Annotated in this window: 47 protein-coding genes, 1 tRNA gene and 2 pseudogenes; 39 read left to right on the top strand and 11 right to left on the bottom strand. The window is 70.6% G+C overall.

Translation table 11 applies throughout. From position 1 onward, the window contains the following. Positions 1–149 (bottom strand): annotated as a pseudogene (locus H9651_RS14825) (L-ribulose-5-phosphate 4-epimerase); the annotation flags it as partial. Further along, the gene (locus H9651_RS14100) at positions 146–1,117 is read right to left on the bottom strand and encodes a squalene cyclase (protein WP_191719969.1); all 972 of its coding nucleotides are present in this window, start codon (positions 1,115–1,117) and stop codon (positions 146–148) included. The pseudogene H9651_RS14825 and the gene H9651_RS14100, both read right to left, overlap by 4 nt. Before the next feature lie 91 nt (positions 1,118–1,208). Here H9651_RS14100 and H9651_RS14105 point away from each other — a divergent pair, with 91 nt between their 5' ends. The 9 genes from H9651_RS14105 to H9651_RS14145 all read left to right on the top strand — a co-directional run bounded on the left by H9651_RS14105 (position 1,209) and on the right by H9651_RS14145 (position 11,379). Beyond that, entirely contained in the window at positions 1,209–2,267 is a 1,059-nt protein-coding gene (locus H9651_RS14105) for an FUSC family protein (RefSeq protein WP_191719970.1), read from the top strand. A gap of 186 nt (positions 2,268–2,453) precedes the next feature. Then, a complete protein-coding gene (locus H9651_RS14110) occupies positions 2,454–3,875 on the top strand; it encodes an NtaA/DmoA family FMN-dependent monooxygenase (RefSeq protein ID WP_191719971.1) in 1,422 nt (473 codons plus the stop codon). Between the two features lie 37 nt (positions 3,876–3,912). After that, positions 3,913–5,574 carry a TIGR04028 family ABC transporter substrate-binding protein gene (locus H9651_RS14115; protein ID WP_191719972.1) on the top strand — a complete coding sequence of 554 codons (1,662 nt, stop codon included), beginning with the start codon at positions 3,913–3,915 and terminating at the stop codon, positions 5,572–5,574. A 20-nt stretch (positions 5,575–5,594) separates the two neighbouring features. Then, positions 5,595–6,542: an ABC transporter permease gene (locus H9651_RS14120; protein ID WP_191719973.1), complete on the top strand. Its 948-nt coding sequence runs from the start codon at positions 5,595–5,597 to the stop codon at positions 6,540–6,542. Next, the gene (locus tag H9651_RS14125; RefSeq protein ID WP_191719974.1) at positions 6,539–7,471 is read left to right on the top strand and encodes an ABC transporter permease; all 933 of its coding nucleotides are present in this window, start codon (positions 6,539–6,541) and stop codon (positions 7,469–7,471) included. The genes H9651_RS14120 and H9651_RS14125 overlap by 4 nt, the downstream gene beginning before the upstream one ends. After that, positions 7,471–9,147 carry a dipeptide ABC transporter ATP-binding protein gene (locus tag H9651_RS14130; RefSeq protein WP_191719975.1) on the top strand — a complete coding sequence of 559 codons (1,677 nt, stop codon included), beginning with the start codon at positions 7,471–7,473 and terminating at the stop codon, positions 9,145–9,147. The genes H9651_RS14125 and H9651_RS14130 overlap by 1 nt, the downstream gene beginning before the upstream one ends. Next, positions 9,144–10,178 (top strand): putative FMN-dependent luciferase-like monooxygenase, encoded by a 1,035-nt coding sequence (locus tag H9651_RS14135; RefSeq protein WP_191719976.1) that lies wholly within the window; start codon positions 9,144–9,146, stop codon positions 10,176–10,178. The genes H9651_RS14130 and H9651_RS14135 overlap by 4 nt, the downstream gene beginning before the upstream one ends. Further along, positions 10,175–10,786: a CMD domain protein gene (locus tag H9651_RS14140; RefSeq protein WP_318244890.1), complete on the top strand. Its 612-nt coding sequence runs from the start codon at positions 10,175–10,177 to the stop codon at positions 10,784–10,786. The genes H9651_RS14135 and H9651_RS14140 overlap by 4 nt, the downstream gene beginning before the upstream one ends. Next, on the top strand, positions 10,783–11,379 hold the full coding sequence (locus H9651_RS14145; RefSeq protein WP_191719978.1) for an alkylhydroperoxidase domain protein: 597 nt from the start codon (positions 10,783–10,785) through the stop codon (positions 11,377–11,379). Before H9651_RS14140 ends, H9651_RS14145 begins: the two co-directional genes overlap by 4 nt. Positions 11,380–11,733: 354 nt before the next feature. On the opposite strand, the gene H9651_RS14150 is transcribed toward H9651_RS14145, so the two are convergent. Further along, positions 11,734–13,935, bottom strand: a complete 2,202-nt coding sequence (locus tag H9651_RS14150) for an LLM class flavin-dependent oxidoreductase (protein ID WP_191719979.1) — start codon at positions 13,933–13,935, stop codon at positions 11,734–11,736. 189 nt (positions 13,936–14,124) lie between these two features. On the opposite strand from H9651_RS14150, the gene H9651_RS14155 reads away from it, so the two are divergent. From H9651_RS14155 to msuE, 3 genes are read left to right on the top strand one after another with little or no spacing between them, the layout of a single operon-like run. Then, positions 14,125–14,973 carry a sulfurtransferase gene (locus H9651_RS14155; protein ID WP_191719980.1) on the top strand — a complete coding sequence of 283 codons (849 nt, stop codon included), beginning with the start codon at positions 14,125–14,127 and terminating at the stop codon, positions 14,971–14,973. After that, positions 14,970–15,974 (top strand): ketopantoate reductase family protein, encoded by a 1,005-nt coding sequence (locus H9651_RS14160; RefSeq protein WP_191719981.1) that lies wholly within the window; start codon positions 14,970–14,972, stop codon positions 15,972–15,974. The genes H9651_RS14155 and H9651_RS14160 overlap by 4 nt, the downstream gene beginning before the upstream one ends. Continuing rightward, positions 15,971–16,576: an FMN reductase gene (gene msuE / locus H9651_RS14165; RefSeq protein ID WP_191719982.1), complete on the top strand. Its 606-nt coding sequence runs from the start codon at positions 15,971–15,973 to the stop codon at positions 16,574–16,576. The genes H9651_RS14160 and msuE overlap by 4 nt, the downstream gene beginning before the upstream one ends. Positions 16,577–16,582: 6 nt before the next feature. On the opposite strand, the gene H9651_RS14170 is transcribed toward msuE, so the two are convergent. Continuing rightward, positions 16,583–17,116, bottom strand: a complete 534-nt coding sequence (locus tag H9651_RS14170; RefSeq protein ID WP_318244891.1) for a ribonuclease H family protein — start codon at positions 17,114–17,116, stop codon at positions 16,583–16,585. A gap of 47 nt (positions 17,117–17,163) precedes the next feature. After that, a complete protein-coding gene (locus H9651_RS14175; RefSeq protein WP_191719983.1) occupies positions 17,164–17,766 on the bottom strand; it encodes a DnaJ family domain-containing protein in 603 nt (200 codons plus the stop codon). 109 nt (positions 17,767–17,875) lie between these two features. Here H9651_RS14175 and H9651_RS14180 point away from each other — a divergent pair, with 109 nt between their 5' ends. The 19 genes and pseudogenes from H9651_RS14180 to H9651_RS14270 all read left to right on the top strand — a co-directional run bounded on the left by H9651_RS14180 (position 17,876) and on the right by H9651_RS14270 (position 43,296). Further along, positions 17,876–18,511: a PadR family transcriptional regulator gene (locus H9651_RS14180; protein ID WP_191719984.1), complete on the top strand. Its 636-nt coding sequence runs from the start codon at positions 17,876–17,878 to the stop codon at positions 18,509–18,511. Further along, positions 18,508–19,246, top strand: a pseudogene (locus tag H9651_RS14185) (ABC transporter ATP-binding protein). The gene H9651_RS14180 and the pseudogene H9651_RS14185 overlap by 4 nt, the downstream one beginning before the upstream one ends. Continuing rightward, complete coding sequence (locus tag H9651_RS14190) at positions 19,243–20,322, top strand: ABC transporter permease (RefSeq protein WP_191719985.1); 1,080 nt, start codon at positions 19,243–19,245, stop codon at positions 20,320–20,322. The pseudogene H9651_RS14185 and the gene H9651_RS14190 overlap by 4 nt, the downstream one beginning before the upstream one ends. Continuing rightward, positions 20,322–21,200: a hypothetical protein gene (locus tag H9651_RS14195; protein ID WP_191719986.1), complete on the top strand. Its 879-nt coding sequence runs from the start codon at positions 20,322–20,324 to the stop codon at positions 21,198–21,200. The genes H9651_RS14190 and H9651_RS14195 overlap by 1 nt, the downstream gene beginning before the upstream one ends. 18 nt (positions 21,201–21,218) lie before the next feature. Beyond that, positions 21,219–22,121 (top strand): ABC transporter permease family protein, encoded by a 903-nt coding sequence (locus H9651_RS14200; protein ID WP_191719987.1) that lies wholly within the window; start codon positions 21,219–21,221, stop codon positions 22,119–22,121. A gap of 133 nt (positions 22,122–22,254) precedes the next feature. Continuing rightward, complete coding sequence (locus tag H9651_RS14205) at positions 22,255–25,191, top strand: immunoglobulin-like domain-containing protein (protein WP_191719988.1); 2,937 nt, start codon at positions 22,255–22,257, stop codon at positions 25,189–25,191. Positions 25,192–25,272: 81 nt separating this feature from the next. Next, a complete protein-coding gene (locus H9651_RS14210) occupies positions 25,273–28,230 on the top strand; it encodes a beta-xylosidase family glycoside hydrolase (RefSeq protein ID WP_225216829.1) in 2,958 nt (985 codons plus the stop codon). 97 nt (positions 28,231–28,327) lie between these two features. Next, the gene (locus H9651_RS14215) at positions 28,328–30,700 is read left to right on the top strand and encodes a family 43 glycosylhydrolase (RefSeq protein WP_225216830.1); all 2,373 of its coding nucleotides are present in this window, start codon (positions 28,328–28,330) and stop codon (positions 30,698–30,700) included. A 184-nt stretch (positions 30,701–30,884) separates the two neighbouring features. After that, positions 30,885–31,529 (top strand): hypothetical protein, encoded by a 645-nt coding sequence (locus H9651_RS14220; protein WP_225216831.1) that lies wholly within the window; start codon positions 30,885–30,887, stop codon positions 31,527–31,529. A gap of 120 nt (positions 31,530–31,649) precedes the next feature. Further along, on the top strand, positions 31,650–32,720 hold the full coding sequence (locus H9651_RS14225; protein WP_191719990.1) for a hypothetical protein: 1,071 nt from the start codon (positions 31,650–31,652) through the stop codon (positions 32,718–32,720). Beyond that, complete coding sequence (locus H9651_RS14230; RefSeq protein WP_191719991.1) at positions 32,720–32,959, top strand: LPXTG cell wall anchor domain-containing protein; 240 nt, start codon at positions 32,720–32,722, stop codon at positions 32,957–32,959. The genes H9651_RS14225 and H9651_RS14230 overlap by 1 nt, the downstream gene beginning before the upstream one ends. A 38-nt stretch (positions 32,960–32,997) precedes the next feature. Then, positions 32,998–34,014 (top strand): LacI family DNA-binding transcriptional regulator, encoded by a 1,017-nt coding sequence (locus H9651_RS14235; protein WP_318244892.1) that lies wholly within the window; start codon positions 32,998–33,000, stop codon positions 34,012–34,014. Positions 34,015–34,199: 185 nt separating this feature from the next. Beyond that, positions 34,200–35,204, top strand: a complete 1,005-nt coding sequence (locus H9651_RS14240) for an ABC transporter substrate-binding protein (RefSeq protein ID WP_191719993.1) — start codon at positions 34,200–34,202, stop codon at positions 35,202–35,204. Between the two features lie 121 nt (positions 35,205–35,325). Further along, complete coding sequence (locus tag H9651_RS14245) at positions 35,326–36,945, top strand: sugar ABC transporter ATP-binding protein (RefSeq protein WP_191719994.1); 1,620 nt, start codon at positions 35,326–35,328, stop codon at positions 36,943–36,945. Then, complete coding sequence (locus tag H9651_RS14250) at positions 36,942–38,024, top strand: ABC transporter permease (protein WP_191719995.1); 1,083 nt, start codon at positions 36,942–36,944, stop codon at positions 38,022–38,024. The genes H9651_RS14245 and H9651_RS14250 overlap by 4 nt, the downstream gene beginning before the upstream one ends. After that, positions 38,021–39,073, top strand: a complete 1,053-nt coding sequence (locus H9651_RS14255; RefSeq protein ID WP_191719996.1) for an ABC transporter permease — start codon at positions 38,021–38,023, stop codon at positions 39,071–39,073. The genes H9651_RS14250 and H9651_RS14255 overlap by 4 nt, the downstream gene beginning before the upstream one ends. A 164-nt stretch (positions 39,074–39,237) precedes the next feature. Then, positions 39,238–40,824: a xylulokinase gene (locus tag H9651_RS14260; protein ID WP_191719997.1), complete on the top strand. Its 1,587-nt coding sequence runs from the start codon at positions 39,238–39,240 to the stop codon at positions 40,822–40,824. 29 nt (positions 40,825–40,853) lie between these two features. Beyond that, on the top strand, positions 40,854–42,356 hold the full coding sequence (gene araA / locus H9651_RS14265; protein ID WP_191719998.1) for an L-arabinose isomerase: 1,503 nt from the start codon (positions 40,854–40,856) through the stop codon (positions 42,354–42,356). A gap of 1 nt (position 42,357) precedes the next feature. Beyond that, complete coding sequence (locus H9651_RS14270) at positions 42,358–43,296, top strand: aldose 1-epimerase family protein (protein WP_191719999.1); 939 nt, start codon at positions 42,358–42,360, stop codon at positions 43,294–43,296. 73 nt (positions 43,297–43,369) lie between these two features. Here the strand turns inward: H9651_RS14270 and H9651_RS14275 are convergent, their stop codons facing one another. The 4 genes from H9651_RS14275 to H9651_RS14290 all read right to left on the bottom strand — a co-directional run bounded on the left by H9651_RS14275 (position 43,370) and on the right by H9651_RS14290 (position 46,830). After that, the gene (locus H9651_RS14275; protein ID WP_191720000.1) at positions 43,370–43,570 is read right to left on the bottom strand and encodes a hypothetical protein; all 201 of its coding nucleotides are present in this window, start codon (positions 43,568–43,570) and stop codon (positions 43,370–43,372) included. Positions 43,571–43,703: 133 nt separating this feature from the next. Then, positions 43,704–45,461, bottom strand: a complete 1,758-nt coding sequence (locus H9651_RS14280; protein WP_191720001.1) for a carbohydrate-binding domain-containing protein — start codon at positions 45,459–45,461, stop codon at positions 43,704–43,706. Continuing rightward, positions 45,458–46,264 carry a polyphosphate polymerase domain-containing protein gene (locus H9651_RS14285; RefSeq protein WP_191720002.1) on the bottom strand — a complete coding sequence of 269 codons (807 nt, stop codon included), beginning with the start codon at positions 46,262–46,264 and terminating at the stop codon, positions 45,458–45,460. The genes H9651_RS14280 and H9651_RS14285 overlap by 4 nt, the downstream gene beginning before the upstream one ends. Continuing rightward, positions 46,261–46,830 carry a DUF4956 domain-containing protein gene (locus H9651_RS14290; protein WP_191720003.1) on the bottom strand — a complete coding sequence of 190 codons (570 nt, stop codon included), beginning with the start codon at positions 46,828–46,830 and terminating at the stop codon, positions 46,261–46,263. The genes H9651_RS14285 and H9651_RS14290 overlap by 4 nt, the downstream gene beginning before the upstream one ends. Before the next feature lie 187 nt (positions 46,831–47,017). Here H9651_RS14290 and H9651_RS14295 point away from each other — a divergent pair, with 187 nt between their 5' ends. The 6 genes from H9651_RS14295 (at position 47,018) to H9651_RS14320 (ending at position 51,428) form a co-directional block, all read left to right on the top strand. Further along, positions 47,018–47,608 carry an asparagine synthase gene (locus tag H9651_RS14295; protein WP_191720004.1) on the top strand — a complete coding sequence of 197 codons (591 nt, stop codon included), beginning with the start codon at positions 47,018–47,020 and terminating at the stop codon, positions 47,606–47,608. Between the two features lie 82 nt (positions 47,609–47,690). Next, a tRNA-Arg gene (locus H9651_RS14300) sits at positions 47,691–47,763 on the top strand. Positions 47,764–47,974: 211 nt separating this feature from the next. After that, positions 47,975–48,415 carry an Hsp20/alpha crystallin family protein gene (locus H9651_RS14305; RefSeq protein WP_191720005.1) on the top strand — a complete coding sequence of 147 codons (441 nt, stop codon included), beginning with the start codon at positions 47,975–47,977 and terminating at the stop codon, positions 48,413–48,415. 79 nt (positions 48,416–48,494) lie between these two features. Further along, positions 48,495–48,857 (top strand): VOC family protein, encoded by a 363-nt coding sequence (locus H9651_RS14310; RefSeq protein ID WP_191720006.1) that lies wholly within the window; start codon positions 48,495–48,497, stop codon positions 48,855–48,857. Positions 48,858–48,892: 35 nt separating this feature from the next. Further along, positions 48,893–50,383: an L-serine ammonia-lyase, iron-sulfur-dependent, subunit alpha gene (locus tag H9651_RS14315; RefSeq protein ID WP_191720007.1), complete on the top strand. Its 1,491-nt coding sequence runs from the start codon at positions 48,893–48,895 to the stop codon at positions 50,381–50,383. A 43-nt stretch (positions 50,384–50,426) separates the two neighbouring features. After that, positions 50,427–51,428 (top strand): DUF2804 domain-containing protein, encoded by a 1,002-nt coding sequence (locus H9651_RS14320; RefSeq protein ID WP_191720008.1) that lies wholly within the window; start codon positions 50,427–50,429, stop codon positions 51,426–51,428. 14 nt (positions 51,429–51,442) lie between these two features. On the opposite strand, the gene H9651_RS14325 is transcribed toward H9651_RS14320, so the two are convergent. Next, positions 51,443–51,871, bottom strand: a complete 429-nt coding sequence (locus tag H9651_RS14325) for a MarR family winged helix-turn-helix transcriptional regulator (RefSeq protein ID WP_191720009.1) — start codon at positions 51,869–51,871, stop codon at positions 51,443–51,445. Between the two features lie 34 nt (positions 51,872–51,905). Between H9651_RS14325 and H9651_RS14330 the strand changes: the two genes are divergently transcribed. After that, positions 51,906–53,696, top strand: coding sequence for a DUF2207 domain-containing protein (locus H9651_RS14330; RefSeq protein WP_225216832.1), 1,791 nt, complete (start codon positions 51,906–51,908; stop codon positions 53,694–53,696). A gap of 8 nt (positions 53,697–53,704) precedes the next feature. On the opposite strand, the gene H9651_RS14335 is transcribed toward H9651_RS14330, so the two are convergent. Further along, positions 53,705–54,448: an alpha/beta fold hydrolase gene (locus tag H9651_RS14335; protein WP_191720011.1), complete on the bottom strand. Its 744-nt coding sequence runs from the start codon at positions 54,446–54,448 to the stop codon at positions 53,705–53,707. Between the two features lie 73 nt (positions 54,449–54,521). Here H9651_RS14335 and H9651_RS14340 point away from each other — a divergent pair, with 73 nt between their 5' ends. Continuing rightward, positions 54,522–55,220 (top strand): helix-turn-helix transcriptional regulator, encoded by a 699-nt coding sequence (locus H9651_RS14340; protein WP_191720012.1) that lies wholly within the window; start codon positions 54,522–54,524, stop codon positions 55,218–55,220. Positions 55,221–55,486 lie beyond the last annotated feature (266 nt).

Raw genomic sequence — 55,486 nt, forward strand, 5'->3', positions numbered from 1 at the left:
GGCACCCGCCCCGACACATTCCCCCCGGTCCACACCACCAGGCCGTACCGCACCAACTCCGCATGCAACCCCGCCACTTCCGCACGCACACGCGCGACCGCGTCGTGGACCTCGGCGGAGAGGGGCGGGGGAGCAGCGACGCTGGTCATGAGGTGATGTTACCGGGCACAGCATTTTCGTCCCACCAGGCGAGGACGCGGGTGCCGATGAGTGCCAGCCACTTCGACGGCGCGCCCGGACCCGCGTCGATGTCGAACCACACCCGCCCTGCCTCCCGCTCCTGCTGCAGCCACGTGCCGTCGGGCTGCCGCGCGGCGCGGACGAGGGTGACCGCCTCGGCGAGCCGGGGGTCGGGCGGGACACCGTCGTACTGCGCGGCGGCGCGGAAGTGGTCGAGCGCGTTCATCACGTTGAAGCGCCATCGGAAGGGGGCGGCGAACCTCGTGGTCCACGCCGCCACCGGCTCGCCGTCCGAGAGCCGCCGCAGCAGCCGGCGCGCGAGCAAGTACTCCTGGCCGGCGTGCCGTGCCGCGCGGAGGGCATCGTCGCCGCCGACGGCCCGCTCGTACCAGAGCAGCCCCTTCACAGTGTTGAGGGTCGAGTGGAACGACGAGCGCCTCGACCCCTCGATCCACTCGCAGTTCCACCCGCCGTCGGCGAGGCGGTGATCGAGGAACCACTGCCGGATGCCGGTGACATCGGCGCCCAGCCACGCACCGTTGGCGAGCGTGTACGCGTTGATGCAGCAGTCCACCTCGCCCGCCCAGTAGGGCAGATCCTCGTACTCCCACCGGGCGTGATCGTGCAGGCGCTGGGCGGTGTCGCCGAGGGCAGCGGCATCCACTCCCCACTCCCGCAGGCTGTTGAGCGACCAGGTGGTGGCCGTCCACGGCTGGCCCGGATCGTCTGCCGTCGCGTCGTGCGGGAAGAAAGCGCCGCCGGCCCACTGCCCGTCGGGGTCCTGCAGCGACAGCAGGCGCGCACCGAAGCCCTCGCGGGCCACCCTGTCGCGGGTGGCCTGCCAGACCTGCGGCGGCGCATGCACCAGGTCGCGCTCCACCTGCCAGCGCAGCGCCGGGTCTGAATCGAGCAGCCACGTACGAGCGTCCTCGGTCATGCGCGGGACGGTACCACCGGGGCGCGACACACAGTACCCCTGTTTCCGCGGGGTAGCGTTGACAGCTGTCATTCACATCCTCGGAGGTCCCATGCCGCACGCGCGTGCCGCGCTGAGCGACATCCTCGCGGGGCTGTTCCGCCTCGCTCCCGCCCCGGCCCCCCGCTGGCCGCTCGCGCTGCAGGCGGCCGCCGCCATGGTCACCCCGATCGTCGTGTTCACGCTGCTCGGGCATCCCGAGATGGGGTATCGCACCGCGGCGGGCGCGTTCATCGTCATCCACGCCTCGGCGCTGCCGGCGGTCGAACGGGCGCGGGTGCTGCCGGTGGTCGGTGCGGGGCTGCTCGGCGCCGCCGCCCTGGGCATCGTGTGCGCCGGATCGCCCGCGCTGGCCCTCGCGGGCTTGGTGGTGGTGGCCCTCGTCGCCGCGGCGGGGATGTATGGATTCGCCCTCGGCGCACCCGGACCGATCTTCTTCGTGCTCGTCTACGGGCTGTCCGGTCAGATCTCCGCCAATCTGGATGCCGCGGGGTCGCTCACCTACCTCGGCACGATCGTGCTCGGCATGACCTTCGCCTACCTGCTCACGCTCATCCCGCTGCTGTGGCCGCGCAGGCGCCGCGTGTCGGCGAGGTCGCTGCGTCAGCTGCTGCCGGGACCGAGTCTGTCCGGAGTCCCCGGCACCATGTTCCTGCGCGCGGCGATCGTCACCGTGGCCGGCACCGTCATCGGCGCGTTCGTCGACCCGCAGCGCACCTACTGGGTCGTGGGCGCGGCCCTCGGCGTGGTCGGGGTGGCGGTGGGCCGACGGCTCGCGGTCGCGCGCGGGCTGCACCGCATGCTCGGCACGGTGGCCGGCGCCGGAGTGTTCCTGCTCATCGCCCCGTGGGGCCTCGAGGGGCTGTGGCTGGCGGCGACTCTCGGTGCGCTGCAGATCGTCGTCGAGCTGCTGGTCGTGCGCAACTACGGTCTGGCCCTCGTGTTCATCACCCCGCTCGTGCTGCTGCTCACGGGCGCGGCGACGGGGCAGCTGGGAACGGATTTCGTCGGCGAGCGTGTGATCGACACGCTGGTCGGCGGCGCGCTCGGCGCGGCATCCGGATTCCTCCACCGGCCCGGTCACGGCGCCCTGCCACTGCACCGCCACTGACGCGCAGCGCGTCACACTTCGCCATACAAGCCGCCGATGCCACCGCATCGGTGCCCGCCGATGCGGTGCGCCCGACACACGCCGACACATGACGTCGGCGGCTCCCCGACGGCCCCCGCGCTCTCCCTACGCTGACCGCACGCCGTAGCTTCCGCTGCGTCGTCGTCGCCGACACCAGGAGAGAGCATGTCCCGCAGACCCGGCACCGCTCCGAAACGCCCCCTCATCATCGGGGCGATGGTGCGCACCCTGGGCGCCTACCCGTCGGGGTGGCGTCACCCCGACGCGCACGCCGAACCCGGCCGTGACGCCGAGGTGCTGCGGCGCATCGGAACACTCGCCGACGAGGCGGGCCTTGACTACCTCTTCTTCGGCGACTGGCTGGCCACGGGGCCGGATCTGGAGTTCCGTGACCCCTACCTGCTGGCGCGCATCGATCCGCTGAGCGCCGTCACCTTCCTCGCCGGCCTCACCGAGCGCGTCGGACTCATCGCCACCGTCAACACCACCTATGCCGATGCGTACACGCTCGCCCGCGCGGCGGCATCTGTCGACGTGCTCAGCTCGGGTCGTGCCGGCATCAACGTCGTCACCGGGGCCGAGCCTCGTGCCGCGGGCAACCACGGCCGCGACGCACACGCCGACAACGAGACCCGCTACGACCGCGCCGAGGAGTTCGTGCGCACGGTGCGGGCGCTGTGGGACTCGTGGGACGAGGAAGCCTGGATCGCCGACAAAGCCGGCGGCCGACTGATCGACCCTGCGGGCCTGCACCGCGCCGACGCCGAGGGCGCGCACATCCGCGTCACCGGTCCGCTCAACACCGCCCGGCCGCCGCAGGGGCACCTGCCGATCGTGCACGCGGGCACCTCGCCCCGGTCGCGGGCGCTGGCCTCGGGGCTCGCCGACCTCGCGCTCGTCGCGCCGAGCGATCTGGCCACCGCACAGCGGGTGCGGGCGCAGTTGCGCGCCGACGCGGCCGCAGCCGGCCGGCATCCCGACGACCTGCGCGTGATCGCGCCGATCCTCCCCGTCGTCGCCGCCACCCGTGCCGAGGCGCAGCAGATCGTCGACACGCTGCTCGCCCTCGTGCCGGTCGATGAGGGGCAGGGCGCTGCGCTTCCCGACGCCTTCCCCGACACCCGGTCGCTGGCCGCCGTCGGCCCTGTGCTCGGCGTGGACGTCGCCGCGTCCACGCCGCTGGACGAACCCGTGCCCGCCGAGGTGGCAGCGCAGTTCACGGATGCCGGTGCACACCTGGTGCGGCTCGTCACCGAGCGCACCGGGCGCCGCGTGGGCGGCGATCACCCCGTCACCTGGCGGCACCTCGTCGTCACCCATGCCGTGCCCGCCGCCTTCGTGGTCGGCGACGCGGCCGATGTCGCCGACCACATCGAGCGCTGGTTCACCGCCGACGCCGTCGACGGCTTCAACGTGCTCTCGGCCTTCCAGCCCGGCCAGTTCGAGGCCTTCACCGCCCTCGTCGTACCCGAGCTCCGTCGCCGGGGGCTCCTCGCCGCCCCCGCCGACACCCCGACCACCCTGCGCGACCGCCTCGCGCTCGCTCCCGTCGCGCCCACTCGGCGTGCGGCCCGCTCCATCGCCTGACCCGCGCTCGACCACGGCGCTCACAGAAAGCGACACCATGTCCCACACCCGCATCCCTGCCGCCCGCGGCGTTGCCGCCGCGGCCGCCGCGCTCGCACTCGTCAGCCTCACCGCCTGCGCCGCGCCCGGCGCCGCCACCAACGCGGCCACTGCCGGCGGGCCGGTGGCCGGCGGCACCCTGGTGTATCTGGAGCACCAGGCGCACACGACCCTGTATCCGCCATCGGCGGGCTTCTACCCCAACGGCGGCATCGTCAACAACGTCTTCGACCGTCTCGTGTGGCAGGACCCGGAGACCCTCGAGCTCAAGCCCTGGATCGCCACCGACTGGGAGGTGAACGCCGACGCCACCGAGTACACGTTCAACCTGCGCGACGACGTCACGTTCTCCGACGGGTCGGCGCTGGATGCCGAGGTGGTCGCGAAGAACTTCGACCTCTTCGGCCTGGGCGACCCCGAGCGCGGGCTCACCGTCTCGGAGGCCATCAACAACTACGCCGGCAGCGAGGTGGTCGACGACGACACCGTCACCTTCCACTTCAGCGCACCGGCACCCGGGTTCCTGCAGGCGACGTCGACGAACAACTCCGGGCTGCTCTCGGCCGACACCCTCGACTTCACGCTCGAGCAGTTCGCTCCGGGTAACTCCGCCGAGGTGATCGGCTCGGGTCCCTTCACGATCACCGAAGAGACGATCGGCTCGACCCTCACCCTCACCGCGCGGGACGACTACGACTGGGCGCCGCCGGACCGCGCGCACCAGGGGCGGGCGCTGCTGGATGCCGTGAAGATCACGGTGACCCCCGAAGACAGTGTGCGCGTGGGCGCGCTGCTGTCGGGCCAGGCGGACTATGTGCGCTACGTCGAGGCGCAGGACGAGAACCAGGTCGAAGCGGCAGGGTTCACCATCTACGCGCCGCAGACCAGCGGTGTGAACAACCACCTGAGCCTGCGGGTGCGCAACGACATCCTCTCCGACATCCGCGTGCGCCAGGCCCTCATCGCCGGCATCGACCGTGCCGAGGTGGTCGACACGATCTACACGGAGAACTACCCGCTGGCCACGTCCATCCTGAGCTCCACCGCGCTCGGGTACGTGGACACCTCGGCGGCGTTCGAGTTCGACCCGGATGCCGCGGCCGACCTGCTCGACGAAGCCGGCTGGACCCTCGGGGCCGACGGCATCCGTGAGAAGGACGGCGAGCCGCTGCACCTCGTGGTCAACGAGGCGGGCGCCCAGCCGCGGTCGTTCGAGGCGCTGACGCTCATCAGCCAGCAGCTGAAGAAGGTCGGCGTGGACCTGGAGATCCTCAAGGCCGACGCAGGCACCGCCGCCGAGGCGATCCGCGACGCCGACCAGGTGCAGATCAGCCACTCGATGGTCGCCCGCGCCGATCTCGACGTCATCAAGAGCCAGTTCTACTCGCTCAACCGCAACTCGCTGCTGAACCTCGACTACGGCGACCAGAGCATCGGCGACCCGCAGCTGGAGGAACTGCTCGAGGGCGTGGCATCCGACCCCGACCCGGAGGCGCGCGTCGCCGACAGTCAGGCGGTGCAGCGTTACCTCGCCGAGCAGGCCTACGTCATCCCGCTCTTCGAAGAGCCGCAGGTGTACGGCACCTCCGCCCGGGTGCACGGCGTGACCTTCGAATCCGTCGCCCGGCCGAGCTTCTACGAAATCTGGCTGGCGGAGTAACCGCCGAAGAAGGAGCCCGCATGCGCTACGTCCTCCGTCGAATCTGCCAGTCGGCCATCGTGCTGCTGGTCGCATTCACCGCCGCATTCGCCCTGCTGCAGGCGCTTCCCGGTGACGCGATCATGATCAAGTACGAGAACCCCGAGCTGGGTCTGTCGCCGCAGCAGATCGCCGAGGTGCGCGAGCGATTCGGGGTGGATTCGGCGCTGCCCGTGCAATACGTGCACACCCTGCTCGGGTTCGGTGCGGGCGACTTCGGCTACTCGCTGCAGACGGGCACGCCGGTGCGGCAGTTGCTGGGGGAGGCCGTCGGGCACACGATCGTGCTCGGCGGTCTCGCCCTGGTCGTCGCCGTGCTGCTGGCGGGCGGCATCGCGTTCCTGTCGACCGTGCCGCGGTTCGGCTGGATCCGCCAGGTGCTGCGATCGGTGCCGGCACTCATCGTCTCGATCCCGACCTTCTGGCTCGGCATCATGCTGGTGCAGATCTTCAGCTTCCAGCTCGGCTGGGTGTCGGTCATCGGACCCGGCCCCATCGAAGGGCTCATCCTCCCGGTGATCACCCTCGCCGTGCCGCTGTCGGCTCCGCTGGCCCAGATCCTGGTGCGCAGCATCGACGACGTCAACGCCCAGCCGTTCGTCACCGTCGTGCGCGCCAAGGGCGCCTCACCCACCTGGATACTGGGGCGCAACGTCGCCAAGAACGCGGTGCTGCCCACCCTGACGATGGCGGGCCTCATCCTCGGCGACCTCATCGGCGGCGCGGTGCTCACCGAGACGGTGTTCGGCCGCCCCGGCATCGGGCGCATCACCGAGCAGGCGGTCAACAACCAGGACACCCCGGTGCTGCTGGCGGTCGTCGTGCTCGCGGCGGCATCGTTCGTCGTCGTCAACCTCGTCGTCGACCTGCTCTACCCGGTGCTCGATCCCCGACTGGCCGGCCGTGTGAAAGAAGGAGCCACCGCATGAGCACGCAGACCGTCGTCGGCGTCGGCGCCGTCGACCTCATCGAAGACGAGGCCCGTGGCATCCCCTCGGGCCAGCCGGGCGACGCAGCGGATGCCGCGGACCGCCGGCGCCCGGGGTGGCGCGCGCGCATCGCGCGGGTGCGGCCGAGTGTCGTGCTGTCGTGGTTCGTCGTGCTCATCGTCGTGGCGTGGGCGATCGCGCCCGGCCTGTTCACGGGGTACGACCCCATCGCCGGCGACGCCGCCGCGGCACTGCAGGCTCCCAGCGCCCTCCATCCGTTCGGCACCGACGCGACCGGACGCGACATGTTCTCGCGCGTCGTGCACGGCGCGATCCACTCGCTCTCCGGCGCGCTCGTCGCCGTCACCGTGGGGCTCGTGGCGGGGACCCTGCTGGGCGTCGTCGCCGGCACCGTCGGCGGGTTCGTCGACGACGTGATCATGCGCATCGTCGATGTGCTGCTGGCCATCCCCGGGCTGCTGCTGGCCCTCAGCTTCATCATCATCCTCGGCTTCGGCACGGTGCAGGCCGCGATCGCGGTGGGCATCGGCGCCATCGCCAGCTTCGCCCGGCTCACCCGCTCCGAAGTGCTGCGCGTGCGCTCCACCGACTACGTCGAGGCGGCGTTCGGCAGCGGCGGGCGGTTCTGGCCGGTGCTGCTGCGTCATGTGCTGCCCAACTCCCTCACCCCCGTGCTCGCACTCGCGGCGCTGAACTTCGGCGGCGCGATCCTCGCGATCTCGGCCCTGGGATTCCTCGGCTTCGGCGCCCCGCCGCCCACCCCGGAGTGGGGACTGATGATCGCGGAGGGACGCAACTACATCGCCACCGCGTGGTGGCTGACGACCCTCCCGGGGCTCGTCGTGATCGTCGTCGTGCTCAGCGCCAACCGACTGAGCGCCGTCGCCGCCGAGAGAGGACGCCGCTGATGACGCAGAACGTGCTCACCGTCACGGGGCTGGAAGTCTCCTACGAGCTCGCCGGCACGACGCACCCCGCGGTGAGAGGGGTCGACCTGGCCATCGCCGCGGGCGAGGTGCTCGCCCTCGTCGGCGAATCCGGGTCGGGCAAGACCACCCTCGCCCAGGCGGCCACGGGGCTGCTCGCCGACAACGGCCACATCGCGGCCGGCCGGGTGCAGCTCGGGGAGCTGGATGTCACCGGCTGGAACGACCGGCAGTTCCAAGCAGTGCGCGGCACCCGCCTCGGGTGGATCCCGCAGGATCCGAACAACTCGCTCAATCCCGTCAAGCGCATCGGCGACAGCGTCGCGGAGGTGCTGCGGGTGCACCGGTGGCAGGATGCCGCGGCGCGCCGGCGGCGCGTGATCGAGCTGCTCGACCGCGTCGGCATCCCCGAGCCCGATCTGCGGGCGCGGCAGTACCCGCACCAGCTGTCGGGGGGGATGAAGCAGCGCGTGCTCATCGCCGGCGCCATCGCCCTGCAGCCGCAGCTGCTCATCGCCGACGAGGCCACGAGCGCGCTGGACGTCACGGTGCAGAAGACCATCCTCGACCTCATCGACGACCTCCGCCGCGAGCACGGCACCGCCGTGCTCATGGTCACCCACGATCTCGCCGTCGCGGCCGACCGCTCGCACCGCATCGTGGTGCTGCAGGACGGCCGCGTGCAGGAGGCGGGCGACACCGCCCGCGTGCTGCAGGATCCGCAGAGCGCCTACACCCGCCAGCTCATCGCCGACGCGCCCTCGTTCGACGCGGTCGCCGCCCGGGTCGTGCACCGGCCCGCGGCGCCGACGGGGGACGCGGTCGGTGCCGAGGCGGGGGTGGATGCCGCGATCACGGTGCAGGACCTCACACAAGAGTTCTCCCGCGGCCGCCGGCGCGAGGCGCTGCGGGCCGTGGACGGGGTGTCGTTCACGGTGCCGGCGGGCACGACGCACGCGATCGTGGGCGAGTCGGGGTCGGGCAAGACCACCCTCGCGCGCATCGTGATGGGCTTCCAGCGCCCGACGTCGGGGCAGGTGCGCGCCGGGGGTCACGACGTGACGGCGTTGGACCGCCGCACCCGCGTCGCCTTCCGTCGCGACGTGCAGCTGGTCTACCAGAATCCATTCGGTTCGCTCGATCCCCGGCAGAGCATCGAGGCCATCGTCGCCGAACCCCTCGTGAACCATCGCGTGGGAGACCGCGCCGAGCGCCGCCGGCAGGTCGCCGCCATGCTCGACCGCGTCGCGCTGCCGGCCACCGTGCTCGACCGTCGACCCCGGGAGCTGTCGGGTGGGCAGCGGCAGCGGGTGGCGATCGCCCGGGCGCTCGTGCTGCATCCGCGAGTGGTCGTGCTGGACGAACCCGTCTCGGCGCTGGACGTCACGGTGCAGGCCCAGATCCTGCGGCTGCTGGACGACCTGCAGCGCGACCTCGGCGTCACCTACCTGTTCATCTCCCACGACCTCGCCGTCGTGCGCGGCATCTCCGACACCGTCTCGGTGCTGCGCCACGGCCGGGTGGTCGAATCCGGCACCACCGAACAGATCTTCACCGAGCCCCATGACGAATACACCGCACGCCTGCTCAGCGCGATCCCGGGTTCTGCCCCGCGCCGCGCGCCGGCAGACGTGCCCACCGAAGGAGTACCCGCATGATCCAGCGTCTGGCGCTGTTCACCCGTCTGCTCGACGATGCCGCACCCGACGAACGCTTCGGCCTCGCCCTGCAGCAGATCCAGCACGCCGAACGGTTCGGCATCGGCCGTGCCTGGGTCGCCCAGCACCACTTCCGTGCCGCCGAGGGGGGGCTGCCGTCGCCGTTCGTCTTCCTCGCGCACGTCGCGGCGCACACCGAGGCGATCCGCCTCGGCACCGGCGTCGTCACGCTGTCGCTGGAAGACCCGGTGCGCGTGGCCGAGGACGCCGTGGTCGCCGACCTGCTCTCGGGCGGCCGCATCGATGTGGGCCTCGGCAGCGGCGGCACCCCGTCGTCGTTCACCCCGTTCGGGCTCGACGCGGCGGACAAGGCCGCCCTGTTCGACCGCAAGCTGGCGCTGTTCCAGGCCACGCTCGACGGCGGCGACATCGGCGGCGGCGCACGGCTCTACCCGCCGGCGGGCACGCTCGCGCACCGCGTCTGGCAGGCCACCTTCTCCGCCGGCGGCGGCACCCGCGCCGGGGTGAGCGGGCACGGCCTCATGCTCTCGCGCACCCAGCCGCGCCCCGCTGATCGGCTCGATGCCACCCTCGCCGAGGTGCAGCTGCCGATCATCGACGCCTACCTCGCGGCCCTGCCGGCCGATGCCACGCCCCGCATCACCGCCTCGCGCACCGTGTTCGTCACCGACGACCGCGACGAGGCCCGTCGGCACGCCGAGGTGGGCCTGCGGCGCGGGGCCGAAGGGCTGCGCCGCAGCGGGCAGGTGATCCCCGACGGCGACCTCGACGACCTCATCCGCGCGACCGACACCCACGTCGGCACCCCCGACGAGGTGGCAGCCTCGCTCGCCGCCGACCCCGTGCTCGACCGTGCCGACGAAGTCGCCTTCCAGGTGCACTCGGTCGATGCGCCGCACGACCTGGTGCTGCGCTCGATCGAGCTGTTCGCGACCGAGGTCGCGCCCGCCCTCGGCTGGCCGGGCGCACCGGCATCCACCCCCGCCCGCCACGAATGGAGCAACGCGTGACCACTTCCACCCCGCCGGATGTCATCGACGTCCTCACCGGCATCGCCCCCGGCTCCCGACTCGACGAGCTGCGGCGCCGCCGACCCGTCACGCGCGAGCAGGCCCAGGCGGCGTACGCCGCACTGTTCGAGCCGCGCGACGACGCCGCGGTGCCAACCGCCGAGCGCTGGCTGATCGCGGCGTACACCACGCGGCTCGCGGCCGACGACGCGACGGCAGCCTTCTACCGGGAGCGCGCTGAGCTGGCCGATCCCGAGCATGCGGCGATCGTCACGGACGAGGCTGCGGCGGCCGCCGCGGTCGCCGTGGGACCGTTCGGCCGGTACCCCGAGGCGGGACTGCAGCAGGAGAACACCGAGGGTGTGCGCTACCGCGCCGCCGCCGCGGTGCGCGCGCAGCTGGGCGGGCGGCTCACCGCCGGCCTCGAGCACGCGCATCTGCTGGTGCTGCGCCCGCGCGAGGCCGACCGTGCCGCGCTCACCGCGCTGACGGATGCCGGCTGGTCCACCGACGCGGTCGTGACGCTGTCGCAGCTGGTGTCGTTCCTGGCTTTCCAGCAGCGGGTCGTCAGGGGCCTGCGCACCATCGACGAGGAGGAGGCGGCATGAGCGCCGTGACGACGACCGACCACATCGCCCCGGAGCGGTTCACGCAGGAGCAGCTCGGCTGGACGCCGTATCTCGAGCCCAAGCCCGTCGACGACCTCGACGAGCGCGACTACGAGGGCCTCGTCGACCGCGGCCGCGCCGCGAACGACTACTTCCGGCTGCTGGTGCGCGACCCCGAGATCCTGGGTGCCCGCACCCGCGTCGACAAGGACATCTTCTACAACACCGAGGGCGGGCTGCCCCGAGCCGAGCGCGAGCTCGCGGCCGCGGTCGCGTCGCGCGTGAACGGCTGCGTCTTCTGCGCCTCGGTGCATTCCCGCTTCGCAACGCACCATTCGAAGCGTCACGACGATGTGCAGCGGCTGCTCGATGAGGGTGTCACGGCCGACCTGGGGGAGCGGTGGAACGCGATCGTCGCGGCTGCGGTGGCCCTCACCGCGACGCCGTCGCAGTTCTCGGTCGACCACGTGCGGCGGCTGCGGGAAGCGGGGCTCGATGACCTCGCGATCGCCGACGTCGTGCACGGCGCGGCCTTCTTCAACTGGGCGAACCGGTTGATGCTCTCCCTCGGCGACCCCGTGGCCGCGGAGTAGCCCGCCGCGCGGGGCCCGCGCCCGTGCCGTGCCGGCGCCGCGCCGCGCCGCGGCGTGCCCCGGCGAGCTGCTCGGGTGTCGCTTCCGCACGGTCGGGGGCGGTCGCATCCGCCATTCGTGACACCCGAGCAGCCCGGGAGCCGCGCCCCCGCGCCCGCGCCGCGCCGCGCCGTGCCCCGGCGAGCTGCTCGGGTGTCGCTTCCGCACGGTCGGGGCCGGTCGCATCCGCCGTTCGTGACACTCGAGCAGCCCGGGAGTCGCGCCACCGCGCCCGCGCCGCGGCATCCGCCATTCGTGACACTCGAGCAGCCCGGGAGCGCGGAGGCTGGGCGGACCGCGCGCGGGCGCGCGGGGTCAGGCGACGGGGAAGTTGTCGCGGAAGACGGCCTCGGGGTCGTAGCGGCGCTTCACCTCGCGGAGGCGCGCGAGGGTCGGCGGGGGAAAGGCCTCGGCGACGAGCGCGGGGTCGGTGCGTGAGTCGAAGCTGAGGTAGAGCCCGTCGAAGTGGGTGGCGACGGCATGCCACAGCTGATCGAACGTCGTCCCGCGCCCGATCGCGGTGACCGAGAACCCGGCGTCGCGGTGCGCGTATGCCGTGGCGTCGGCCGGCACGTCGGCCACCGCGCCACCCACCGAGCGGATCTGGAACCACGGGCTCGTCCCGGATGCCACGAGAGCGGCGATCGCCTCGGCGGCGCCGTCGAGGTCGCGGAGCATGCCGGAGCGGAACCGCGGCTCGCCCTGCCCGTCGTGCGCGGCGTCGGCGGCAGCGGCCATCACCCCGGCGTAGTTCGACAGCTGCACCGACTGGCCGACCAGCGGCGCGAGCTGCGCGAAGGGCTGCAGTCGCGCGACGATCGTGTCGGGGTCGGGGTTGTCGACCACGCCGTACACCTGCGCGATGGGCGGCTGCCCGCCCCGGCCCGCGGCGAGGATCGCGAACAGCGTGACGTCGCGCGGCGACGCCTGCATGGTCGCCCCGAAGCCGCGCACGAACGACGTGAGGTCCGACGCGTCGAATGCCAGCTGCACCCAGCCGAGATCTCCTACCGGCGACGCCTCGAACTCGAACGCCACGACGATGCCGACGTTCGCACCGGCACCCCGCACGGCCCAGAACAGGTCGGCGTTCTCCTCGGCGCTGGCGTGCACGACCGAGCCGTCGGCCAGCAGCACGTCGGCGGCGACCATCCGGTCGATCGTCAGGCCGTGCTCGCGGGCGAGGAAGCCGATGCCGCCGGCGGTGGCGAGTCCGCCCACCCCGACGCCGCCGTAGTCGCCGCTGGAGATCGCCCAGCCGTGCGGTGCGAGGGCGTCGGCCACCTGCATCCACCGGGCGCCGGGGCCGATGCGCACGCGGCGGGTCTCGGTGTCGAGCACCTCGATCTGCGACAGCGCGCCGAGGTCCACGACGATGCCGCCGTCGTTGGTGCTGCGCCCACTGATGCCGTGGCCGCCGCTGCGGATGCCGAAGGGAAGCTCCGGATGCCGACGGGCGAAGGCGACGGCATCGGCCACCTCCCCGATGGTGCGGGGCCGCAGCACGATGCCGGGCGCACCGCCGCGCATGTAGGTGGAGCGCACGGTGCGGTACGCGAAGTCGCCGGGCTCGACGGCGTCGTCGCGGAGCGAGGCGGGCACGTCGTCGTAGGCGATGCCGTCGCGGCGCTGCGCGATCGCGCGAGCGCTGCGGCCGGGGGCGGCCAGCCCGGTGCGCGCACGTTCGGCGTCGACGGCCTCGCGGACGGCGGGGATGATCTCGACGGCGAAGCGCTGCAGCAGGCGCGGGTCGTCGCCGCCGACGATGAATGCCGACATGCCGTCGGCGAGGGCGAAGTCGATGAGCTGTGCGGCGCTCTCGCCGCCCGAGATGTTCAGCAGTCGCCGGATCTCCGCAGGCGCGCGACCGGCGCCGGATGCCGCGTCGTCGATGCGGGCGTTGCCGCTCGCGAGGTCGCCGGGCTGCAGGTACGACAGCGACGGCAGCCAGCCGTCGGCCTTGCGGCCGGTCAGGCGCAGCATCCGCGGCTTGTAGGCGCCGACCCAGATGGGCACGTCGTGGGCGGGAGCGGGCCCGCGCTTCGCCCCATGCACGGGATAGTGCTCGCCGCCGTGCACGCCGCCGCGCTCGCCCTCGGCCCAGAGCTCCCGGATGAGGTCGATGGCCTCGCTCAGGGCCTCGACGGACTCGCCGGGGCTCAGCCGCGGCACGCCCATCGCCTCGATGGCATCCCAGAATGCGCCGGCGCCGAGCCCGAGCCTGAACCGACCGCCGGAGAGGAGGTCCAGCGATGCTGCGGCGCGCGCCAGCACCGGTGCCGGCCGCAGCGGCAGGTTGGTGACGTTGGGGGCGATGGCGATCGTCGACGTCGCCGCCGCCGCGTAGGACATGAGGGTCCAGGTGTCGAGGAACCGCGGCTGGTAGGGGTGGTCCTGGAAGGTGGCCAGGTCGTAGCCCAGCTGCTCGCTCAGCCGCGTCAGCTGCACGACCTGCGGGGGGTTCGCCGCCGCGGGGGTGAGGAAGGTGCCGAAGAGCAGGTCATGTCCGTAGTCCACCTCCCCGCCAACACCCCGGACCCGGGTTTCGTTCCCCGCGGCCGGCAACGACCACCCGACATGCGGCGTCACATGCCGAAAGGTGTCGACACACACGCCGGCACCGCGTGACGCCGCGCCGACGATTTCCTAGCCTGGGCACACCGCCCCTTGCCGGCGCCCGCTGCGCGCCACCGATCCGGGAGAACCATGTCCCTCCTCATCACCCCCGACGCCCTCGCCGAGCTCCTCGCCACCGACGCCCCTGTGCGGGTGCTCGACGTGCGTTGGCGGCTCGACCGGCCCGACGGCCGCCCCGAGTACCTCGCCGGTCACATCCCCGGGGCCGTCTACGTCGACCTCGACCGTGAGCTCGCCTCCCGCGGGGAGCCGACCGACGGCCGGCATCCGCTGCCGTCGACGGCGCAGCTGGGTGAGGCCGCACGGCGCTGGGGCATCGACGACGGCGACACCGTCGTCATCTACGACGACCTCGATTCCTTCGCCGCGGCCCGCGCCTGGTGGCTGCTGACCGACGCCGGCGTCGCGGACGTGCGCATCCTCGACGGCGCGCTGCGCGGCTGGGTCTCCTCGGGGCGCCCGCTGGAAGAAGGCGTGGTCGTGCCGGTGCCGGGCAGCGTCACGCTCGCCCGCGGCATCCTGCCCCGCCTGTCGATCGAGGATGCCGCGCGGCTGCCGGAGCGCGGGGTGCTGCTCGACGTGCGCGCGGAGGAGCGCTACCGCGGTGACAACGAGCCGATCGACCCGCGCGCCGGGCACGTGCCGGGCGCCGTCAACGCGCCCACCACGGGCAACGTCGACGCCGAAGGCCGGTTCCTCGCACCCGTCGCCCTGCGGGAGCGTTTCACGCAGCTCGGGGTCACCGACGACCGCCCCGTCGGCGTCTACTGCGGCTCCGGCATCACCGCCTCGCACACCGCTCTCGCCCTCACCCTCGCCGGTTTCGCGCCGCAGCTGTACCCCGGCTCGTGGAGCCAGTGGTCGAACCACCCCGATCGCCCCGTGGCGCTCGGGTCGCAGCCGGGCGGGCGTTCATGAGCCGCTACATCGTCGTCGGCGCGGGGGGCGTCGGCGCGCTGCTGGCCGCACAGTGGACGCTCGCCCAGCTTCCCGTCGTGCTGGTCGCAGGCGCGGCCGAGCGGGAAGCGATCGCCCGCGACGGTCTGCGGGTGCGTCGCCCGCACGGCGACGAGGTCGTCACCGTCGACGTCGCGGCCTCGATCGAGCAGGCGCGGCCGACGGCCGCCGACACCGTCGTACTGGCGGTGAAGACGCAGGATGCCGAGCGCACCGTCGCCGCGATCGCGTGGGTGCCACTGGCCGACGGCCGGGGGGTCGTCGCCGACCTGCCCCTCCTCACGGTGCAGAACGGTCTGGCCGCCGAGCGGCTGGCGCTGCGCCGCTTCCCGACCGTCGTGGGAGTCTCCCTCGGGGCGCCGGTGAACCACGACCAGCCGGGGGTCGTGGTCGCCGCGGCCCACCCCATCGTGGGGGCGGCCTGGCTGGGAGGGTACCCGCGGTCGCTGCCGGCCGAGGAGGAGCGGCACCGGCTCGCTCTCGCAGCCGCGGGCTTCGCGGCATCCGTCGAACCCGACATCGCCGCGGCCAAGCGTCGCAAGCTCATCGCGAACCTCGGCACGGTCGTCGAGGTGTTCCAGGCGACGCGCGAAGAGGCGGAGGCTGCCGAGGTCGCCCTCGCCGACGAGGCGCGGGCGGTGTTCGCGGCGGCGGGGCTGGCCGTCGCCCCGCCGCCCCGCGACGGTGCGCGCCTGCAGGTCGGCGAGGTGGCCGGGCACGACCCCGACCGCGGCGCCACGTGGCAGAGCTTCGCCCGCGGGGCGTCGAGCGAGGTGGACTATCTGAGCGGCGAAGTGGTGCTCACCGCCCGCCTCGCCGGAGTGCCGGCGCCCTTGAACGCCGCGGTCGCGCGCGCGCTCGGGGCGCTCGCCGAGCGCCGCGGCGGCCCGGGCGAGGTGCCGTTGCCCCCCGAATTCGCGTTCGAGCTCGTGGGCGGCGCCGCCGAGCGGACGCGCCGATGAGCGCGGGGGAGTCCTCGAGCGCGGGGGAGTCGTCGGCGCTGCGCGTCGTGGGCGTCTCGGGCTCGCTGCACGCGCCGAGCAAGACCACGGCGCTCGTCGAGGAGATCGTCGCCGCCGTCGCCGCACGGGTGCCGGTGTCTTCGCGCATCATCGACATCGCCGACCTCGGCGGGTCGTTCGCGGGCGCCCTCACCCGGGCAGAGCTCGGGGCGCCGGCGCAGCAGGCGCTGGCCGACATCGAAAGCGCCGACCTGCTGGTGGTCGCGAGCCCGGTGTACCGTGCCTCGTTCACCGGACTGTTCAAGCACCTGTTCGACTTCGTCGAGCAGTACGCGCTCGTGGGGACGCCGGTGCTCGTGGCCGCCACCGGTGGCGGCGACCGGCACGCGCTCATCCTCGAACACCAGCTGCGGCCGCTGTTCGGGTTCTTCCAGGCGCTGACGCTGCCGGTGGGGGTCTACGCGAGCACCGCAGACTTCGACGGCTACGCCCTGGAGTCGCCGGCGGTGCGGGCGCGCATCGAGCAGGCCGTGGACCGCGGGCTGCCGCTCATCCGCAAGGCGGTGCAGCAGGAGGTCTCGCTCTACGTCTCCAACTGGTGACGGGCGTCAGCGCTTCTTCGACGGGGCGGCGGCGACGTCGAGCTTGTCGTGACCGCCGAGCGACGACCAGGCGCTTTCGACGCCCTTCGCCGCGTGCTCCGCGGCGCGCACGGCACGCTCGTCGGCCCACTCGTTGAGCACGTGGCCGCGGTGGCCGCGCACGTGCTCGATCACGACGTCGGGCAGTCCCGCAGCCTTGCGCGCATCGCGCGCGGCGATCAGCTGCTCCAGCAGCTCCCGGTTCTTGGTGGGGGCGCCGGTGGAGGTCTTCCAGCCGCGGCGACGGTGGCTGTCCATCCACGACTGGTACGTGTCGATGGCGTACTTCGAGTCGGCCTGGATGTGCAGGTGCGCCACATCCGGGTGATCGGTGATCGCCTTCAGCAGCCCCATCAGTTCGCCGACGTTGTTGGTGCCCTGCGGGATGGCTCCGGCGGCCCAGTGTCCGTCGGCGGCGACCCACGCCCATCCGGTGGGTCCGGGGTTGCCTTTGCAGGCGCCGTCGGTGGCCACGATGTAGGGGGAGTCGGGGGAAGTCACGGCGGCAAGGTTACCTCGCCGCGCGAGGGCCGACCGACCGTGGGCACTCAGCGACGACGCCACCACGGGCGGCGCGCGCGGGTGGCGGCGGCCGCGTCGTCGACGATGGATGCCGCAGCGGCCCGCCCCGCCCGCCGCTCCCGCCACGCGACCACTTCGGCCTCGACGTCGCGGAGCGGAGTGACCACCGGTGGCCCGCCCTGCAGTTGCCGGCGCGCCTCGATGACGCGGCGGTTGAAATCCTCGACGTACTCGCGCACGTCCGGCTCGCGGGCGAGGGCATCGACGCGGTCGTCGAACTCGGTGTGCTCGGTGCGCAGCATGAGTGAGGAGGGTCCGAGCCCGGTGAGTTTCTCGGTCTGGATCTTGCGGCGGATCCACCAGTCGGGGTCGTGCTGCGTCCCGAGGCCCTCGATCGGCTTGCCCGCACCGGGCAGATCATCAAACTCGCCCCGGCGGATGGCCTGCTGGATCGCCGTCTCGACGTACGCCGCCCGGTCGGTCGCCATCGAACTGCCCGGGCTCGAGCGCTGATGCTCGGCGTCGGGCACCGGTTCGCCCGCGGCATCCGCGTCAGGGCCGCCATCCCACTCGCGCTGCAGCCTGTCGACGCGGTACCTCGCCGCGTGCAGGCGGGGATCATCCGTCATGTCGCACCTCCGGTGGGTCAACGGTAACCAATCCGATGCGTGACATGAAGATACCGCGTATGTATATACTCAGAAACCACATACGCAGTATGTATTGATGGGAGAAACGATGTCGGTACGACAGAGCCTGCTGGCGATCCTCGATCAGGGGCCGTGCTACGGCTACCAACTGCGGGCCGAGTTCGATCGCCGCACCGGCTCGACCTGGCCGCTGAACGTAGGGCAGATCTACAACACGCTCGACCGTCTCGAGCGTGACGGCCTCGTCGAGAAGGGCGACATCGACGAGCAGGGACACGTGTACTGGCAGATCACGGATGCCGGTCGCATCGAGGTGCGCGCCTGGCTCGGCTCCCCGGTCGAGCGGGGGCAGGGCACCCGCGACGAACTCGCGATCAAGCTCGCCGTCGCCGCGACGCTGCCGGGTGTCGACGTCGGGGAGGTCATCCAGACGCAGCGCCGCGCGTCGCTCGCTCAGTTGCAGGAGCTGCAGCGCGCGAAGTACGCCGGCGCCGACCCGGACGGCCCCGAAGAGCTCGCGTGCTCGCTCGTCGTCGACGCGATGATCTTCACCGCCGAGGCCGAGGTGCGCTGGCTCGACCACACCGAGCAGCGCCTCGCGATGCATCCGCGCCACGCGATGACACTGGAGCTGTCGACGGACAAGCCCAAGCGGGGACGCCCGGCGAAGGCCGCGGCGACCACCGTCGCGAGCACCGCCTCGACCGCGGACGTGACGCGATGACCGCGGCGACGACCGACGCGGTGCTGCGTCTGGTCGGTGTCACGCAGCAGTACGGGGTGGGGGAGACCGCCGTCAGCGCGCTGGCCGGTGTCGACCTCGAGGTCGCGCGCGGCGAACTCGTTGCGGTGATGGGCGCATCGGGCTCGGGCAAGTCGACGCTGCTGTCGATCGCCGGCGGCCTGCAGCGGCCGACGACCGGCGAGGTGATCGTGGAGGGCACCTACCTGTCCACGGCATCCCCGCGTGCGCTCGCCCAGTTGCGGCGCCGGTCGCTGGGCTTCGTCTTCCAGGACTTCAACCTCATCCCCACCCTCACCGCGATGGAGAACGTCACGCTGCCGCTGGAGCTCGACGGCTTCCGTGGCCGCGTCGCGCGCCGGGCGGGCAAGGACGCGCTGGCATCCGTCGGGCTCGAGGACAAGCTCGACGCCTACCCCGACGACCTCTCCGGCGGTCAGCAGCAGCGCGTCGCCATCGCCCGCGCGGTGGTCGGCGGCCGCCGGCCGCCGGCTGATCCTCGCCGACGAGCCCACCGGTGCCCTGGACTCCGTCACGGGTGAGGCTGTCATGCGCATGCTGCGGACGCGGGTGGATGCCGGCGCCGCCGGCATCCTCGTCACCCACGAGCCGCGCCATGCCGCCTGGGCCGATCGCATCGTGTTCCTGCGCGACGGCCGGGTGGTCGACGAATCCCGCCGCGCCGGCGCCGAGACACTGCTGAGCGACGCGCGATGACCGTCACCGCCCCGGCCCCCGACCTCGCGGGGCCGCCGTCAATCGATCCCGCCAACCGCCTCCCCGCCCAGCGCCGCTCGCCGTGGCCGCGTCTGCGCGCCGACCTGCGCCTGGCCTCCCGGCAGGTGCGTCGCGGCTGGGCGTCGAGCCTGCTGGTCGTCACCCTCGTCGCGCTGCCGATGGCCCTTGTCTCCGGCGGCATCGTCTTCGGCGCCAGCCGGCTGCCCACCACCGAGGAGACCCTCACCGCCGAACTCGGCCAGGCCGACAGCTGGGTCGCCGTCGTGAGCGGACCCGACCCGTCGCTGCGCCAGTATCTGAACGATCCGATGTGGTGGCAGGTCGACCGTGACGATATGACCGGCATCCCGGTGAACGGCGAACAGCCGATGCCCGAGAGCGCCGCGCCGCTGCTGCCGCGCGGACTCGACGTGATCGAGATCGGCGAGGGCTCGGTCGTCGCGCGGACCGCGGGCGGAACGGGCGCGCTCGCCGCCGTCATCGGCGACGCCGGCTCCCCGGTGCTCGCAGGACGCTTCGAGCTGCACGACGGCCGCGCCGCGCACACCGCGGGCGAGGCGATGGTGTCGCCGGGCGCGCTGGAGCGCCTCGGCGCGCAGATCGGCGACGAGCTGGTGCTCACCGAGCCCGCGGCATCCTTCACGATCACCGGTGTGATGACGCAGGCCGACGACGCCGATGCCGCAGAAGTCGTCTTCCTGCCGCCGACAGCCGAGACCCGTGCGCTGCAGACCGACGTCACCGCCACCCGGTGGTTCCTGCCGGAATGGAGCCCTACGGCCGAGGACGTCGCCGCGCTGAACCAGCAGGGCCTGATCGTGCTCGACCGGCAGCTGTATGTCGATCCCCGCGCCGGAGCAGCTCCGGCCTCGGGCCTGGACAGTCTCGCCGCGACGGTCGCCGGGTTGGTCGCCATCTGCGCGGCCTTCACCGGGTACCTCGTGGTGCTGCTGGCCGGGGCCGCGTTCTCGGTGAGCGCCCGACGGCAGCAGCGGTCGCTGGCCGTGGCTGCGAGCGTCGGCGCGGTGGAGGCGACGTCTTCCGCATCGTGCTGATGCAGGGCACGGTACTCGGTCTCGTCGGCGGGGCCATCGGCGCGGGTGCGGGTATAGGACTTGGTGCGCTCTCCCTGCGCCTGCTCGATGACGGATCGTCCGGGGCGTTCTGGGGGCTGCACCTGCCGTGGTCGGTGCTCGTCGGCGTCGTGGTGTTCGCCACGCTCGTCGGCACACTCGCCGCGCTTCTTCCGGCACGAGCAGCCACGCGCGGCGAGGTGATCGCCGCCCTGCGCGGAGCCCGCCGACCGGTCCGGGTGCGCATCGACCGGCCGCTGTGGGGATCGCTCCTGCTCGGCGTGGGCGTCGTCGCCACCGCGGTGGCCGGCACAGCGCTCGCCACGATCGAGCCGGCGGATGCCGGGGGATCGCCGCACCCGCTGTGGGTCGCCGCTGTCATCGGGATCATCGCCGGTCCCCTGCTGCTGCAGATCGGTGTGATCGTCGCGGGACATTGGCTGCTGACCCTGCTCGCCCGAGCCCTGTCGCGGCTGGGCCTCGCCCCTCGCATCGCGAGCCGCGACGCCGCGGCGAACCCGGGGCGCATCGTCCCCGCCTTCGCGGCGATCGCCGCCGTCGCCTTCCTCTCGTCCGCGGCCCTCGGCGGCGTGGCGGTGAATCTCGGTTCCACCGAACGCAGCTGGGTGTATCAAGCGCCGCTCGGGAGCGTCGCGATGCAGGCTTTCCTCGGCGAGTCCACCGGTGACGCCGGCCCGGTGGTCGAAGCGGCGTTCGAGCGCGCGCAGACACTGCTGGAGCGCACCGACCCGGCGGCCGTCGGCGCCGTCTGGTTGCAGGGGTGGCCGGGCGAGTACGACGAGCAGGGCCGGCTGACGTCCCCTACGGCCACCGTCGTGTCGCCCGAGCTGCACGACTAGATCGACTGCGTCGGCGGCGTGATCGAACCGACGTGCGCGACGGCGGACTCGGCGATCTCGGGGTCGCACCCCGCGCTCGGCGTCGTCGCGGCATCCGACCTCGACGCGGTGCTGGGTGTGGCCGTGCCGGACTCGGCCCGCGCCGCGTTCCGCGACGGCGCCGCGCTCGTCACCGACCCTCGCTTCGTCGCCGCTGACGGTCGCGTGGTGCTCAACACGGTGACGGTGCAAGACGTCGAGAGCAACTATTCGGATGAGGCGGCTCCCGCGCCCGCGCCCGTGGCCAGCCGTGCGGTCGAGGTCGCCGAGATCGCGATCCCGCACGCGCTGCCGTGGGGAGTGGTCATCGCGCCGCAGACGGCCGAGGCCATCGGCGTCGACCGCGGGGGTGTCACGCTCATCTCGGCATACGACCAGCCGCCGTCGCTGACGACGATGGACCGTCTGCGCGCCGACGCGGCGAGCTCGTCCCGCGCCCATCCCGACGTGTACATGTACCCCCACTTCGAGAGCGGCCCGCCCGCACCGGCAACCTGGCTGTGGCTCATCCTCGGTGCGACCGCCGTGCTCGTCGTCGGCGCCAGCGCCGTTGCCCTCGGACTCGCGAGGGTCGAACGACGTCCCGATGACGCCACCCTGGCAGCGGTCGGCGGCAGCCGGCGCCTGCGCCGTGGCATCGCGTTCTGGCAGGCGCTCGTGATCGCCGGGATGGGCGCGGTCACCGGTGCCGTCGCCCGCATCCTGCCGGTGTGGGGCGTCGTCCTGGCGTCACAGAACAGCTACAGCCCGCCCCAGCTCACCGACCTGCCGTGGCCCTGGCTCGCGCTGCTCGCGGTCGGTCTGCCACTCGCGATCGCGCTGGTGTCATGGCTCGTACCGCCGCGGCACCCGGATCTCACCCGCCGCACCGCGATCGCCTGAGGCAGGGGTCTGCTCCGACTCTGCCGCCTCGACGAAGAATCGAGAAGGGTCTTGCGGCCGCCGCTGTTAACGGTAACACTGTCGGCAAGGTCGCTACCGGCGGCCAGTGAGAGATACGAAGGGGTATCTGATCATGCACCGATCGCGACCTTCCGCCGCGTCTCATCGACGGCGCCTGGCCGGCCTGTTCACGGCTGCCGTATTGTGCCTCGGCACCGCAGCGGCAACGCCCGCGCTCGCCGCGGCGCCCGACGACGACGTCACCGACGGGCTCGTGCACCGCTTTCTGCTGAACGAGACATCGGGCACGGTTCTCGCCAACACGGGGTCGGCAGGTTCCGGCGCGAATGCCACCGTCGTGAACCCCGATCGCGTGGCGCTCACCGGTTCGGGCGTGCGGTTCAACCCCGACGAGTACGCCTACTCGCTCGAGGGCGGTTACGCGCAGCTGCCGGCCGATCTCACCGCCGGCATGTCCTCGCTCACCGTCGACTACGACATCTGGGTCGATCCCGCCAACGTGGGCGAGCACCAAATCTGGGGAATCGGGGCGAAGACGTCGTGCGATGACGCCACGGGTCAGCAAGGCCAGCTCTTCGCCTCCAACACGCAGCGGCTGCGGGTGGCTGCCGGCAACGTCAACGTGCAGCAGAACCGGGTGCGTCTGGCCGAAGGGGTCTGGAAGCACGTCACCTACACGCAGGCGCAGAACACCGACGGCACCACATGGACGGGCACGCTCTACGTCGACGGCGTGCAGCACGCACAGGCAGCCGACATCACCACCTCGCCGTCAGTCAACGCGGCGGGCACGAACTGCAACTATCTCGCTCGGTCGCAGAATCCCGCTCACTACGCGTTCCGCGGAACCCTCTCGGACTTCCGCGTCTACGATCGGGCGCTCAGCGCAGACGAGGCTGCCACGAGGGCGCACGCCGGCAACGAGGTGGGCGTCGCGGCCGACGCCGAGGCGATCGAGCTCGGGCTGACGTCCGCAGTCGTGACCGACATCGAACTCCCCCGGCTCGGGGACGTCGCGGGGTCGACGATCTCGTGGGAGTCCTCGAACGACGCGGTCATCGACGTCGTCACTCCGCCCGGGGTCAACAGCGCGCGCAAGGTCCCGATCCGCGGGGTGATCACTCGCCCGCCGCTCGGCGCCCCTGACGCGCAGGCGGTTCTCACGGCGACGGTGCGCAAGGGCCCCGACTCCGTCACGCAGCGCGAGATCCCCATCACGGTCAAGGCCGAGTTCGATGCCGCGCAGTCCGTCGCGCGGGACACCCTCGAACTCGAGCTCTACTCGACCGATGAGGTCCGCGGCAACATCGATCTCCCCGCCGTGGGCGAGTGGGGTTCCGCGATCACCTGGGAGTCCAGCGACCCGGTCGTCTCCCCCACCGGTGAGGTCACGCGGCCCGCATACGGTCAGCCGGAGCGCCCGGCGACCCTGACAGCCACCGTCTCGGGGGAGGGTGCCTCCCAGCAGAAGAGCTTCGACGTTATCGTGAAGCCCCTGCCGCGAGAAGAGGAGTACGAGCGCTACTTCCTCGGCTACTTCAAGGGCGAGGGTCAGGCCGACGGCGAGCAGATCATGTTCGCCACGTCGAACGGGAACACCGCTCTGGACTGGACAGGGCTGACCGGCGGGATGCCGTCGCTCGTCTCCCAGCTGGGCGACCAGGGACTGCGGGACCCGCACATCGTCCGCTCTCCCGACGGCGACACGTTCTACATGATCGCGACCGACCTCAACTGGTACGACCAGGGCGGCTACGCGATCAACGACACCCAGTACATCGAGGTGTTCGAGTCGAACGACCTCGTCAACTGGACCCCGCAGCGACACGTCAAGGTCGCCCCGGACGATGCCGGCAACGCCTTCGCGCCGGAGTCGCTCTGGGTGGACGAGATCGGTGCCTACGCGGTCTTCTGGGCCCAGTCGCTGTGGAGCGATCCCGTCAACCGCACCGGGCAGGGAAATGCGCAGATGTGGTACAACACTACGCGCGACTTCCAGACCTTCTCCGAGCCGCAGGTCTGGCAGAACCCCGCTCCCCAGTCGCGCATCGACACGACGGCGATCAAGGTGGATGACGTCTACTACCGGGTGACCAAGAATGAGGCTGGCAACGCCGGATCGGACATCTTCTCCGAGAAGAACACCGACTTCCTCGACAGCGACATCTCCGCGTGGGAGCTGGTCGCCCCGGCGCTGGGCCGCACGACCTGGCAGCCCAACGCCGGCTACGAGGGCCCGGTGATCTTCGAAGCGAACCCCGGCGACACCGCGTGCCCTGGCCAGTTCTATCTGTGGGGCGACCGCTACACCAACGGCGGCGGATACCAGGCGGCGTGCGACGCGGACATCGAGGCGCAGACCTGGGAGCCGAAGACCATCACGATGACCAACGCCGGCGTACCGCGACCGCGTCACGGCACAGTGATCCCGCTCACCCTGCGGGAGTGGAACGACATCCGGGGCATCGCGAACGACGACGTCGACACGACCACGCAACTGGTCGTCGAGGGTGCGGCCGAGGGGAATGCCCCCGTCGCCACTGCAACGGTCACCGCGGCGGACGGCTTCCAGACGGGCGGTCAGGTGCGGTTCTCCGTGGGCGACTGGTCCGAACAGGCCTACCTCGAGGACGGGGTGGCGTCGGTGACGATGCCGGCCGACCTCGGAGCAGGCTCCTATGAGGTGACGGCCCAGTTCCTCGGCCACGAGATCCTGCGTGCGTCACAGGCGCAGACGGACCTCGAGGTCACCCCGGCGGTGGCCGCTGCGGTGACCGTCAGCGAGCGGTGCGTCGTCGGAAAGGTCGTGCTGACGGTACAGGTGGCGAATACCGGTGAACGCGCCTTCTCCGCGGTGGTGGAGTCGGCATACGGCGTCAAATCGTTCGAGTCGGTGTCCGTCGGCAAGAGCGCGGTTCATGTCTTCACCACGCGTGAGGCCTCGATCCCGGCCGGAAGCGTCACGGTGACGGTGACCGCCGACGGTGCAGGCGAACCGAAGCATTCCACGCTGGAGACCGCGTACGACGCGATGTCCTGCGCTCGCTGAACACACGGGGTGGGGAGGCTCAGGCCCCCCCCCCCCGCGCCCCAGCGTCTTCCCCCCACGCTCAACGGCAAAGGAGCCGACATGCCCATCGACGAATCCGCCCCCTCGCGCCGCCCGCAGCCACCGCAGAGCATCCGCCGTCGCGGGGCCGGGCTCCTCGCGGTGCTGACCACGTCGGCCGCGATCGGGATGGGGCTGGTGCCCGCAGCGGAGCCGGCCCACGCGGCACCTGAGTGGAACCCGCCGTCGTCGTACACCTCCACGGACAACGGTGACGGCACCTACCGCGTCCCGCTGCTCAACTCCGACGTCCCGGATGTGTCGGTCGAACGTCTCCCCGCCGATCAGAATGCGGAGGGGCGAGACATCTACTACATGATCAGCACCACGATGCACCTGAGCCCGGGCGCACCCATCATGAAGTCGTATGACCTGGTCAACTGGGAGATCGTCAACTACGTCTTCGACCGCGCCGACATCAGCGACTCCTTCTCGCTCCGCAACGGCGAGACCTCGTACGGCCAGGGCCAGTGGGCGTCGTCACTGCGCCACCACGATGGCAAGTGGTACGTCGCGTTCAACACGAACAACCTCGGCGGGTCCTATCTCTACGTCACCGAGGACATCGACGCGGGTCAGTGGGAGCGGATACCGCTCGGTCGCTCGTTCCATGACCCGTCGCTGTTCTTCGATGTGGATGGAACGCCGTACATCTTCTACGGCTCGGGCTCCACCAGCGCGGTCAAGCTCAGCGCGGATTTCTCGGAGGTACTCGGCGAGTATCCGCAGATCATCCGCCCGGGCGACTACCCCGGCGCCCCCGTCGGCGGGCTGTTCGAAGGCGCGCAGGTGACATTCATCGACGGGCAGTACTACATCGTCATCATCACCTGGCCGCCCGGGCAGGGCCGCCAGGTGGTGCTCTTCCGCTCCGATGAGCTGCTCGGCCGCTACGCGACCGACGACGGCTCGAACCCGTACGAGGCGCGCGGGGTCCTCAACTCCAACGGCTTCGCACAGGGCAGCCTCGTCCCCATCGAGCAGGACGGCGACCTGACCTATTGGGGCATGTTCTTCCGCGACAACTTCCCCATCGGCCGCATCCCGGCGCTCATCCCGGCGACCTGGGGAGAGGACGGCTGGCCGACCTTCGGCAACGCCGGAAGTGTCCCGGTGAACGGTTCGTTCGCCAAGACCATCCGGTTGAGCGAGGCGGAGGAGCGCCTCGAGCGGCAGAAGAGCATCGTGGCATCCGACGACTTCACCAACGACGCCCCGCACCGCGCGTACATGGACGAGGAATGGTCCATTCCGGCCGAGCCGCAGCTAGACCAGACCCTGCTGGGCGTGGAACTGATGAGCAACGCGGGCTTCGAGGACGGCACGACGGCGCCGTGGACCGCGCAGTACGGCGCCACGATCGCGCTCGACGGCGCCGGCGACGTCGCCGCGACCGGCGGATCTGCACTGCGGGTCACGGGCAGGTCTCTCAACGGCTCCGCCCCGACCCAGCGACTCGACGGGAAGCTCCAGCACGGCGTGACCTATACGGTCTCGGCGAAGGTGCGCTACGACACCGGGCCCGACTCGGTGCAGTTCAACCTCGTGACGGACGGAGCGCGCGGCGTGCAGGTCATGACGTCCGCCTCGGTCCCCATCGGACAGTGGACGACGATCAGCGGGGTCTACACCGTGCCCGCGAACGTCGATGTGGGTTCCCTCTCCTTCGCCGTCGAGACACCGTGGGGCAACCCGCAGCCCGCCTCGTCGAGCGTCTCCTACTGGCTCGACGATGTGTCGATCGTGGGCGCCGCGCCGCAGCGGGAGCATCCGCACCCGGAGGAGATCGCCCCGAACGGGTCGCGACTGGCCATGCAATGGCAGTGGAACCACGCCCCTGACAACCGGCACTGGTCCCTCACCGAACGGGACGGCTGGCTCAGGCTGACCAACGGTCGCGTGGTCACCGGCGATTTCCGCCACACCAAGCTCGCCGGCAAGGACGAGGTCACCTGGCTGGAGGAGGCGCGCAACACCCTGACCCAGCGCACATTCGGGCCGAGCCAGTCGGTCGAGACGAAGCTCGACATCTCCGGAATGAAGGACGGGGATGTCGCCGGGCTCGCCGCCTTCGGGCGCAACTTCTCCTACGTCGGTGTCCGACGCGTCGATGGGGTGACCTCTGTGGGCGTGGTCAACCGCGTGACCCCGTTTGCCGTCGACATCGATCAGCGGGCGGTGGAGGAGTTCCTCCCCGAGACGACGGTGGAGCTCGGCGACGCCACAGAGATCCATCTGAAGGCCGATCTCGACTTCAGCGCGCGGGCCGGTCAGCTGTGGACGACCTTCCTCTACAGCTTCGACGGGATCGAGTGGTCCCCGCTGGGTGGCCGCGTCGGCCCGCAGGCGCTGGACGGGACGCTCTCGCACTTCATGGGACACCGGATCGGGCTGTTCAACTACGCGACGCAGGAGACGGGCGGCTGGGTGGACTTCGACCACTTCCTGCTCAGCGACGTGCGCACCGCGCAAAACCTGCCGCTGGATGCCGATGGGCTCGATGCGGCCATCGCACAGGCCCGCAGCCTCACGCCGGAGACCTACCCGGCCGACGACTGGGCCGCGATGCAGGCGGCGCTGTCCGCGGCCGCGGATGCCCGCAGCCGGCCCCTCGGCACCCAGAACCAGATTGATGCCCCGACGCGGGCGCTCAGCCTCGAACTGGCGCGGCTGGGGCTGATCGACGAGGCGGGACCGCGCGTCACCATCACGACATCGTGGCGCTGCCTGGGCGGCACAGCGATGCTGACGGCGCGCGTCGACAACGCGGAGGACGTCCCGGTTTCTGTGCGGCTGTCCTCCGACTATGCGGAGAAGGACCTCACCGTGCAGGCCGGTGGCACCGCCGCGCACGCCTTCACCACCCGACAGACGTCGCCGCCGCCAGGCTCGCTGATCGCGACCTCGACGATGACCATCGGCGGAGAGGAGGTCTCGACACGGACCGCCACCCCCTATGCCGGCCACACATGCCGGTGAGCAGCCCGCGGCGCGGGATACAGAGCAGGCACAACGAATGAAGGAGAAGTCTTTGCACACGCATAGTGACAGTCGATCGCCGATGAGGCTGATCGCGATGGCAGCGGCCGGAGTGCTGCTGGCGGCCGGTTTCGCCGTGGGTGGCCCCGTGCACGCGGCCGACCAGGAGCTCATCGTCAACGGTGGGTTCGAGGACGGTTTGCAGGGGTGGTTCGCGAACAACGGCAACGCCACCGACAGCACCACCCTCACCCTCACCGACGATGCGGCCGTCGGCTCCCAGGCCGTGCGGGTCACCGATCGGAAGACCACGGGCTCGGGACCCATGCAGGACCTGTCGGGAAAGCTGAAGGCCGGTGAGACCTACACAGTCAAGGCGCAGGTCAAGTACGACGACCCCGCCAGCCCGGCGACGAAGCAGTTCTTCGCCACGATGCACTACGGCGGCGGCGACTACACCAATCTCGGCAGCGTCACGCCGGCACGGGGGGAGTGGGGCACGATCAACGCCACGTTCACGATCCCCGCGGATCAGAACGTCTCCTCGGCGCGGATCTTCCTCGAGACGCCGTGGACCCAGAACCCGCAGTCGGCGCCCGAAGTGCACCTGATGGACTTCACCGTCGACGGTTTCTCGTTGGTCGGTAGCCCGCCGCCCGCCGCGCCCTCCAAGACGATCGAGGTGGTGGGCAAGCTCCCCGGAGAGCACAACCCTCTGATCGGCCACAAGTTCGGCGCGGACGGATACGGCTTCGTGCACGACGGCCGCGTGTATATGTACATGACCAACGACACGCAGGGGTACGCGCCCAACCCGGCCACCGGGATATCGCCTCAGATCAACTACGGCGCCATCAACCAGATCACGCTGATCTCGACCACCGACATGGTCAACTGGGTCGACCACGGTGAGATCCCCGTGGCCGGACCCAACGGGGTCGCGCCCTACACGGGCAACTCCTGGGCTCCGGGCATGGCCAGCAACGTCGTCGACGGCGAGGAGAAGTTCTTCCTCTACTACGCCAACGGCGGCGGATCCAGCAATGTCATCAACGGCGAATCGCCCCTCGGGCCGTGGTCGACAGAGCGCACCAGCCCGCTGATCACCTCCGCAACCCCGGGTTCCGCGGGTGTGAACTGGCTCTTCGACCCGGCTCCGCTCGTGGACGACGACGGCCGCTCGTACCTCTACTTCGGCGGCGGTCCCGCCTCCACAGCGTTCCCCGCCGCGGAGCGGTACAACAACCCGAAGAACCTGCGCGTGATCGAACTCGGCGACGACATGGTCTCGACGCAGGGCACGGCCGCCGTGGTCGACGCTCCGGTGGCTTTCGAAGCGGCTCAGGTGTTCAAGCGCGGGGACAAGTACTACCTGTCGTACTCGTCTCACTTCGGTGGCAACGACTTCGGTGGCAACCAGACTCCTCAGCAGGGATACCCCGGCGGCGGGCAGATCGGCTACATGATCTCGGATGACCCGATGTCGTGGCCGAAGGAGACCTATGCCGGGGTCATGTTCCCCAACCAGTCCGAGTTCTTCGGCGCCGGGACCGGTGGCAACAACCACCAGTCGGTGTTCGAGTACGAGGGCAAGTTCTACTTCACCTATCACGCCCCGACGCTCAACAAGCGCATCAACGGGGACAGCACGCAGGGGTACCGGAGCCCGCACATCCAGGAGCTCACGTTCCAGGAGGACGGCACCGTGAACCAGGTGGTCGGCACCTATGCCGGCGTCGAGCAGCTGCGCGACTTCGATCCCTACCGCACCTTCGAGGCGGAGACGCTCGGCTGGAGCAAGGGGATCACCACAGCCAAGATCGGCGAGGGTTCGACCGAGTTCGGTCAGACGGCGCCGAACCTCGTGGTGAGCGACATCGACGCCGGGGATTGGACAGCACTGTCTTCGGTGGCGTTCGGCGACGAGGGTGCCGGGTCGGTGACCGCCAAGGTCAAGGCGCTCCAGACGGGTGCCGAGATCAAGGTGCGCGCGGGCAGCCAGACCGGACAGGTTCTCGGCACCATCGTCGTCGACTCGCCTGTCGGGGAGTGGGCCGAGGTCACCACCGAGTTGGAGGGGGCGGTCGGCACGAACGATCTGTTCTTCTCCTACGAAGGCCCCCAGGGTGATCTGTTCGAGATCGACTCCTGGGCGTTCGATCGCGCTGCGGCGACGCCGTCGCTCGACGTGACCGCGACCACATCGCTGCGTTGCGTGGCCGGCAAGGGTCTGGTGACCGTCCAGGTGGCCAATGTCGACGGTGAGGAGGTGGCGGTGCAGCTCGTTTCCGCTTACGGCACGAAGGCCTTCTCCGCCGTCGCGTCGGGAGCATCGGCGAGCCACGCCTTCACGACGCGGCTGGCGTCCGTTCCGGCGGGTGAGGTCACGATGACGGCGACAGCGACCGTCGACGGTCAGCCTGTGACCACGGAAATGAGCGTGCCGTACGGCGCTCATTCCTGCCGTTGAGTGCGGGCCCCCGGGCAGCAGCCCGGGGGCCCGCCGGCCTCGGTGAAGCCTTGTCGAGGCGCTGTGTTCTCGGTAACATGCAGTGTCACGCGAAGGTTCCCGGAGCGCCCGATCATGACAACCGGAACGCCCGGTGTTCTTGGGGCCGGTCGACGCGGAGGTCGACCGGAGAATGGAGAAAGCAATGAAGTTTTCCAAAGGGATGACCGCGCGCATCGCGGTCGCGGCTGCCGGCGGGCTCGTGCTCGCCGGGACGGCAGGCGCCGCGTTCGCGGTGGAAACCCCGCACGGAGATGAGGACGTCGAGGTCAACGTCTCGATCGAACCACTGGTCGGCCCGGGGGCGCTGAGTCTCTCGGTCGCGGGCACGTCTTCGTCGCTCACGGAGGTCGCCTCGGGCGACCCTGAGGTGCGTCGCTTCGACGGCGCCCTTCCGGAGGTGACGGTGACGGATACACGCGACGCCGCCGAGATCGGCGCCGAGCGCTGGTGGTACGTCCTCGGCCAGGCCACGGACTTCACGGAGGACAGCGGGCAGCCCACCATCAGCGCAGGAAACCTGGGCTGGACGCCCCGTGTGATCGACGACGGCGATGGCCTCATCATGGAGGGCGATCAGGTGGACACCGTGATCGATGACGGCCGAAATGCGGTCGGCCTCGTGGGTCAGGAGCTGCTGTACGCCGCTTTCGACTCGTCGACGCTCGTCGACACCGGAGAGACGTCATGGTCGGCAACTGCGGACCTGTTCCTCAAGACCGGCGCAGATGTCGCGCCGGGCGCCTACACGTCGACTCTCACCGTGTCGCTGTTCGAGGACGTCTACTGACCCGACGGGTTCTCGCCCGGCGCCGCCCAGGGAGCCGGACACCCTCGCGGGTTCCGGCTCCCTGGGCGGTTGCCTCGATAAACCCGGGGGAGGGGTATGGACAGGCTGCGGAAGGCTCAGGTGGCACTTGTCGGGCGCGCCCTGCTGGCGCTCGGGGTTGCCGTCACTCTGGGCGTAGGCGGGAATGTCGCCTACGCGGACGAGGGGACCATCACCTGGTCGGTCACGCCGGCGACGGCGGATGGCCCCGATGGTCGGGGCGTCATCGAGCAGGAGATCGATCCCGGAGCATCTGCACAGGAGCACTTCGCCGTGCGCAACCTCAGTGCCGTGCCGGTCACGTTCCGCCTGACGGCCGCAGACGGCTACTACACGGCCAAGGGGCGCTTCGACATGCTCCCGTCCACGGAGCCGTCCGTGGACGCCGGAACGTGGATCGAGCTGCCCCCCACCGTGACCGTCGAACCCAACGCGACGGCGGTCATCCCGTTCACCACGACGGTGCCCGACGACGCGATTCCCGGCGACCACGCTGCCGGCATCGCTGCCTCCGTCCTGTCCTCGGGCACGGATGGATCCGGGTCCGAGGTCGGCGTCGAGAGCCGCGTCGGCTTCCGACTGATGACGCGTGTCACCGGCGACATCCTCCCGGCGGTATCCATCGTCGGTGCCATCGCCGACTACCAGCAGTCGTGGAATCCCTTCCTGCCTGGCGCGGCCAGTGTCACCTTCACCGTTCGCAACACCGGAAACACCGGGATCGCGCTGGAGGGTGCGGTTGCGGTCGGAACGGGGACCGCGGGCTTCCCCGCGGAGGGACAGCAACAGCAGCAGCTGCTGCCGGGCGCAGAGATGTCCTTCGCCGTTCCGGTGACTGGGGTCTGGCCGCTGCTCGCGGTGCCCACGACGGTGACGCTGGCACCTGACGCCTACGATTTCGGCGGCGCCGCGGTTGCGATGGAGCCCGTGAGTATTGACCTGATGCTGTGGGCGCTGCCCCTCCCGCAGCTGGCGGTCGTGGTCGGCTCAGCCTTCATCGTGGCGGCGCTGCTGTGGGGAAGGCGCCGGTCCGCGCGAACCCTGGCCGCAGCCCTCGCCGCAGCGAGGGAAGAGGGCCGCGCCGCCGCGGCTGCCGCCTCCGATACCCGGGCATCACCGCCCCCGCACCCCGACAAGGACACGCATCCGTGATGAGATTCCCCTCGCTCTCCACCGCCGGCGACGACACGGTCACGATCGATGTCGACATCGCTCCTCTGCAAGCACCCGCCCCGGTGGTCCCACCCGCAGACGTACTACCCGACTGGCTGCCCGTGACGGGCGCCGAACCTGCCTGGCTGCTCGCCATCGCGGCCGCCGCGATGATCGTCGCGGGAGCCCGGCTCGTTGCGCGCCGGCGGCACAGCATCCCGCGTCGCAGTGGCGGTTGACGCGCGCACCCACCATGCTTGTGCTGCCGGAGGTGAAAGTGAACGACCCGAAGCGCGGCTGGCAGCGGCCGAGCATCTACGACGTGGCCAAGCAGGCCGGCGTCTCGCACATGACCGTTTCACGCGTGCTCAACGGGCATCCGAACATCCGCGAGTCCACTCGCGGCAGGGTGCTCAAAGCGATAGACGAGATGAACTACACGCGCAGTTCGATCGCGCGGGCTCTCGCCACCCGCCGGGCCATGCGCATCGGCGTGATCGTGGACGGCCCGCTGCAGTACGGGCCCAACAGCACGCTGCGGGCGCTGGAGAGCGCGGCGCGCGGGGTGGGGTACGCGGTCAGTGCCTTCTCCATCTCCGACGACGAGCAGTCGCAGATCGACGCGGGCGTGGTGGAGCTGGTGACCCAGGGGGTCGACGCGCTGTGCGTCATCGCCCCGCGCGCGTCGTCCCTGGACATCCTGCGTCGGCAGAGCACGGGGCTGCCCACGATCGTGGTGAAAGCGGAGCCCGACGACGTGTGGCATACCGTGGCGGTCGATCAGCGCGGCGGCGCGACTCTCGCGGTGACCCACCTCATCGAACGGGGGCACCGCTCGATTCTCCATCTCGCCGGACCGCAGGACTGGTACGACGCGCGCGAGCGTGACGGGGGGTGGCGCGACGCGCTCGCGCTGGCGGGGCTGCACATTCCGAAGCCGATATCCGGTGACTGGACATCGGACTTCGGCTACTCCATCGGCAGGACCTTCGTGCCGGACGGGGTCACCGCCGTCTTCGCCGCCAACGATCAGATGGCGCTGGGGTTCGTGCACGGTCTGTGGGAGCAGGGGCTGCGCGTCCCCCACGACGTGAGCATCGTCGGATTCGACGACCTTCCCGACGCGCGGCATTTCCTGCCGCCGCTGACGACCGTGCGGCAGGACTTCGCGGCCCTGGGCGAGCTCGCACTGCAGCAGATCATCGCCGCCATCGAGGGGGAGACCCACGGGCAGCACGACGTCATTGAGCCCACGCTCATCGTTCGCGGATCGACCGCGCGCCCGGCATCCTGAGGGTGCCCCTGCGGAGTGTGCGGGGCCGGTGCGCGCGCGGGTAACGAGAGCGTAACGAATCATCATCGGCCGCTTGCCCTTGCGGATGTTAGCGCGCACACTTGAGGAGCACACATACCCGAGCGTGCTCGCGAGCACGTTTTTTCACTTCGACGGATGAACGCCGAAGATCTCAAGGAGGAGAAATGGCACAGAAGAAGCGGATGCTCGGTCTGCTGGGTTTCATCGGGGCGGGGGTCATGGCGATCGGCCTGGCCGGCTGCGCAAGCGGTGATGGCGCCGACGCCGGGGGCGACTCGGGTGGCGACGGCGACCTGATCTCTGTCGGCTTCGTCGCTGTGGGCCCCGAGGGGGCCTGGCGAGAGGCGAACGAGAAGAACATCCAGTCGACCTTCACCGAAGACGCCGGGTACGACCTGAAGTACGCGCCGGCGACGAACCTCGACCAGAAGTCGCAGATCGACGCATTCACCTCGTTCGTCGACGAAGGCGTAGACGTCATCCTGCTGTCGGCGACCGAGGCCTCGGGCTGGGAGGACTCGCTCAAGCGGGCCCAGGAAGCCGAGATTCCGGTGGTTCTGCTCGACCGCGGTATCGAGCCCGATGACCCCAGCCTGTACGTCACCCGCATTGCACCGGACAACATCGTCGTGGCCGAAGCGGTCGGCGAGTGGGCGGTGTCGGAGTTCCCTGACGGCGCCAACTACATCGTCCTCGAGGGCCCCGCGGGTGTGGGCGTCGTCAACGAACGCAACGAGGGCTGGGATGCCGCTGTCGACGGTTCGGCACTCGTGAAGGTTGCGGCCCAGACAGCCAACTGGTCGGCGGAAGAGGGCAAGAGCGTCACCGAGACGCTCTTGAAGGCGAACGGGAACGACATCCAGCTGATCTTCGCCCAGAACGACGAGATGGGTCTTGGCGCCGCGCAGGCGGTCGAGGAGGCGGGCCTGACCCCGGGCGTGGATGTGCAGATCGCGACGATCGACGGCACCCGCTCGGCCATGGAGGCCCTCGCTGCCGGTCAGCTGAGCTTCGTGCACGAGTACAACCCGCTGTTCGGCGACACCGCGCTGGACGTCGTCGCGAAGGCGCTTGAGGGCGCTGACGTCGAGTCGTACATCATCGTCCCCAGCACCGCCTTCGACTCGGCTGAGGCAGCCGAGAGCGTGCTGGCCGACCGCCAGTACTGAGGTCCGGGCGCGCTGTCGCCCGCCTCGGAGCCATCGGCGCGCGGTGCGGGGTCCCCCGGGGTCCCGCACCGCGGGTCGACCAGCTTGGTCGTCACTGCGGCCGATCACAGGATGCGAAGCAATGAGTCAAGAACTGCCGGTCGTGCAGATGCGCGACATCTCCATCGAGTTCCCCGGGGTCAAAGCGCTGGACGGCGTGGATTTCCGCTTGTTCCAGGGCGAGGTCCACGCGCTGATGGGTGAGAACGGTGCCGGAAAGTCGACGCTCATCAAGGCGCTGACGGGTGTGTACAAGATCGACTCCGGATCGATCGTGGTCAGCGGCCAGGAGAGCCAGTTCCACGGAACGAGCGATGCGCAGGCGGCCGGGATCTCCACGGTCTACCAGGAAGTCAATCTGGTCACCAACCTCTCGATCGGTGAGAACGTGATGCTCGGCCACGAGGTGCGTGGGCCCTTCGGGATCAACTGGCGAGCGACCCACAAGTCCGCTTCCGCCGCGCTCGAGCGCCTGGGATTGGGTGATCTGGACACGCACAAGCCGCTGTCCACCCTTTCCATCGCGGTGCAGCAGCTCGTCGCCATCAGCCGGGCCATGGCGATCAAGGCCAAGGTGCTGATCCTGGATGAACCGACGTCGAGCCTCGACGCGAACGAGGTGGAGGGGCTCTTCCGCGTCATCCGCTCGCTGCGCGACCAGGGCGTGGCGATCCTGTTCGTCTCCCACTTCCTTGACCAGATCTACGCCATCAGCGACCGCATGACCATCCTGCGCAACGGGCGCTACGAGGGCGAGTACGCCACGCGTGAGCTGGACCGGCGCACCCTCATCTCCAAGATGATCGGCAAGGACCTCGACACACTGAACTCCCTCGGCGGCAACCGCCGGGTGGACAAGCGCGACCACGCCGCCGAGGAGCCGGTGCTCATCGCGCAGAGCCTCGGTCGCCGCGGAGCGATCGAGCCGACCGACCTGAGCATCCACAAGGGCGAGGTCGTGGGCTTCGCCGGTCTGCTCGGATCGGGCCGCACGGAGCTCGCCCGCCTCCTGTTCGGCGCCGATCGCCCGGACCAGGGGGCCATCGCGGTACACGGCCGCCGCGTGGACCTCAAGACTCCTGCCGACGGGCTGGGCCACCGTATCGCCTTCTCCACCGAGAACCGTCGCGACGAGGGCATCATCGCCGATCTGACAGTGCGGGAGAACATCATCCTCGCCGTGCAGGCCGAACGCGGGTGGGCGCGACCGTTGTCACGCAAGGAGAAGGACGAGATCGTCCACAAGTACGTCACGGCGCTGAACGTGCGGCCGGCCGACCCGAACCGCCTGATCAAGAACCTCTCGGGCGGCAACCAGCAGAAGGTGCTGCTGGGTCGCTGGCTCGCCACGAATCCCGAGGTGCTGATCCTCGACGAGCCGACGCGCGGCATCGATGTCGGCGCCAAGGCTGAGATTCAGGAGACGGTCGCCGAACTCGCCGAGAGCGGCGTCGCCGTCGTCTTCATCTCCTCCGAACTCGAGGAGGTCGTGCGTCTGAGCGAGAGGATCGTGGTGCTCAAGGATCACCAGAAGATCGGCGAGATCGCCAACGGTCCGGGGGTGACCGCCGAGCAGGTCGTGGACATCATCGCCGCGCACGGCGTCGATGCCGCCGCCGACAGCGGACTGGTCGATGCCGATGACGACCTGCGCAGCACGGACGCGGCGCATCTTCCTGCCGCAGGGGAGGAGCGGGCATGAGCGCCGCGGTAAGGGCGGAGGCGCTCAAGGAGCTCCTGCGCAAGCCCTTCGTCTGGGGCATCGTCGCCATCGTCGCGCTGCTGCTGCTGAACGTCCTCAAGGACCCGGGGTATCTGGCACTGTCCATCAACCCCGCCAACGGCAACCTCGTGGGCAACCTCATCGACATCCTGCGTGCCGCCGCGCCGATCCTCATGATCGCCGTCGGGATGTCGCTGGTGATCGCCACCGGCGGCATCGACCTGTCCGTCGGATCGGTGATGGCCGTGGCCGGCGCGGTGTCGATGGAGTTCATGAAGTCCGCCGGCGACTCCGGTTCGGTCGGTGTCATGCTCGGGGCCGTCGGGCTCGCCCTCATCGTCAGCGCCGTGCTCGGCGCGGTGAACGGCGTGCTGGTCGCCTACGTCGGCTTGCAGCCGTTCATCAGCACGCTCATCCTCATGCTCGCCGGCAGAGGGCTGGCGAAGGTGATCACCTCGGGTCAGAACACCTCGGCATCCAACGACCCGTTCCGATGGATCGCCAACGGCTACCTGATCGGGGTGCCCGTCGTGTTCCTGCTGGCCGCGGCCATCGTCGTGGCAGTCGGGCTGATCGTGCGCCGCAGCGCCCTCGGCCTCATGATCGAGGCGATCGGCATCAACCCCAAGGCAAGCCGCATGGCCGGGATCAAGCCGCGAGGGCTGCTGCTCACCGTCTACATCTCCAGCGGCGTGCTCGCCGGCATCGCCGGCGTGATGTCGGTGGGAACGGTGATGACGGTCGACGTCAGCCGCACGGGCTACCAGCTCGAGCTCGACGCGATCCTCGCCGTTGTGATCGGCGGTACCTCTCTGGCGGGCGGCAAGTTCTCGATCGGCGGCGCCGCGGTGGGTGCCCTGCTGATCGCGACCCTCGACAAGACCGTGCTGTTCCTCGGTGTCTCCTCCTCCGCCACGCCCGCCTTCAAAGCGATCGTGATCGTGGTGCTGTGTCTGCTGCAGTCCGAGCGTGTGCGCGGCTGGTTCGTGCAGCGCCGACGCAGTCCCAGAACTCCGTCGGCCATTCCCGCTCGCTCCGAAGAGGAGGTGGCGGCATGACCGCCCTGGACAGTCGCCCGCCGGCCACGACGACACGCGCATCCGGTTTCGCCGGCGTGCTCGCCTCGCTGCGCCGCGTGATCACATCGAACCCGTCGGTCCTGCCCACCGTCGCCGCCATCACGATCTTCCTTGCGATGGTCGTCTTCGGTGAGCTGTCGTACGGCCGAATCGTGCAGTACAGCACGCTGTCGAACCTGCTGATCAACAACGCACACCTCATCATCATCGCCGTCGGCATGACGTTCGTGATCCTCACCGGCGGCATCGACCTGTCGGTGGGGGCGGTCATCGCGCTGTCGAGCGTGGCGGGAGTGATGCTCTCCAACGCGGGTTGGAATCCCGCGGTGGTCGTCCTGCTCATGGTGCTCATCGGCACTCTGTCGGGCCTGGTCAGCGGGGTCCTCGTGCAGTATTTCAACGTGCAGCCGTTCATCGCCACGCTGGCGATGATGTTCCTCGGACGCGGCCTGGCGTCGCTGCTGAGCACCGTGCCCGAGCGCCTCGCCGACGATTCGCCGATCCGCGCGCTCGGAACACAACTGAAGATCATCGACGGGCCCAAGGTGAACGACCTGGTCATCTCGCCCGGCGTCATCATCGCCATCGTCGTGGTGTTGGTGGCGTTCTTCGTCCTGCATCGCACACGCACCGGGCGCACGGTGTACGCCATCGGCGGCTCCGAGAACTCCTCCGCGCTCATGGGACTCCCGGTCCCGCGCACGAAGGTGCTGGTGTACGTCATCAGCGGCTCCCTCTCGGGAATCGCGGCGGTGGTCTACACCTCGCGTCTCGGCATCGCACAGAACATCACCGGGATCGGCTGGGAACTGGATGCCATCGCGGCCACCGTGATCGGCGGCACGCTGCTGACGGGCGGCTTCGGCTACGTCCTCGGCTCGGTCATCGGTGCACTGGTGCTGGGGCTCATGAACGTGCTGATCACGCGCGACGGCGGCATCCGCCCCGAGATGACGACGATCATCACCGGCGGCATCCTCCTGGTGTTCGTGCTGCTGCAGCGAGCGGTGAGCAAGAAGCGCGAATAGCCCTGCGCCTGCGGGGCGGATCTGCCGGTGCACGGAACGGATCGCGCTCACTTCAACCGATAACATGCCCATGCTCGCCGCGCGAACCAGCGCCAGCCGCCGACATCGTCCGCATCGGACGCTGCAGTCCGACGGTCCGAGAAGAAGGTGAAGACCCCATCCCCATGAACGACACCATCGCCGACGCCATCCGCGCCGGGCGCACCTCCCTCGGGATCGAACTCGGTTCCACCCGCATCAAGGCGTGCCTCATCGACGCCGACGACCCGGCCCGGGTGCTCGCCGTCGGCAGCCACGCCTGGGAGAACCGGTTCGAGGGGCGGCTGTGGACCTACTCCCTCGACGACGTCTGGTCGGGACTGCAGGCCGCCTACGCCGACCTCGTCGCCGATGTGCGCACGCGCTGCGGGGTCACCCCCGACACGTTCGGCGCGATGGGCGTGTCGGCGATGATGCACGGCTACCTCGCGATGGATGCCACGGGCGAGCTGCTCGTGCCGTTCCGCACCTGGCGCAACACCCACACCGACGCCGCGGTGACCGCCCTCAGCGCACTGTTCGAGGTGAACATCCCGCACCGGTGGTCCGTCGCCCACCTCTACCAGGCCGTTCTCGACGCCGAACCGCATGTGCCCCAGGTCGACTTCTTCACGACGCTCGCCGGCTACGTGCACTGGCGCCTCACCGGCCGCCGCGTGCTCGGCATCGGCGACGCGTCGGGCATGTTCCCGATCGACTCCGCGACGCACGACTACGACGCCGACCTGCTCACCCGCTTCGGCGGTCTCGGCACGGGACTGGACCTCCCCGCCCTCCTCCCCGAGGTGCTCGTGGCCGGTGCTCCCGCCGGCGACCTCACCCCCGAGGGCGCCGCGCTGCTCGATCCCACCGGCACCCTCCGCCCCGGCATCCCGCTCTGCCCGCCCGAGGGCGACGCCGGCACCGGCATGGTCGCCACCGGCGCCGTCGCTCCCCGCACCGGCAACGTCAGCGCCGGCACCAGTATCTTCGCGATGGTCGTGCTCGAACGCCCGCTGGCCGAGGCCCACCACGAACTCGACCTGGTCACCACTCCCGCCGGCGACCCGGTCGCCATGGTGCACTGCAACAACGGCGCGAGCGAACTGGCCGCGTGGGCGGCGATGTTCGCCCGGTTCGCCGAGGCGGCGGGCACCCCCCTCGAGCCGGATGCCGTGTACGAGACGCTCTTCCGCGAGGCGCTGACCGGGGACGCCGACGCGGGCGGCCTGCTCGCCTACAACCACCTCGCGGGCGAGCCGATCGCCGGCCTCGCCGAGGGGCGCCCGCTGTTCGTGCGCACCCCCGACAGCTCGTTCACCCTCGCCAATGCCATGCGCGCCCAGCTCTACGGCGTCTTCGGCACTCTCGCGCTCGGCATGCGGGTGCTCGAAGAAGAGGGCGTGGCGCTTGATCGCATGTTCGCGCACGGGGGGATGTTCCGCACCGCCGGGGTCGCCCAGCGCTTCCTCGCCGGGGCGCTCGGCGCACCCGTCGCCGTCGGCGAGACCGCCGCCGAAGGCGGAGCCTGGGGCATCGCCGTGCTGGCGTCGTACCTGGCATCCGCCCGCGCGGGGGTCGACCTCGCCACCTACCTCGAGCGCGACGTGTTCGCCGGCGCCGACATCACCGTGGTCGACCCCGACCCCGCCGATGCCGCCGGGTTCGCGACCTACCTCGACCGTTACCGTGCCGGCCTGGCTGTGGAAGCCGCCGCCGTCACCGCTCTCTGACCCGCAAGATCCCCAGCGAAGGAACACCCATGGCCCTCTCCACATCCCTCGACGGCTACGAGGTCTGGTTCGTCACCGGCAGCCAGAACCTCTACGGCGAAGAGACCCTGCGCCAGGTCGCCGACCAGTCCCAGGCCGTCGTCGCCGGCATGTCGGGGCTCCCGGTGCGCGTCGTCTGGAAGCCCGTGCTGAAGGATTCCGACAGCATCCGTCGCCTGGCCCTCGAGGTGAACGCCCGCGACGACGTCATCGGCGTCATCGCGTGGATGCACACCTTCAGCCCCGCCAAGATGTGGATCGGCGGCCTCGACGCCCTCACCAAGCCGCTGCTGCACCTGCACACGCAGGCCAACGTCGAGCTGCCGTGGAACGACATCGACTTCGACTTCATGAACCTCAACCAGGCCGCCCACGGCGACCGTGAGTTCGGGTACATCCAGACGCGCCTGAAGGTCGCCCGCAAGACCGTCGTCGGGCACGTGTCGAACCCCGTCGTGCTCGAGCAGATCGAGCAGTGGCAGCGCGCCGCCGCCGGCTGGCAGGCCGCCCGCACCCTCAAGCTCGCCCGCTTCGGCGACAACATGCGCTACGTCGCCGTGACCGAGGGCGACAAGACCGAGGCCGAGCTGCGTTTCGGTGTGCAGGTGAACACGTGGGGTGTGAACGAGCTGGCGGATGCCGTCGCCGCGGCATCCGACGACCAGGTCGACGCCCTCGTGGCCGAGTACCTCGAGGCGTACGACGTCGCCGAGGAGCTCCGCCCCGGTGCTGAGCGCCACCAGTCGCTGCGCGACGGCGCGGCGATCGAAGTGGGCCTGCGCACGTTCCTCGAGGCGGGCGGCTTCGGCGCCTTCACGACCTCGTTCGAAGACCTGGGCGCGCTGAAGCAGCTGCCCGGCCTCGCGGTGCAGCGCCTCATGGCCGAGGGCTACGGCTTCGGCGCCGAGGGTGACTGGAAGACGGCCATCCTGGTGCGCGTCGCCAATGTCATGGGTGCGGGCCTCCCCGGGGGCGCGAGCCTCATGGAGGACTACACCTACGACCTCGTCGAAGGCTCCGAGAAGATCCTCGGCGCCCACATGCTCGAGGTGTCGCCGTCGCTGACGACCGCCAAACCACGGCTCGAGGTGCACGCCCTCGGCATCGGCGGCAAGGAAGACCCGGTGCGCCTGGTCTTCACCGCCGACCCCGGCCCCGCCATCGTCGTCGCGCTGAGCGACATGCGCGACAGGTTCCGCCTCGTCGCGAACGTGGTCGAGAACGTCGACGCGCCCGACCTGCCGAACCTGCCCGTGGGCCGGGCGGTCTGGAAGCCCGCCCCCGACTTCGCCACGAGCGCCGGATGCTGGCTGGCCGCGGGCGCTGCCCACCACACCGTCATGTCCACCGCGGTCGGCATCGAGGTGTTCCGCGACTTCGCCGAGATCGCCGGCACCGAGCTGCTCGTCATCGACGAGGACACCACGGTGCGCGGCTTCCAGCAGGAGCTGCGCTGGAACGCGGCCTACTACCGCCTGGCGCAGGGGATCTGACATGCCGCACATTCCGGCATCCGGCATCCAGCACGTCCTCCGTCACGGGCGCTGCGAGGTGGTCGTCGCGAGCGTCGGCGCTTCACTGCGCTCCTTCACCCACGACGGCCGCGACCTCGTCGTGCCGTTCGAAGCCGACGAGGTACGCCCCGCCTACCGCGGCGCGACCCTCGTGCCGTGGCCGAACCGCATCGTCGACGGTCGGTACTCCTTCGGCGGCGCCGAGCACCAGCTGCCGCTCACGGAGCCCGCGCGTCACCATGCGCTCCACGGCCTGGCGGCTTGGCTCGACTACGACGCCGTCGACAAGGGGTCGGACCACGTGACCCTCACCGCGGTGATCGAGCCGCAGACCGGCTACCCGTGGCGCGTGCGGGTGACGACGTCGTTCGCGCTCGGTGACGACGGCCTCACCCAGACCGTGCGAGCCGAGAACCTGTCTGCCCACCCGGTGCCGTTCGGCACCGGCCCGCACCCGTATCTCGTGGCGGGGGAGGGCACGGTCGACGACTGGACCCTCGAGCTCCCGGCATCCGAGGTGCTGCAGGTCACGCCCGACCGGCTCATCCCGACCACGCTCGGCCCGGTGGATGCCGCGTTCGACTTCCGTGTCCCGCGCACGATCGGCGCGACCGAGATCGACCACGCGTTCACCGGGCTCGCCCCGCATGCCGGCGGCATCAGCACCGTGCGCGTCACGGCGGAGGGCGGTCACGGCGTCGGCATCGCGTGGGACGCCGCGTGCCCCTGGGTGCAGGTGCACACCGCCGACCTGCCCGGCGGCGCGGCCCAGGCCGGCCACCGCGCAGGGCTGGCCGTCGAGCCGATGACGTGTGCGCCCGATGCGTTCAACGCGCCGCGCTACGACTTCGACCCCGGCCTCATCGTCATCGAGCCGGGGGCCGTCGCCGAGGCGAGCTGGCGCATCTTCGCGATCTGAGTCGCGCGCGACGGCGGTCACCGCACGAAGGAGGGGCCCGGAACCGCAGTTCCGAGCCCCTCGCTTCGCGGAGTCAGCTGTCGTCGCGGAGCTTCTCCTTGACCTCATTGCGGGTCTGCACGGAGTCGCGGTCCGCCTCGGCCTTCTTCACGTCGGCCTCTGCCTTGTGCTCGTCGACCTTGTCCTTGACCTTGTCGACGGTGTCCTCGAACGCATCCTTGGCCTTGCGGGCGGCCGTCTCGGCTGCGTCCTTCGCGTCATCGATGAAACCCATGATTCGCTCCTTTCGTGGAGGCGGCCCGCGTCGATCCGGCCGTCTGGCGTGTCTCGACGCTAACCCCGGGCCCTTCGCCGGTCATGGGGTTGAATCGGGTCTGCCCCGGTGGTATCGGCGCGGCGCGCTGCGGTCAGCGCGGCGCGCCGGGAGCGCCCCCGCCCGGGCCTCCCGCACCCGGTTCGCCCATGCCGGCCGAGCTCTGCTGCCCGGCGACGGCAGTGGCGAGGGTCGTGCCGTCGGCGACGAGCGAGTAGGTCTCGCCGTTGACGATGCCCGCGGTGGAGAACACCAGGCTCTGCGCCTGCTTGCTCGTCGTCACGGTGCCGAGCTGTTCGCCCGAGGCTGACACGATGGTGAGGGTGGTGCCGGCGGGGATGCGGCTGTTCACGGTGAACTGCACGCTGGCCTGGGCGGACTCGGCGCTGGGTGCCTGCACCATGCCTGCGGTGCCGAGCGCATAGAGCGTGCCGCCCGAGATCGTCACCCCGCCGTCGGCGTCGATCGCGCCGTTGCCGTCGTTCGTGGGGCCCTGCACGGTCACGGTGCCGCCGCTCATCTCGACCGTGCCGTTGGCGTCGAGGCCGTCGCCGCCCGCGTCGACGGTCAGGTCACCGCCGGTGATCACGAGCGTGAGCGCGGCGGCGCCGGCGTCGGGCTCCGAGACGTTGACGGCGTCGTCGCTCGCGGTCAGCGAGATGGTGCCGCCCTCGATCGTGATCTGCCCGGCCTCGAGGCCCTCGACCGACGAGGGCACGCTGACCTCGCCATCCGAGACGACCAGCTGCAGCTCGGCGTGGGCGCCGTCGTCACCGCTGGAGAACTCCACGTCGGCACCGGCGAGGTGCAGGTACGCGTCGGTGTTGACGGCGTCGTCGGCTGCATCGATGAGGGTCGACCCGGCCTCGAGCACCGCGATGGTGCCCGCCACGACACCCTTGGCGCCCGATTCGGGGTCGGAGGTCGCCCCGCCACCGGCGGTGATGTCCACGGTGCCGCCGGTCTGCACGACGTCGGTGTACGCATCGATGCCGTCGCCGCCGACCGTGAGGGCGAGCGTGCCGTCTTCGATCGCGATGAAGCCGCGGTCGGCATCCTCCTCGTTGTCGGCCTTCAGCCCGTCGCCGCCGGCATCGACGGCGATGTCGCCGTCGCGGACGATGAGGTAGTCCTTGCCGCGGATGCCGTCGTCGGCCGCGTCGACGTTGATGGTGCCCGACTGGATCACCAGTCCGTCGCGCGACGCGATGCCGTCGTTGCCGTTGCCGGCGACCGACACGGCGCCGGAACCCGTGATGGTGAGGTCGGCGGCGCTGGCGAGCGCGGCGTTCGCCTCGACGTCCTCGGGGTAGCTCGCGGCGTCGCTCAGGGTGTTCGACGAGCCGTCGGCCAGCACGACCACGGCTTCGTCGGCGGCGACGATGTCGATCGCGGCACCGGCGGTGTGGGCGATGTCGACGCCGTCGAGCACGAGGGTCACGGTTCCCTCGCCTGCGCTGTCGACCACGACCTGGCCCTCCAGATCGCCGCTGAGCACGTAGGTGCCGGCGGCGGAGATCGTGACGGTCGAGCCCGTGATGTCGACGTCTGCCGACTCCGACGACGCGCTCGACCCGTCGAGATCGATCGCCGTGGCATCCGCTTCCGCCCACTCGACGTCGGTGGCGTCATCGTGCGCCTGCTGGTTGCCGGCGAGCACATCGGCCGCGGTGGAGAAGCCGTCGAGCGTCGTGTCGACGGTGCGCTCGGACTCGGTGGTCGCGTCGGTGGTCGCGGCGGTGGCTGCGGTCTGCGTGCCGGTCGCGCAGCCGGTGAGGGTGAGTGCGAGGGCCGCGGGACCCGCCACCAGCCACAGTCGGCGGCGAGAAGAGGGCTCGGGCAGGGGGGTCATGCGTGTCCTTTCGGAGTGGAGAAGTGGCGTTGCAGGGTGCGGTGCCATTTGTTGCGGGGCAGGCCCGGACGCAGTGCCGCCAGGCCCGTGGCGTACTTCGAGACCGTCGCCGGTCGGTGCCCGCAGCGCCAGAGCGCCCGGTCGAGCGCTCCGGCGCGGCATCCCGATTTCGTCTCGACGATCACGGCATCGGGGAGCGTGAGCGTGCCGGTGTCGTCGGGGGCGTGCAGGTCGCGCCACCGCAGGTCGATATCGATCGTTCCGCGGGAGGCATCGCCGTCGTCGCCCGGCAGCAGCAGCGTCGCCCGGCGGTAGCCGGTGGTGAGCACCGGTTCGAGGCGCTGTGCGATCGGCTCGGCGTGTGGGATGCCGGCTTCGGCGAGCATGCCCGCGGCATAGCCCACCGCCGCCTCGTCGAGGCCCGCGCGCACTCCGTCGTCGCCGACGGGGACGCGGTCCTTCACGGTGGCCGAGCGTCCGCCGCGGGTCTTGACCTCGAGGAATGATCCGCCGGAGTCGACGTACGTGCGTGCCCGCACCTTGAACCGGCGACGCCTGCCGTGGGCGGCGCCCAGGTAGCTGTCCAGTTCCGGGGTGTCGAAGTAGCGGGATGCGTAGCGCAGCAGTCGCTCGCCGCCGACCTCGAGCACCTCGGTGCCGGCCGGCAGCTGTGCGAGCACGGCGGGCAGGTCGCGCCGCGTCAGGAGGTATTTGCGGTCCACGCGCGTCTGCAGTTCTGCGGCCGCGTTCAGATCCTCCAGGCTCACCGGGTGGAGGTTGTGGAGCGTCGCGAGCGCCGTCATCGCGCCATCACCCCGCGCGGCTCGCGCGGCTGCGCGAACCGCACATCCACGGTCGTGGTGTCCGAGACGAGGTCGACACACCGGATGGTGATGCCGTGCACGGGGCAGCCGAGCAGCTGCTCGACGGCGGCGGTCGCGGCACGCTCGTCGGTGTAGGCGCGGTCGAGCACCATCGACTGTTCGCGCGAGCGGCGGAGCATCGCCGGGCTGTCGACCACGGCGAGCACCGCGACGATGAGGGTGACCAGGCCCACGCTCAGCCAGCTGAACGTGGTGGACAGTCCGCACACGAGGCCGATCGCGAGGGCGGCGAAGTAGTAGGCGATCTCGCTCTGGTCGATCTCGCTCGAGCGCAGGCGGATGATCGAGAGCACGCCGAAGAGACCGAGCCCGAGTCCCGCACCGATCGTCGTGGAGCCCAGCACCATCGACACCGCCACAACGCCGACGTTGATGCCGACGAACGCGATCGCGAGATCCCGGCGCCGGTGACGCGGGAAGTACACCGCGTAGGCGAGCACGAAGATGGCGACGAGATCCAGTGCGATGGCAGCGACGATGTCCATGGGTCCTTCCTGTTCGGGATGCCTCCATTCAGCGACGCGCACCTATGCGATCGCTATGACGGGGCTCAGCCGCCGCTTGGAGTAGGTGTCACGCGGCGCGCGAGGCTCCTGGCATCCCGGTCGCCCGCGGGAATCCCGAATCGATTCCGACGCACCCCTCGGCCTAGGATCGTTTCAAGGGGGTGCCGTGGCGCAGCGACGAAAAGTCAAGCACGACGACATCGTCGCCGAGGGGCTCTACATCGCATCGGCGGCGACGCGGCTCGCATTGAAGAACCGCATCCTCGTAGACATCCTCACCGGTGGCGAGGACTACTCCGAGGCCCGGTTCGTCCCCCACGCGCGGGAGACTCTGCTGCACCTGGCGGACGAGGCGGAGGCTGACGCCGAGCGCGCCGAGCGCGAGCGCAAGACAGCCAAGGGGCGCCATACCGACTCGGACGGCACCCACGACTACCGCAGTCGCGACGTGCGCAACCTGCGCAAACGCGCCCGCCAATCACGCCACATCGCCAAGGAGCTGCGGGAGCGAGCCGAGGATCCGCTGGAGCTCGCGAAGCTCGTGGAGGACGCCCGTGACGCGGCCTGGTCGGAGGTGGCGAAGAACATCGACCGCACGCTGAGCATCGAAGCCGCCCGCCCCGACCTCGAACCCGACTACGAGCGGATGCGGCGCGCGCGCATGCAGGCGCTGCGCATGGTCGACATCCCGAAGCTGCGCGCGCACCGCCAGGCCGTCAAGCGCGCCGTCGCCGAACGGGGCGACGCGCCCGGATGACCGCCGCCGAGCCGTTCGATTCGCGCCTCGCGCCGACGTCGGGTAGGCTTATCGACGGCCCGCACGACAGTGCACAGGCCATGCGCCCGTAGCTCAATGGATAGAGCATCTGACTACGGATCAGAAGGTTGGGAGTTCGAGTCTCTTCGGGCGCACACTGTGTTGAGACAGTAACGAAAGGCCCCGGTTCGCCGGGGCCTTTCGTGTTTCCCGGGTGCGGATGCCGCCACGATCGCCGCTCACGTAAGCGTGACCCCTTGGCACTCTCGAACGCGAATGCTAATCTGGACGTACTTGAGTCGATGCGACTCAAGTTTGCAGACCTGATGGATGCCGGAACTCCGGCACCGCTCGAGAGGAGACGATATGGCGAACTACGACCCGCTCCGTGACCTGGAGCGTTTCGCAACGAACCTGATGGACCCGGTGCGCCGCGGACCGCGGCAGATGCCGATGGATCTCTACCGTGAAGGCGATCACTACGTGCTCGCCGCCGACCTGCCGGGCGTCGACCCGGGCTCGGTCGACATCGACGTCGACGGCCAGCTGCTCACCATCCGCGCCGAGCGCACTCTCAATGTCGGAGAAGGCGTGAAGTGGATCACCCGTGAGCGTGAGGCCGGCAGCTTCCTGCGCCAGCTGAGCCTCGGCCAGGGCCTGGACACAGAGCACATCGCCGCCAGCTACCGCAACGGCGTGCTGAGCGTGCGCATCCCGGTGAGCGAGAAGGCCAAGCCCCGCAAGGTCGAGGTGACCACCGAGGACTCGAACCCGACGCTCTCGGTGAACGAGTCGTCGCAGGCGTAAGCGGCGCCACCGCACGAATGCGCCGGAGCCCCGGACCACACCGGTCCGGGGCTCCGCTGCGCATGACAGACTGCCGCACATGAAACTGCTGCAAATCGCACAGCACGCGGTCGATCTCGACCGGGCCGCAACGTTCTACGCCACGCTGCTCGACGCCGAGCCCGTCGCCCGCTTCGACGACCCTGAGCTGGTGTTCTTCGACCTCGACGGGGTGCGGCTGCTGCTCGACCGGTCTGCGCCGTCGGCGCTGGTCTACCTCGAAGTCGACAACGTGCACGAGACGCTCGAGCGGGTGCCGGGCATCGAGGTGGTGACGGCGCCGCACGTGATCTTCCGGCACGACGACGACACCCTCGGGCCGGCTGGGTACGACGAATGGCAGGCGTTCGTACGCGACTCGGAGGGCAACGCCGTCGGGCTCGTCGCCTTCCAGCGCCCTTGACCCCCGTCGCGGCCCCGGCGACGTAGGCTCGACGGGTGAGCGCATACGTCTCGGCGTTCGAGCTGTTCTCCATCGGAGTAGGCCCCTCGAGCTCCCACACCGTCGGCCCCATGCGAGCCGGGCGCGATTTCGCGGCGCGCCTGCGCGAGGCGGGAACCCTGCCGAGCGTCGCGCGGCTCGACTGCGCGCTGTACGGCTCGCTCGGTGCGACCGGCATCGGCCACGGCACGCCCGACGCCGTGGTCGCGGGCCTGCAGGGGCACACCCCCGAGTCGGTTGATCCCGCGACGGTGCGCCACGCGTGGACCGACTGGCCGGCCGGCAGCGACCTCGTGCTCGACGGCACGCACCCCGTCGCCTTCGCGAAGGAGCACATCACCTTCGCGCCGCGCACGCGGCTGCCCGGGCACCCCAACGCCATGACACTGACAGCCACGGATGCCGCCGGTGCCACCGTCGCCGAGGAGACCTACTACTCCGTCGGCGGCGGCTTCATCCGCCGCGAGGGCGAAGCCCCCCAGGTGGCGACCACCCCCTTCCCACTGCAGTACGACAGTGCAGACGAACTGATCGCCCTCTGCGACGAACGCGGCATCACCATCGCCGAGGCGGCGCGGCTGAACGAGCAGGCGCTGCGCAGCGAGGCTGAGGTCGCGGCCGGGCTCGATGCGATCTGGGATGCCATGAGCGCGTGCGTCGAGGCGGGCCTGCACGCCGATGGGGTGCTCCCGGGCATGCTCAAGGTCAAGCGCCGGGCGGGTCTCATCCGTCAGCAGCTCGAGGCTGTCCAGGCCGAGGGGCATCGCGAACTGCCGGGCGAGTGGCTGGGCGCGTTCGCCCTCGCCGTCAACGAGGAGAACGCCGCCGGTGGCCGCGTCGTCACCGCGCCGACCAACGGCGCGGCGGGCATCCTCCCGGCCATCGGCATGTTCTGGTGGCGATTCCTGGCGGACGTCGGCCTCGGCGACGGCAATGCCGTGACGCCCTACGGCGAGCTCGTCGGAAGCGCCCTGCTCGGGTTCCACGCGCCGACGGGCGAGCACGCCGACCCGATCGACGAGGCCGCCCGCACCGAGGCGAATCGGCGCCGCGGCATCCGCCGGTTCCTGCTGACGGCGACCGCGCTCGGCTCGCTCTTCAAGGCGAATGCATCGATCTCGGGAGCCGAAGGCGGATGCCAGGCCGAGGTGGGGTCGGCGTGCGCGATGGCCGCGGCCGGCCTCACCGCCGTCATGGGCGGCACGAACCGGCAGATCGAGAACGCCGCCGAGATCGCGATGGAGCACCACCTCGGGCTCACGTGCGATCCGGTGGGCGGGCTCGTGCAGATCCCGTGCATCGAGCGCAACGCGATCGCCGCCTCCACCGCCGTCACGGCCGCGCGCCTGGCGATGCGCGGCGACGGCTCGCACTACGTCTCGCTCGACACCGTGGTCGAGACGATGCGCCAGACCGGTATCGACATGTCGACGAAGTACAAGGAGACGAGCGAGGGCGGGCTCGCCGTCAACGTCATCGAGTGCTGACCGCCGTGGCATCCCGCCGCGCCGCCCGAGAAGAGGAGCACGCGTGACCCTGCCCGAACTGACCCGACCCGTATCGCTCACTGCCGGCGACGGCCGTGTGCTCAACCGCGACGCCGTCGGGTGGGCGCGGCAGCCGCTCGTCGACGCGTCGCGCGTGAGCGAGCACGCGTGGGGGCGCAACAAGCGGTGGGAGTACTGGAACGTCACGACACCGACGCACATCCTCGCGCTGACGGTGTCGTCGATCGACTACGCCGCCGTGCACGAGGTGTGGGTGCTCGACCGGGCGACCGAGCGCACCTGGCACGCCGAGGCGACCGTGCTGCCCGCCCGCGGTGTGGCCCTCGCGCCCCGCCTCGAGCAGGGGTCGTCCCGTGCGCGGGCGAAGGGCCTCGAGATCGACATCGACGAGGTGCCCGGCGGCACGCGGCTGCGGGCGCGCATCGCCGACGTGTCGTTCGACGTCTCCGCCGATCTCGCGCCCGAGCACGAGCGACTCGCGGTCGTCGTGCCGTTCACCGCGCGGCGGTTCCAGTACACGGTGAAGGACGTCGCGCGCCCGGCGCACGGCACTGTGACGGTCGAAGGGGTCACCTCCGACGTGCCGGCGGGGCAGTCGTGGGCGGTGCTCGACCACGGCCGCGGGCGCTGGCGCTACGACGTGGAGTGGAACTGGGGCGCAGGTTCCGGGATCTCGCACGGCCGCACGATCGGCATCCAGGTCGGCGGACGCTGGACCGACGGCACCGGGTCGACCGAGAACGCCATGCTCATCGGCGACCGGCTGCACAAGATCCACGACGAGCTGCGGTGGGAGTACGACCTCGACCAGTGGCGGCGGCCGTGGCACGTCAGCGGCGGTGGGCTGGATGCCACCTTCGAGCCGTTCTACCTGAAGACCGGACGCACCGACCTCGCGGTGCTGGCCTCGCGCACCCACCAGTGCTTCGGCCACTGGTCGGGCACCTTCATCGCCGAGGACGGCGAGACGGTCGCGTTCGAGCAGATCCTCGGCTGGGCCGAAGAGGTGCACAACCGCTGGTGAGGCGCCGGTGAGGCTCAGCGCTCGCGGAGCTTGAGGGCGAGGTCGCGCAGCTGCTGCAGTTCGTCGTCGTCGAGCACAGACATGCGGCCCGCGATGGACTGACCGTGGCGCGCCGCCAGCCGGCGGAAGATGGCAGCGCCCTCCGGCGTCGCAGTCACCACCGCGCCTCGTCCGTCCTCGGGGTCGGTGCACTTGATGAGCAGGCCGCGCGCGACCATTCGGTCCACCAGACGCGAGACGCTGGGCTGGCTGATGAGCATGTTGGCCGTCACCTCGCGCAGCCGCGCGGTGAGGTCGTCGGACCGCGTGACCGTGAGCAGCACGTCGTACTCGGCCTGTGACAGCTCCGCATCGCGGAAGTCGACGTTGATCTCCTCGAACACCTCGTGTTGCGCCCGGAAGAGTGCCTCCCACGCGTCGATGGCGAGGCGGCGGTCGGTCATGGGGACCACTGTAACCCGGCATAGGCTGAGCGCCATGGTGCGAATCGTCAGACGGATCGGTCTCGTGCTCGCGGCGTTCGCGGTGATGGTGGTCGCATCCGTCGCCCTGGCGCTTCCCGCAGCGGCAGACGTGGACGACTTCGAGTTCTCGAGCCTCGACGTCGATTACACCCTCACCAGAGACGAGGACGGGACGAGCCGGCTGCACGTCGTCGAGACGTTCGTGGCGGTGTTCCCCGATGCCGCGCAGAACCGCGGCATGCGCCGGGCGATCCCGTCGTCGTACAACGGGCAGCCGCTGAGCCCGTCGCTCGTGTCGATCACCGACGAGACGGGCGCCTCACGGCCCGCCGAGACCGACTCCGAAGACGGGGTGTTCGAGATGGTCTCCCGCGCCGACGACTACGTGCACGGTGCGCAGACCTACGTCTTCACGTACGACCTCGAGAACGTCACCTGGACCTTCGACGGCGGTGGCCAGGAGTTCTACTGGGACGTCAACGGTGTCGACTGGCCGCAGAGCTTCGGGCGCGTGACGGCCACGCTCTCCATGGATGCCGCGCTCGCCGCTTCGCTCACCGGGGAGCAGGCCTGTTACGTCGGCGCGCAGGAGGCGACCGAGCAGTGCGAGATGTCGATCACTCCCGACGGCAGCGGCACCGCGATCACCGCCGCGGCCGAAGGCGTGGGTCCGTACGAGACGGTGACGATGGCGGTCGGGTTCCAGCCCGACACCTTCACACTGTTCGACACGTCCTACTTCGCCTCGGGGTGGGGCTGGGCGCAATCGGTGGCGATGCTGGGCCTCGCCGGCGCGGTCGGCGCGGCGTTCTGGTCACGCCGACGGTGGCTGCGCGATGATCCGGGCCGGCCCACGATCATCTCCGAATACATCCCGCCGAGCGACATCGATGCCCTCGAGAGCGCCGTGCTGCTGGGGAAGCCCTCCAAGGCGATTCCCGCCGAGGTGCTCGAGCAGGCGATCGTCGGCTCGATCCGCATTCTGGAGGGTGCGCCGAAGGCGTTCGGTGGCTCGAAGATGCGTGTGGAGCTGGTCGACCCGTCCCGGGCGGACGGCGACGGGCGGATGCTGCTGGACGGGCTCTTCGGCCCCGATGCGGCACCCGGTGCCACGTTCGAGTTCGGCAAGCAGGACACGCGGCTGTCGACCGTGGCATCCAAGATCCTCAAGGCCGCCGACCAGGAGCTCGATCGACGCGGGCTGCGTCGGCCGGTTCCGGCCGGCGCGCGGGCATGGCCGATCGTGGCGGTGGTGCTCAGCGCGGGTCTGGTGATCCTCTTCGGGGTGCTGGCACTGCTCTCCTTCGTCTCCCCGGTCATACCGGCGGTGCTGTTCGTCGTGGCTGCGGGTGCGCTTGTGCTCGGCGTCGGGCTGATGGTGCATCGTCCACTGACCGCAGCGGGAGCCGAGGTGCGCGATCACCTCGCCGGTCTGAAGGTGTTCATCGATTGGGCGGAGGCAGATCGCATCCGCATGCTGCAATCGCCGGCGGGAGCCGAGCGGCGGCCGGTCGACGTCAACGATCCACGCCAGATGATCCACCTCTACGAAGCGCTGCTGCCGTACGCCGTCGTGTTCGGCCAGGAGAAGAAGTGGGCCGACGAGCTGATGGTCTTCTACGACCGTGCCGACGTCACGCCCACCTGGTACTACGGCGCGGCCGCGTTCAATGCGGCGAGCTTCTCGTCGAGCATCGCCTCGCTCTCGTCTGCGGCGATGTCGTCGTCGTCGACCTCGGGTGGGGCGTCCGGTGGCGGTTCGGCCGGTGGCGGTGGCGGTGGCGGCGGAGGCGGCGGGGTCTGACCCACCGGTCAGTCCGTTTGCGCGGCCGCTGACCGGATGAGCTCGGCGAGGTCGCCGGGGCGGCTCCACATGGGCCAGTGGCCTGTGGGGAGGTCGACGACGTCGAGACGGGCGAGGTTCGCGACCTCGGCGAACATCGGGTGGCCTGCCGCAGCGAGCTCCCTCACCTGTGTGCTCGGGATCGAGCAGCACACCAGGGTGGTCGCGACCTCGCGGCGGGCGTCGTTCGTGAGTGCGGCGCGCTGACGCACGACGGGGCCGGGCATCGGGACGGCGCGGGCGCGGAAGCGCTCGAGCGCCGCGTCGCTCAGGCCCTCGAGACTCGCCTGCTGCCCGATGACCTCGAACGGCGGCAACGGCAGCTCGGTGACCTCGTCGGGGAGGTCGGGGGCGAAGACGCTCCCGTCTGCCACCGGGCCGGAGTCGACCCACACGACCCGATGGACCAGTTCGGGATGCCGGTCGAGCACGAGGCTGACGGGGAAGTTCGCCCCGCTGTGGGCGACGAGGGTGGCGGGTTGGTCTTTCGACACCCCGAGCCGGGAGAAGACGTCGAGGATCGCGGCGACCTGATCGTCGAGGGTGCGTGACGCGCGCTCGGGGTCGCTGTCATCCAGCCCGGGCAGCGTCAGCGCGACGGTGCGCAAGTCTTCGGCGGCGTTCAGGTGGTGCAGCACTTCGTCCCACGCCCATCCGCCGAGCCAGTGCCCGGCGATGAGGACGATGGCCGGTGTGTCTGTCGTGCGTGTCATGTCACCACCTTCGCGCGCGCTGCGGACAGCTGTATGTCACTATTTGTGGCATGAATTCCATGCGGGGTGATCGGTGAAGCGGGCCGAGCGGCTCCACGCCCTGTCGGAGATGCTGCGCCGCGGCGGCACGCGGGGGTATTCCGCCGAGCGGCTGGCACGGGAGTTCGGTGTGTCCGTGCGCACGGTCAAGCGGGACCTCGATGCGCTCGAGAACAGCGGTGCGCCCATCTGGTCGCGCCCCGGTCCGGGTGGCGGATACGGGTTGGTCGGGGGAGCGTCCCTGCCGCCGGTCACCCTTTCGCCCGCGCAGGCCGTGGCGCTCATGGCGGCGGTGTCCGCGGCATCCGATGCGCCGTATGCCGATCTGGCGGCGGCCGGGGTGCAGAAGATCCTGGATGTGCTCGACCCCCGCACCCGGGCGCGGGCCGACGAGCTGGCCGGCCGTGTCTGGGTCAACCCGACCCCCGCATCGCCGCGCGCGATCAGGTCGGTGCTGGAAGAGGCGATGGCCGAGCAGCGGGTGCTCCGCATCCGCTACACGTCGGGGAAGGGTGCCACGACCACTCGCGACGTGGAACCCGTGCTGTTCGCCTCGACGAATGGCCAGTGGTACCTCGTGGGGTGGTGCCGCCTGCGCGATGCGATGCGGTGGTTCACCCTGTCGCGCATCGAGCGGGCGAGCGTGACGAAGGCGGCGTGCACGGGTCACTCGGTGCACGAGGTCGGTGAGCCTCCGCCTGACGCCAGGCCGGTGCACGCGCGAGGCGAGTGAGTCAGTCGCCAACCCGAGGTCGCCCCGCCGGAGGTTCTGACCGTGCGCACGGCTACCCGCCGTCCGGGGTGGGTAGCCGGTCGGCGGGTGGACATGCTGGCGCTAGAAGGGTGGTGGCGCGCCGCTGTCGGCGGTCGCGGTGGCGGTGGCGGTGAATTCGAGGGTGCGGTGGGGGATGTCGAGGTAGTTCTGCCCGGTGGGGCTGGTCCATTCCAGGGTGCCGTCGGGGTGTTGGGTGACGGTCCAGGCGGTGTGGTGTTTGAGGG

It is taken from the genome of Microbacterium pullorum (assembly GCF_014836535.1).
In the GTDB taxonomy this organism is placed as follows: Bacteria; Actinomycetota; Actinomycetes; order Actinomycetales; family Microbacteriaceae; genus Microbacterium; species Microbacterium pullorum.

Excerpts from the sequence above, each read along its gene's own strand:
- H9651_RS14100 (WP_191719969.1), bottom strand. The coding sequence starts at position 1,117 with ATGACCGAGGACGCTCGTACGTGGCTGCTCGATTCAGACCCGGCGCTG.
- H9651_RS14105 (WP_191719970.1), top strand. The coding sequence starts at position 1,209 with ATGCCGCACGCGCGTGCCGCGCTGAGCGACATCCTCGCGGGGCTGTTC.
- H9651_RS14110 (WP_191719971.1), top strand. The coding sequence starts at position 2,454 with ATGTCCCGCAGACCCGGCACCGCTCCGAAACGCCCCCTCATCATCGGG.
- H9651_RS14115 (WP_191719972.1), top strand. The coding sequence starts at position 3,913 with ATGTCCCACACCCGCATCCCTGCCGCCCGCGGCGTTGCCGCCGCGGCC.
- H9651_RS14120 (WP_191719973.1), top strand. The coding sequence starts at position 5,595 with ATGCGCTACGTCCTCCGTCGAATCTGCCAGTCGGCCATCGTGCTGCTG.
- H9651_RS14125 (WP_191719974.1), top strand. The coding sequence starts at position 6,539 with ATGAGCACGCAGACCGTCGTCGGCGTCGGCGCCGTCGACCTCATCGAA.
- H9651_RS14130 (WP_191719975.1), top strand. The coding sequence starts at position 7,471 with ATGACGCAGAACGTGCTCACCGTCACGGGGCTGGAAGTCTCCTACGAG.
- H9651_RS14135 (WP_191719976.1), top strand. The coding sequence starts at position 9,144 with ATGATCCAGCGTCTGGCGCTGTTCACCCGTCTGCTCGACGATGCCGCA.
- H9651_RS14145 (WP_191719978.1), top strand. The coding sequence starts at position 10,783 with ATGAGCGCCGTGACGACGACCGACCACATCGCCCCGGAGCGGTTCACG.
- H9651_RS14155 (WP_191719980.1), top strand. The coding sequence starts at position 14,125 with ATGTCCCTCCTCATCACCCCCGACGCCCTCGCCGAGCTCCTCGCCACC.
- H9651_RS14160 (WP_191719981.1), top strand. The coding sequence starts at position 14,970 with ATGAGCCGCTACATCGTCGTCGGCGCGGGGGGCGTCGGCGCGCTGCTG.
- msuE (WP_191719982.1), top strand. The coding sequence starts at position 15,971 with ATGAGCGCGGGGGAGTCCTCGAGCGCGGGGGAGTCGTCGGCGCTGCGC.
- H9651_RS14175 (WP_191719983.1), bottom strand. The coding sequence starts at position 17,766 with ATGACGGATGATCCCCGCCTGCACGCGGCGAGGTACCGCGTCGACAGG.
- H9651_RS14180 (WP_191719984.1), top strand. The coding sequence starts at position 17,876 with ATGTCGGTACGACAGAGCCTGCTGGCGATCCTCGATCAGGGGCCGTGC.
- H9651_RS14190 (WP_191719985.1), top strand. The coding sequence starts at position 19,243 with ATGACCGTCACCGCCCCGGCCCCCGACCTCGCGGGGCCGCCGTCAATC.
- H9651_RS14195 (WP_191719986.1), top strand. The coding sequence starts at position 20,322 with ATGCAGGGCACGGTACTCGGTCTCGTCGGCGGGGCCATCGGCGCGGGT.
- H9651_RS14205 (WP_191719988.1), top strand. The coding sequence starts at position 22,255 with ATGCACCGATCGCGACCTTCCGCCGCGTCTCATCGACGGCGCCTGGCC.
- H9651_RS14210 (WP_225216829.1), top strand. The coding sequence starts at position 25,273 with ATGCCCATCGACGAATCCGCCCCCTCGCGCCGCCCGCAGCCACCGCAG.
- H9651_RS14215 (WP_225216830.1), top strand. The coding sequence starts at position 28,328 with ATGGCAGCGGCCGGAGTGCTGCTGGCGGCCGGTTTCGCCGTGGGTGGC.
- H9651_RS14220 (WP_225216831.1), top strand. The coding sequence starts at position 30,885 with ATGAAGTTTTCCAAAGGGATGACCGCGCGCATCGCGGTCGCGGCTGCC.
- H9651_RS14230 (WP_191719991.1), top strand. The coding sequence starts at position 32,720 with ATGAGATTCCCCTCGCTCTCCACCGCCGGCGACGACACGGTCACGATC.
- H9651_RS14240 (WP_191719993.1), top strand. The coding sequence starts at position 34,200 with ATGGCACAGAAGAAGCGGATGCTCGGTCTGCTGGGTTTCATCGGGGCG.
- H9651_RS14245 (WP_191719994.1), top strand. The coding sequence starts at position 35,326 with ATGAGTCAAGAACTGCCGGTCGTGCAGATGCGCGACATCTCCATCGAG.
- H9651_RS14250 (WP_191719995.1), top strand. The coding sequence starts at position 36,942 with ATGAGCGCCGCGGTAAGGGCGGAGGCGCTCAAGGAGCTCCTGCGCAAG.
- H9651_RS14255 (WP_191719996.1), top strand. The coding sequence starts at position 38,021 with ATGACCGCCCTGGACAGTCGCCCGCCGGCCACGACGACACGCGCATCC.
- H9651_RS14260 (WP_191719997.1), top strand. The coding sequence starts at position 39,238 with ATGAACGACACCATCGCCGACGCCATCCGCGCCGGGCGCACCTCCCTC.
- araA (WP_191719998.1), top strand. The coding sequence starts at position 40,854 with ATGGCCCTCTCCACATCCCTCGACGGCTACGAGGTCTGGTTCGTCACC.
- H9651_RS14270 (WP_191719999.1), top strand. The coding sequence starts at position 42,358 with ATGCCGCACATTCCGGCATCCGGCATCCAGCACGTCCTCCGTCACGGG.
- H9651_RS14275 (WP_191720000.1), bottom strand. The coding sequence starts at position 43,570 with ATGGGTTTCATCGATGACGCGAAGGACGCAGCCGAGACGGCCGCCCGC.
- H9651_RS14280 (WP_191720001.1), bottom strand. The coding sequence starts at position 45,461 with ATGACCCCCCTGCCCGAGCCCTCTTCTCGCCGCCGACTGTGGCTGGTG.
- H9651_RS14285 (WP_191720002.1), bottom strand. The coding sequence starts at position 46,264 with ATGACGGCGCTCGCGACGCTCCACAACCTCCACCCGGTGAGCCTGGAG.
- H9651_RS14290 (WP_191720003.1), bottom strand. The coding sequence starts at position 46,830 with ATGGACATCGTCGCTGCCATCGCACTGGATCTCGTCGCCATCTTCGTG.
- H9651_RS14305 (WP_191720005.1), top strand. The coding sequence starts at position 47,975 with ATGGCGAACTACGACCCGCTCCGTGACCTGGAGCGTTTCGCAACGAAC.
- H9651_RS14310 (WP_191720006.1), top strand. The coding sequence starts at position 48,495 with ATGAAACTGCTGCAAATCGCACAGCACGCGGTCGATCTCGACCGGGCC.
- H9651_RS14325 (WP_191720009.1), bottom strand. The coding sequence starts at position 51,871 with ATGACCGACCGCCGCCTCGCCATCGACGCGTGGGAGGCACTCTTCCGG.
- H9651_RS14330 (WP_225216832.1), top strand. The coding sequence starts at position 51,906 with ATGGTGCGAATCGTCAGACGGATCGGTCTCGTGCTCGCGGCGTTCGCG.
- H9651_RS14335 (WP_191720011.1), bottom strand. The coding sequence starts at position 54,448 with ATGACACGCACGACAGACACACCGGCCATCGTCCTCATCGCCGGGCAC.